General features: G+C 45.4%; 46 protein-coding genes, 3 tRNA genes and 3 rRNA genes (1 of these 52 running past the window's edge). 33 read left to right on the top strand and 19 right to left on the bottom strand.

The annotated features are described in order from the left end of the window. Nucleotides 1-118 precede the first annotated feature (118 nt). Nucleotides 119-544 carry an SNARE domain-containing protein gene (locus BUB43_RS04165; protein ID WP_073178657.1) on the top strand — a complete coding sequence of 142 codons (426 nt, stop codon included), beginning with the start codon at nucleotides 119-121 and terminating at the stop codon, nucleotides 542-544. 83 nt (nucleotides 545-627) lie between these two features. Here BUB43_RS04165 and BUB43_RS04170 read toward each other — a convergent pair. Together BUB43_RS04170 and rpsT are read right to left on the bottom strand one after the other, a co-directional pair. Continuing rightward, nucleotides 628-699, bottom strand: a tRNA-Glu gene (locus tag BUB43_RS04170). A 9-nt stretch (nucleotides 700-708) separates the two neighbouring features. After that, the gene (rpsT, locus tag BUB43_RS04175; protein WP_073178659.1) at nucleotides 709-963 is read right to left on the bottom strand and encodes a 30S ribosomal protein S20; all 255 of its coding nucleotides are present in this window, start codon (nucleotides 961-963) and stop codon (nucleotides 709-711) included. Between the two features lie 182 nt (nucleotides 964-1,145). On the opposite strand from rpsT, the gene BUB43_RS04185 reads away from it, so the two are divergent. From BUB43_RS04185 to rrf, 20 genes are all read left to right on the top strand, one after another. Beyond that, nucleotides 1,146-2,867 (top strand): thiamine pyrophosphate-dependent enzyme, encoded by a 1,722-nt coding sequence (locus BUB43_RS04185; RefSeq protein WP_073178662.1) that lies wholly within the window; start codon nucleotides 1,146-1,148, stop codon nucleotides 2,865-2,867. Between the two features lie 131 nt (nucleotides 2,868-2,998). Continuing rightward, on the top strand, nucleotides 2,999-5,560 hold the full coding sequence (topA, locus tag BUB43_RS04190) for a type I DNA topoisomerase (RefSeq protein WP_073178664.1): 2,562 nt from the start codon (nucleotides 2,999-3,001) through the stop codon (nucleotides 5,558-5,560). 6 nt (nucleotides 5,561-5,566) lie between these two features. Further along, nucleotides 5,567-6,640 carry an arginase family protein gene (locus BUB43_RS04195; RefSeq protein ID WP_073178666.1) on the top strand — a complete coding sequence of 358 codons (1,074 nt, stop codon included), beginning with the start codon at nucleotides 5,567-5,569 and terminating at the stop codon, nucleotides 6,638-6,640. A 6-nt stretch (nucleotides 6,641-6,646) separates the two neighbouring features. Then, nucleotides 6,647-7,636 carry a glycosyltransferase family 2 protein gene (locus tag BUB43_RS04200; protein WP_073178668.1) on the top strand — a complete coding sequence of 330 codons (990 nt, stop codon included), beginning with the start codon at nucleotides 6,647-6,649 and terminating at the stop codon, nucleotides 7,634-7,636. A 1-nt stretch (nucleotide 7,637) separates the two neighbouring features. Next, nucleotides 7,638-8,762, top strand: a complete 1,125-nt coding sequence (locus BUB43_RS04205) for an EpsG family protein (protein ID WP_073178669.1) — start codon at nucleotides 7,638-7,640, stop codon at nucleotides 8,760-8,762. Nucleotides 8,763-8,765: 3 nt separating this feature from the next. Then, nucleotides 8,766-9,884: a glycosyltransferase family 4 protein gene (locus BUB43_RS04210; protein ID WP_073178671.1), complete on the top strand. Its 1,119-nt coding sequence runs from the start codon at nucleotides 8,766-8,768 to the stop codon at nucleotides 9,882-9,884. Nucleotides 9,885-9,907: 23 nt separating this feature from the next. Further along, the gene (locus BUB43_RS04215; protein ID WP_073178673.1) at nucleotides 9,908-10,726 is read left to right on the top strand and encodes a polysaccharide biosynthesis/export family protein; all 819 of its coding nucleotides are present in this window, start codon (nucleotides 9,908-9,910) and stop codon (nucleotides 10,724-10,726) included. A gap of 3 nt (nucleotides 10,727-10,729) precedes the next feature. After that, nucleotides 10,730-13,255 carry an exopolysaccharide transport family protein gene (locus BUB43_RS04220; RefSeq protein WP_073178675.1) on the top strand — a complete coding sequence of 842 codons (2,526 nt, stop codon included), beginning with the start codon at nucleotides 10,730-10,732 and terminating at the stop codon, nucleotides 13,253-13,255. Between the two features lie 118 nt (nucleotides 13,256-13,373). Beyond that, entirely contained in the window at nucleotides 13,374-14,294 is a 921-nt protein-coding gene (locus BUB43_RS04225) for a DUF6089 family protein (RefSeq protein ID WP_073178677.1), read from the top strand. Nucleotides 14,295-14,307: 13 nt separating this feature from the next. Next, nucleotides 14,308-15,063, top strand: coding sequence for a polyprenyl diphosphate synthase (gene uppS / locus BUB43_RS04230; protein WP_073178679.1), 756 nt, complete (start codon nucleotides 14,308-14,310; stop codon nucleotides 15,061-15,063). 21 nt (nucleotides 15,064-15,084) lie between these two features. Continuing rightward, nucleotides 15,085-17,643 carry an outer membrane protein assembly factor BamA gene (gene bamA / locus BUB43_RS04235; protein ID WP_073178681.1) on the top strand — a complete coding sequence of 853 codons (2,559 nt, stop codon included), beginning with the start codon at nucleotides 15,085-15,087 and terminating at the stop codon, nucleotides 17,641-17,643. A gap of 12 nt (nucleotides 17,644-17,655) precedes the next feature. Next, nucleotides 17,656-18,216, top strand: coding sequence for an OmpH/Skp family outer membrane protein (locus BUB43_RS04240; protein ID WP_073178683.1), 561 nt, complete (start codon nucleotides 17,656-17,658; stop codon nucleotides 18,214-18,216). 34 nt (nucleotides 18,217-18,250) lie between these two features. Then, nucleotides 18,251-18,748, top strand: coding sequence for an OmpH/Skp family outer membrane protein (locus BUB43_RS04245; RefSeq protein ID WP_073178951.1), 498 nt, complete (start codon nucleotides 18,251-18,253; stop codon nucleotides 18,746-18,748). A 56-nt stretch (nucleotides 18,749-18,804) separates the two neighbouring features. Then, on the top strand, nucleotides 18,805-19,296 hold the full coding sequence (locus BUB43_RS04250; protein WP_073178684.1) for an acyl-CoA thioesterase: 492 nt from the start codon (nucleotides 18,805-18,807) through the stop codon (nucleotides 19,294-19,296). Next, entirely contained in the window at nucleotides 19,293-20,150 is an 858-nt protein-coding gene (rfbD, locus tag BUB43_RS04255) for a dTDP-4-dehydrorhamnose reductase (RefSeq protein WP_073178686.1), read from the top strand. Before BUB43_RS04250 ends, rfbD begins: the two co-directional genes overlap by 4 nt. A gap of 543 nt (nucleotides 20,151-20,693) precedes the next feature. Next, a 16S ribosomal RNA gene (locus tag BUB43_RS04265) occupies nucleotides 20,694-22,202 on the top strand. Between the two features lie 172 nt (nucleotides 22,203-22,374). After that, a tRNA-Ile gene (locus tag BUB43_RS04270) sits at nucleotides 22,375-22,448 on the top strand. Nucleotides 22,449-22,457: 9 nt separating this feature from the next. After that, nucleotides 22,458-22,531: transfer RNA gene (locus BUB43_RS04275), tRNA-Ala, on the top strand. Between the two features lie 160 nt (nucleotides 22,532-22,691). Then, nucleotides 22,692-25,430: ribosomal RNA gene (locus BUB43_RS04280) — 23S ribosomal RNA — on the top strand. A gap of 89 nt (nucleotides 25,431-25,519) precedes the next feature. Beyond that, a 5S ribosomal RNA gene (gene rrf / locus BUB43_RS04285) occupies nucleotides 25,520-25,627 on the top strand. The 16S, 23S and 5S rRNA genes sit together here with 2 tRNA genes alongside, the layout of an rRNA operon. A 139-nt stretch (nucleotides 25,628-25,766) precedes the next feature. On the opposite strand, the gene BUB43_RS04290 is transcribed toward rrf, so the two are convergent. The 5 genes from BUB43_RS04290 to BUB43_RS04310 all read right to left on the bottom strand — a co-directional run bounded on the left by BUB43_RS04290 (nucleotide 25,767) and on the right by BUB43_RS04310 (nucleotide 31,231). Continuing rightward, nucleotides 25,767-27,254: a BamA/TamA family outer membrane protein gene (locus BUB43_RS04290; RefSeq protein ID WP_143154032.1), complete on the bottom strand. Its 1,488-nt coding sequence runs from the start codon at nucleotides 27,252-27,254 to the stop codon at nucleotides 25,767-25,769. A gap of 143 nt (nucleotides 27,255-27,397) precedes the next feature. After that, nucleotides 27,398-28,186, bottom strand: coding sequence for an SDR family oxidoreductase (locus tag BUB43_RS04295; protein ID WP_073178691.1), 789 nt, complete (start codon nucleotides 28,184-28,186; stop codon nucleotides 27,398-27,400). A gap of 107 nt (nucleotides 28,187-28,293) precedes the next feature. Beyond that, nucleotides 28,294-29,517: a 3-phosphoshikimate 1-carboxyvinyltransferase gene (locus BUB43_RS04300; RefSeq protein ID WP_073178693.1), complete on the bottom strand. Its 1,224-nt coding sequence runs from the start codon at nucleotides 29,515-29,517 to the stop codon at nucleotides 28,294-28,296. Further along, nucleotides 29,514-29,840, bottom strand: coding sequence for a nucleotide pyrophosphohydrolase (locus tag BUB43_RS04305; protein WP_073178694.1), 327 nt, complete (start codon nucleotides 29,838-29,840; stop codon nucleotides 29,514-29,516). The genes BUB43_RS04300 and BUB43_RS04305 overlap by 4 nt, the downstream gene beginning before the upstream one ends. After that, entirely contained in the window at nucleotides 29,840-31,231 is a 1,392-nt protein-coding gene (locus BUB43_RS04310; RefSeq protein ID WP_073178696.1) for a hypothetical protein, read from the bottom strand. Before BUB43_RS04310 ends, BUB43_RS04305 begins: the two co-directional genes overlap by 1 nt. Before the next feature lie 169 nt (nucleotides 31,232-31,400). Here BUB43_RS04310 and BUB43_RS04315 point away from each other — a divergent pair, with 169 nt between their 5' ends. The 3 genes from BUB43_RS04315 to guaB all read left to right on the top strand — a co-directional run bounded on the left by BUB43_RS04315 (nucleotide 31,401) and on the right by guaB (nucleotide 34,436). Beyond that, a complete protein-coding gene (locus tag BUB43_RS04315; protein WP_073178697.1) occupies nucleotides 31,401-31,652 on the top strand; it encodes a type B 50S ribosomal protein L31 in 252 nt (83 codons plus the stop codon). Nucleotides 31,653-31,726: 74 nt separating this feature from the next. Continuing rightward, on the top strand, nucleotides 31,727-32,887 hold the full coding sequence (locus tag BUB43_RS04320; RefSeq protein ID WP_073178699.1) for a GlmU family protein: 1,161 nt from the start codon (nucleotides 31,727-31,729) through the stop codon (nucleotides 32,885-32,887). Nucleotides 32,888-32,975: 88 nt separating this feature from the next. Continuing rightward, on the top strand, nucleotides 32,976-34,436 hold the full coding sequence (gene guaB, locus BUB43_RS04325; protein WP_073178701.1) for an IMP dehydrogenase: 1,461 nt from the start codon (nucleotides 32,976-32,978) through the stop codon (nucleotides 34,434-34,436). A 153-nt stretch (nucleotides 34,437-34,589) separates the two neighbouring features. On the opposite strand, the gene BUB43_RS04330 is transcribed toward guaB, so the two are convergent. From BUB43_RS04330 to ruvC, 3 genes are all read right to left on the bottom strand, one after another. Further along, nucleotides 34,590-40,421, bottom strand: a complete 5,832-nt coding sequence (locus BUB43_RS04330; protein WP_073178703.1) for a DEAD/DEAH box helicase — start codon at nucleotides 40,419-40,421, stop codon at nucleotides 34,590-34,592. A gap of 2 nt (nucleotides 40,422-40,423) precedes the next feature. Then, on the bottom strand, nucleotides 40,424-43,522 hold the full coding sequence (locus BUB43_RS04335) for a hypothetical protein (RefSeq protein WP_159430226.1): 3,099 nt from the start codon (nucleotides 43,520-43,522) through the stop codon (nucleotides 40,424-40,426). 95 nt (nucleotides 43,523-43,617) lie between these two features. Further along, entirely contained in the window at nucleotides 43,618-44,178 is a 561-nt protein-coding gene (ruvC, locus tag BUB43_RS04340; protein WP_073178707.1) for a crossover junction endodeoxyribonuclease RuvC, read from the bottom strand. A 53-nt stretch (nucleotides 44,179-44,231) separates the two neighbouring features. Here ruvC and BUB43_RS04345 point away from each other — a divergent pair, with 53 nt between their 5' ends. Next, entirely contained in the window at nucleotides 44,232-44,615 is a 384-nt protein-coding gene (locus tag BUB43_RS04345) for a DUF3060 domain-containing protein (RefSeq protein WP_073178708.1), read from the top strand. A gap of 85 nt (nucleotides 44,616-44,700) precedes the next feature. Here the strand turns inward: BUB43_RS04345 and BUB43_RS04350 are convergent, their stop codons facing one another. Then, a complete protein-coding gene (locus tag BUB43_RS04350; RefSeq protein ID WP_083541143.1) occupies nucleotides 44,701-45,786 on the bottom strand; it encodes a serine hydrolase domain-containing protein in 1,086 nt (361 codons plus the stop codon). A 118-nt stretch (nucleotides 45,787-45,904) separates the two neighbouring features. Here BUB43_RS04350 and BUB43_RS04355 point away from each other — a divergent pair, with 118 nt between their 5' ends. From BUB43_RS04355 to BUB43_RS04380, 6 genes are all read left to right on the top strand, one after another. After that, the gene (locus tag BUB43_RS04355; RefSeq protein ID WP_073178712.1) at nucleotides 45,905-46,237 is read left to right on the top strand and encodes a hypothetical protein; all 333 of its coding nucleotides are present in this window, start codon (nucleotides 45,905-45,907) and stop codon (nucleotides 46,235-46,237) included. 142 nt (nucleotides 46,238-46,379) lie between these two features. Then, complete coding sequence (rplM, locus tag BUB43_RS04360; protein ID WP_073178953.1) at nucleotides 46,380-46,835, top strand: 50S ribosomal protein L13; 456 nt, start codon at nucleotides 46,380-46,382, stop codon at nucleotides 46,833-46,835. A 3-nt stretch (nucleotides 46,836-46,838) separates the two neighbouring features. Further along, entirely contained in the window at nucleotides 46,839-47,225 is a 387-nt protein-coding gene (gene rpsI / locus BUB43_RS04365; RefSeq protein WP_073178714.1) for a 30S ribosomal protein S9, read from the top strand. Nucleotides 47,226-47,419: 194 nt separating this feature from the next. After that, complete coding sequence (gene rpsB, locus BUB43_RS04370; RefSeq protein ID WP_073178955.1) at nucleotides 47,420-48,184, top strand: 30S ribosomal protein S2; 765 nt, start codon at nucleotides 47,420-47,422, stop codon at nucleotides 48,182-48,184. 217 nt (nucleotides 48,185-48,401) lie between these two features. Next, entirely contained in the window at nucleotides 48,402-48,677 is a 276-nt protein-coding gene (locus BUB43_RS04375; RefSeq protein ID WP_073178716.1) for a hypothetical protein, read from the top strand. Beyond that, nucleotides 48,641-49,177: a M12 family metallopeptidase gene (locus tag BUB43_RS04380; RefSeq protein WP_073178718.1), complete on the top strand. Its 537-nt coding sequence runs from the start codon at nucleotides 48,641-48,643 to the stop codon at nucleotides 49,175-49,177. Before BUB43_RS04375 ends, BUB43_RS04380 begins: the two co-directional genes overlap by 37 nt. 187 nt (nucleotides 49,178-49,364) lie before the next feature. Here BUB43_RS04380 and trmB read toward each other — a convergent pair whose 3' ends face one another. From trmB to tsf, 3 genes are all read right to left on the bottom strand, one after another. Continuing rightward, nucleotides 49,365-50,045, bottom strand: coding sequence for a tRNA (guanosine(46)-N7)-methyltransferase TrmB (trmB, locus tag BUB43_RS04385; RefSeq protein WP_073178720.1), 681 nt, complete (start codon nucleotides 50,043-50,045; stop codon nucleotides 49,365-49,367). A 5-nt stretch (nucleotides 50,046-50,050) separates the two neighbouring features. Next, entirely contained in the window at nucleotides 50,051-50,833 is a 783-nt protein-coding gene (locus BUB43_RS04390) for a hypothetical protein (protein WP_073178721.1), read from the bottom strand. A gap of 120 nt (nucleotides 50,834-50,953) precedes the next feature. Beyond that, on the bottom strand, nucleotides 50,954-51,919 hold the full coding sequence (gene tsf / locus BUB43_RS04395) for a translation elongation factor Ts (RefSeq protein ID WP_073178723.1): 966 nt from the start codon (nucleotides 51,917-51,919) through the stop codon (nucleotides 50,954-50,956). A 132-nt stretch (nucleotides 51,920-52,051) separates the two neighbouring features. On the opposite strand from tsf, the gene BUB43_RS04400 reads away from it, so the two are divergent. Continuing rightward, complete coding sequence (locus BUB43_RS04400; protein WP_073178957.1) at nucleotides 52,052-52,603, top strand: DUF6759 domain-containing protein; 552 nt, start codon at nucleotides 52,052-52,054, stop codon at nucleotides 52,601-52,603. Between the two features lie 64 nt (nucleotides 52,604-52,667). On the opposite strand, the gene BUB43_RS04405 is transcribed toward BUB43_RS04400, so the two are convergent. The 5 genes from BUB43_RS04405 to BUB43_RS04425 form a co-directional block, all read right to left on the bottom strand. Next, nucleotides 52,668-53,624, bottom strand: a complete 957-nt coding sequence (locus tag BUB43_RS04405) for an acetyl-CoA carboxylase carboxyltransferase subunit alpha (RefSeq protein ID WP_073178725.1) — start codon at nucleotides 53,622-53,624, stop codon at nucleotides 52,668-52,670. A 32-nt stretch (nucleotides 53,625-53,656) separates the two neighbouring features. Further along, on the bottom strand, nucleotides 53,657-55,168 hold the full coding sequence (gene gltX / locus BUB43_RS04410) for a glutamate--tRNA ligase (RefSeq protein WP_073178727.1): 1,512 nt from the start codon (nucleotides 55,166-55,168) through the stop codon (nucleotides 53,657-53,659). A 146-nt stretch (nucleotides 55,169-55,314) separates the two neighbouring features. After that, a complete protein-coding gene (locus tag BUB43_RS04415) occupies nucleotides 55,315-55,521 on the bottom strand; it encodes a hypothetical protein (RefSeq protein WP_073178728.1) in 207 nt (68 codons plus the stop codon). Nucleotide 55,522: 1 nt separating this feature from the next. Beyond that, complete coding sequence (locus tag BUB43_RS04420) at nucleotides 55,523-56,512, bottom strand: WaaS/CpsH family glycosyltransferase (protein ID WP_073178730.1); 990 nt, start codon at nucleotides 56,510-56,512, stop codon at nucleotides 55,523-55,525. Then, complete coding sequence (locus BUB43_RS04425) at nucleotides 56,509-57,300, bottom strand: glycosyltransferase family 2 protein (protein ID WP_073178958.1); 792 nt, start codon at nucleotides 57,298-57,300, stop codon at nucleotides 56,509-56,511. The genes BUB43_RS04420 and BUB43_RS04425 overlap by 4 nt, the downstream gene beginning before the upstream one ends. 50 nt (nucleotides 57,301-57,350) lie before the next feature. Between BUB43_RS04425 and BUB43_RS04430 the strand changes: the two genes are divergently transcribed. Beyond that, nucleotides 57,351-57,671 carry the start of a glycosyltransferase gene (locus BUB43_RS04430; RefSeq protein ID WP_073178732.1) on the top strand. 822 nt of this gene lie beyond the right edge of the window, so only the first 321 of its 1,143 coding nucleotides appear in the window; the start codon lies at nucleotides 57,351-57,353; its stop codon lies beyond the right edge, outside the window.

The following is a 57,671-nucleotide window of genomic DNA, read 5'->3' on the forward strand; positions in this document are numbered from 1 at the left end:
AATAACAAACCTGTGCAGGCATTTGCCTGCAGAGGCGCAGAAGTTCTTTTAGATTTTTAGCAGTTACACCTCCCACGAGTATTTTGCAGAAGTAGCCCAGAACGACTACAACCGTATTTTGGGCTATTCTAATGATGGAAGTGCAAATTCAGATTATTGGAAAAATCAACTTTCATTCTATCAGAAAAATATTGATGCTGCTAAACAAATGGTAGAGGAAAAAATTAGTGAGTTGGCAGGCAAGGGCGTCAATGTAGAGGAAATTGAAAAGCAGACCCAGTCCACCGATGAAAAGATTGAGGCCTTAGAAAAAGAATTAGAAAAACTCCCGGAAGTTAAGGCTAAATTGGTATCCAAATATACCGAAGAAAATCAGAAACAACTACTGGAAAATCAAAAATTGGATTATGTAAAAGAGCGGGCTGATGAGAATGCAAAATTGTTTGGTGCAGTTCCATCTTTTGAAGAAGAAAAGCTGGGAATCGCAGAAATTGAATTAGCGGAGGAAGTTGAGAATAAGGTAAGTTTTTCGAGGAGAAGGTAAATTGTAAAAAAATAAAAACAGGGACTTAATAGTCCCTATTTTAGTCCCTAACCTTGTAATCTATTGATTTATAGCGTTGTTTGTAGCCCGTAGGGGAATCGAACCCCTCTTGCAAGAATGAAAATCTTGAGTCCTAACCGATAGACGAACGGGCCATTTGCTAATTAAGCAAGTTTGTTTACATGCTTGCTCAGCTTGCTCTTTAGGTTGGCAGCCTTGTTTTTGTGGATGATGTTTTTCTTAGCCAGCTTGTCAAGAAGCGACATTACTTTCGGCAATTGTTCCTGCGCTACAGCTTTATCTTCCTCAAGGCGAAGCTTCTTCATCGCAGTTCTCGCCGTTTTGTGATAGTATCTGTTGCGAAGTCTTTTTGCTTCGTTCTGTCTGATTCTTTTAAGTGCTGATTTATGATTTGCCATTATCTTCTCTCAAATGTGCGTGCAAAGATACAGCTATTTTTTAAACCTGCAAATTTTCTTGATAAAAATCTCCAAAAAATTTTTTTTATGATTTTTTTGGCAAAACTTAGCAAGAAATTTGTTGCGTTAAAGGCGTGCAAATTTATGACTTTCCATGATATTATAATATAAAATCATTAAAAATGAATGTTTCTGACCAACTAGTCTTGATGCTGAAAGATGCCGGAGTAAAACGCATTTATGCTATTACCGGTGACAGTTTGAACCCTGTGAATGATGCCATCCGCAGAGATGGGGAAATAGAATGGATCCATGTACGGCACGAGGAAGCCGCGGCATACGCTGCCTCTATGGATGCGGAGCTGCACGGCATCGGCTGCTGTATGGGAAGCTCCGGCCCGGGGCATGTACACCTTGTAAATGGCTTGTACGATGCCAACCGCGCAGGTAATCCCGTTATTGCTATCGCCAGCACGGTGCCTACAGGGAAGGTGGGTACGGATTATTTCCAAGAAACCTTCCCGCAATTTCTTTTCGAAGGCTGCAGTAAATACAACCAGGCGGCCAATACTCCGCAGCAGTTCGTCACTATGTTTCAGCAGGCGATCCAGGTGGCGAAGAACGAGCGCGGCGTGGCGGTGGTATCCCTGCCGGGGGATGTGGCGGCTGCCTCGTACGATGAGGTGGTGACCTCCGAGCATACCTACCACCCCAAACCGCTGTACCGCCCTCAGGATAGTGAGCTCGCTGAGCTGGCAGCCATTTTAAACCAAAATGAAAAAATCGCCATATACGCCGGGTATGGCGCCAAAGATGCCGTGGGAGAGGTAGAGGCGCTTGTGGAAAAACTGCAGGCTCCATTGTCCTTCTCCTTCCGCGGGAAAATCTTCTTCGATAAAACCGAGAGCAAATACACCTGCGGTATGAACGGGCTTCTCGGCAACCCGGGAGGCTTTAAATCCCTGCACGATGCAGATGTGGTGCTTATGCTCGGTACCGATTTTCCTTATGCCGAGTTCGTCCCCCAGGATAATATTTTAATCCAGATTGATGCCAAGCCATCCCAAATTGGCCGCAGGGGCAAGGTAGACCACGGCTATGCTGGGGACATCAAAGATACAATCGCCGCTCTGCTGCCTTTGGTTCAACCAAAGGACGACTACAGCTTTGCAGAAAAATATCATAAAGAATATGTAAGAGAGCACGCCCACCACCGAGACAAAGTGAATAAGCAGACTAAAACAGACCACATCCACCCGGAAGCAGTAGCCGTGCTGCTAGACGATATGGCAGATGAGGATGCCATCTTCACTGTAGATGTAGGGATGACCTGCGTATGGGCGGCGAGGCTGCTCTCCCCGAAAAAGGGAAGATATATGACGAGCTCTATGAACCACGGCTCCATGGCGAGTGCGCTCCCGCAGGCTATCGGGGCTGCAGCATCTACAAAAAACAGGCAGGTCATCGCACTCTGCGGCGATGGAGGTCTCTCTATGTCTCTCAGCGAGCTGGCTACCGTGATGCAGTATCAGTATCCGATAAAAATCGTCGTGTTTAACAACCGCTCCCTCGGTATGGTAAAGCTGGAGATGGAGGTGCAAGGCTTTGTAGACTGGCAGACGGATATGGTAAACCCGCCGTTTGAAAAAGTGGCAGAACTTTTCAACATAAAAGGCTACGCCGTACGCGAGAGGGGCGAGCTGGACAGTACTATGAAGGAATTCCTGGCACACGAAGGGCCGGCACTGCTGCACATATACACCGATCCCGGTACCCTCGCTATGCCGCCGCAGGTGACATTTGATCAGGTAAAAGGCTTCGCGAAATCCGCCATCCGCAAGGTAGCCCTCGGCAGGTTCTCAGATGTCGGGGATATGGTAAAAGCAGGGCTCGACGCGCTATAAACATACATCGCAACATCAAAAAGCCGCCCCAATGCCGGGCGGTTTTTGTTTCTGTCTATAATATATTGACAAACTTCAATACAGTCTGTTTTGAAAAATCTTCTACTTTTGCAAAAATTTTCCAAGCCCTTATGCCTAAAAATTTAGTAATCGTAGAATCGCCGGCGAAAGCCAAAACCATCCAAAAATATCTCGGCAAAGATTTCGAAGTAAAATCAAGTTTCGGGCATATTCGCGATTTGCCGAAGAAAGGTATGGGTGTGAATTTGGCTACTTTCACGCCGGATTACGAAGTTTCTGCCGATAAGAAAAAGGTGGTTGCCGAGCTGAAGAACGCCGCCAAAAAAGCGGAAACCGTGTGGCTGGCTTCCGATGAAGACCGTGAAGGCGAGGCCATTGCCTGGCATCTTGCGCAGGAGCTGAATTTGGATGAGGATAGCACGAAACGCATTGTGTTTCACGAAATTACGAAAAATGCCATCCAGAAAGCGATCGAAAGCCCACGGACTATCAACAAAAATTTGGTGGATGCCCAGCAAGCAAGAAGGGTGCTGGATAGAATCGTAGGCTTCGAAATGTCGCCGGTTCTTTGGCGAAAAGTAAAAACCGGGCTTTCCGCAGGAAGGGTGCAGAGCGTGGCCGTTCGGCTGATTGTGGAAAGGGAGCAGGAAATCCGCAGCTTTAAACCGAAAGCGTCCTTCAAAGTGGAAGGCGTATTTCTGAACGAAGGCAGGCAGGAAATTTCTGCAAAACTTAAAAAAGATTTTTCGAAAGAAGATGATGCGGAAGATTTTCTGAAACAGGCTAAGCAGTTGGAATTCAGCGTTTTAAATGTTGAGAAAAAGCCAGGGAAGCGCTCTCCTTCCGCACCTTTCACCACCTCCACGCTGCAGCAGGAAGCCGGAAACCGGCTTGGCTACGGCGTAACGACCACGATGCGTGTAGCCCAGCGGCTTTACGAGGAAGGCTTCATCACCTATATGAGAACGGATTCAGTGAATCTTTCGCAGGAAGCGATTTCCGGTGCGAAGGCGCAAATTCTTGCGGAATACGGCGAGAAATATTCCAAGCCGAGAAATTTTACCACAAAATCTGCATCGGCACAGGAAGCGCACGAGGCAATTCGCCCAACGGATTTTTCCGTGAAAAACATTGGCGACGCCCAGCTCAACAAACTTTACCAGCTCATATACAAAAGGACGCTGGCTTCACAAATGGCGGAGGCTGAAATCGAGAAAACGGTGATCGAAATCGGTAATGAGAATTTACCGCAACACTTTGAGGCTCAGGGTGAAGTGATAGTTTTCGATGGCTTCCTGAAGGCCTACGGCATCTTCAAAAATGAGGATGATGAGGAAGCGGATGACAAGCTGCTGCCAAAAGTAAATAAGGGCGAAAAGCTGGACTACAAGAGAATTACAGCAACCGAGAAGTTCAGCAAGCCTGCGGCACGATACACTGAGCCAGGCCTTGTGAAGAAACTTGAGGAGCTAGGGATTGGCCGGCCTTCCACCTATGCGCCCACCATCCAAACCATTCAAAACAGAGGCTATGTAGAAAAGCCAGAAATCTTTCCACAGCAGCGCGAAATCCTGAAAATGTCCTTGGAAAAAAATTCGGAAATCAAAAAGGAAATTTTGACGGAAAATTTCGGAGGCGATAAAAATAAATTTGTGCCTACTGATATTGGTGAAGTGGTGAATGAATTTCTCACGAATAATTTTACCGAAATCCTGGATTACGGTTTTACCGCAAGGGTTGAGGAAAATTTTGACGAAATTGCCAATGGCTCGGAACAATGGCGCGAGGTTTTGGGCGGGTTTTACGAGAAATTCCACCCAAAAATTACGGAAGTTCAGGAAAATGCTGAAAGAGCAACCGGCGAAAGAATTCTGGGCAAAGACCCTAAAACCGGCAAAACCGTGCTGGCACGAATCGGCAGGTATGGCCCGATGATTCAGATTGGTGAGACGGATGCTGAGGAAAAGCCGGCGTTTGCATCGCTGCTTCCAAATCAGAATATTGCCACGATTTCCCTGGATGAAGCCTTGGATTTGTTCAAGATTCCGTTTGACTTGCAAGACTTTGAGGGCCAATCAGTTAGCGTAGGTGTTGGCAGGTATGGCCCTTATGTAAAATGGGGGGATTCGTACATTTCTTTGGGGCGAGGCACCAACCCTTTCAGCGTGGATCAGGAAAAGGCCGAGGAAGTCATCCGCCAAAAAATCGAGGCGGATAAACCGGTGGCGTTTTATGATGGTGAGCCGGTGACCAAAGGTGTGGGAAGGTTTGGCCCGTTTTTGAAATTTAAGGATTTGTTTGTAAATGTACCGAAAAAATATGATTTCGATAATTTGTCTCAAGAGGAAATTAACGAGTTAATTTCGGCGAAAATCGAGAAGGAGGCAAACCGCTACATTCAGAATTGGGAGGATGAAAAAATTGCGATTGAGAACGGAAGGTGGGGGCCTTTCATCCGTTTTGGAAAAAAAATGCTAAAAATTCCGAAGAACAGCAGCGGCGAAAAATACAGCGCGGAAGAACTGAAAAGCATTCCGCTGGATGAAGTGAAAAACTGGATTAAAGCACAGGACGACACGGCCTTCAAGGAAAAGAAGCCGGCCAAAAAAACTGCGGCAAAAAAGTCCCCTGCTAAAAAAGCTTCTCCCAAAAAACCTGCTGCAAAAAAATAACAGAATATGAATTTTTCTGATGTTTTAATACCGGCATCCGGAATCAGCGCGGAACAGTGGCAATTGGGATACAGAATCTCAAAGGAGCTGCATCCCGGCGGCGTGGCGCTTATCTTCGCTTCGGATTTCCGCGGCGCAGGGCTTGGCGGCGGGCTGTGCAACTTCTCCACCGTTCGGGAAAATCTCTACAGGCTCTCGTGCGCGGATTTCGAAATTCCCATCTCCGATCTGGGAGACCTCCGCACCGGGCAGTCTTCAGAAGATACGCATTACATCCTTCAGGAAGTGCTTCTCACCTGTATTCGCCAAAAAGCTCTGCCGGTGATCGTCGGCGGGTCGGAGGATTTGTCTTACCCGCTCTGCAAGGCGGTTTGCAGCATCAGGGAAGAAACTTCCTACACGCACATCAGCAGTAAGGTTTCACTTAAGGCAGAGGATGGGATGCTTTCCTCGGGTAATTTTTTTCACAGAATTCTGGGTGGTAAGGAGTTTTCGCTGAAGAATGTGCATTTGCTGGGGCTGCAGTCTTATCTGAACGATTGGGAGTCTGTGGCATTGCTTGCGGACATCGGGGTGGATGCCGTAAGGCTTTCGGAAATGGCGGGCAGCCCTGAACGCTGCGAGCCCTACTTCCGGCGTGCAGATCTGGTAACCATCAGCTGCGATGCCGTGGAGAGTTTTTGCGGAGAATTTTCCATCCATCCTCAGGTAAACGGGCTGGGCAGAAGGGAGGTCTGCGCCTATATGAAAGAGGCGGGGCTGAGCGAAAACCTGAAGGCTGCGGGCGTTTTCAATTTTAATTTCTTTTCGGAAAACACTCTGAATCATCAGCTCTTGGCGCAGATGATCTGGCATTTGATCGAAGGTATCAACATACGGCGCACGCATCCTCAGGAGAAAAATTTCGAGACCTATTATGTGCTGGCCGGGGATAATGAATACGCCTTTCACAAGGAGGTTTTCTCCGGGCTGTGGTATTTCGGGAATTCCAGGGACGAGGGGCAGTGGCTGCCCTGCTCCCGGATGGATTTTGAGGATGCGAAGCGGGGATTTATAAAGCCGAAATTTTTGGAAAAATAAACCTTTATGAAAAAAGTTTCCGTGATTGTCCCGGTTTACAATACCGAAAGGTATTTGAGAAAGTGCCTGGAATCCCTTGTCAATCAGACGATTGACAGTATCGAAATCATCGTGGTGAATGATGGCAGCAAGGATGATTCGCAGGAAATCATTGATGAGTTTGCGGGAAGGTTTCCTGAGAAAATTCTAGCTTTCAAAAAGGAAAACGGAGGGCTGAGCGATGCGCGGAATTTCGGCTTGGAAAAGGCTTCCGGCGAATTCATCGGTTTTGTGGATTCCGATGATTTGGTGGAGGAGGAAATGTTCGCGGAAATGTATGGGCTGGCGAAAAAGCACCAGGCGGAGATGGTGATTTGCAATCTGCAAAAAGTAAATGAAGCGGGAAAAGTGACGCAGAAGCTTACCCAAATCCCCAATATGCCGGAGAAAATAGAGCTGGGGAAAAACTTTTCCGTATTCTCGGACTTAAGCTATTTCGCGTGCAACAAACTTTTCCGCAGGGAGCTCTTCGAGGAAAGGAGGTTTAAAAAAGGCGTTCATTTTGAGGATATCCAGCTGGTGCCACAGTTGTTGCTGGAATGCAAAGTTTTAGCGCAGACTCAGAATTATCATTACCAATATTTTGAGCGTTTAGGTTCCATTACCAAAACTCATAATGCTCGTGGGCTGGATATCCTTCGTGCGGTGGAAGATGTGGAGGAGGCTTTTCGCAGATCGGGATTCCGCGGCAGGCAGGCGGAGCTGAAGAATTTCCAGATCCTGGAGGGTGTTTATACCTATCTTGCCTATCTCGCCTTTGTGAAAGATGAGGTGCTTTACAGAAAGATGTCCGCACGGCTGAAGCTTTTTATGAAGCAAAGAAATATTAAGGTTTCAGAGGTTTTGAGGTACAGAAGGTTCGGAAAAAATTATCTTCTATCTTTGCCGCTGAGAAAGCAAGCTTATTATCTGCTCTATTTTCTGGGGCAGGAAAATCTTCTCAGAAAGATAGTGTAGTATGCAGATCTTACACCCGGTTTTTACGGTTTCCGTGCTGTTTATGATGGCCTTCAGCGTTATGGAAGGCTATCAGAACCAGTATAAAAACTATAAGGAAGCATGGTTTGTAATCATGGCGCTGATACTATTTTCGGGATTCCGGATGAATGCGGGGGCGGATTATGGCAGCTATACCAATATGTATCAGTATTACGGCCTTACGGCTACCTATCCACAGATATTGGAGGGTGCCACATTTAGGACCACCGATATTGAGGTAGAGTGGCTCTTCGTTTTGATAGGGAAGGTGTTTTTTGATTTGGGAATGCCTTTTCATTATTTCTCATTTTTCATAGCGATTATTTCCATTATTCCTAAATTTTACAGTTTTCAAAAGAATTCCGTATACCCGGCTCTATCCTGGTTGCTGTATATGTTCCCACAGTATTTTACCTCCGATGCGGGGCAGATACGGCAGGGCGTAGCCATGGGGCTGGTATTTCTGTCCCTGGAGTTTATAAAGCAGCGCAGGCTGATTCCTTTTCTCATCGTCATCTACCTCTCTATGAGTTTCCATAAATCGTCTGTGATTTTCATCCCCGCCTATTGGTTTGTGCGGTATAATTTTAACAGCAGGTCTATTCTTACCGTCATCCTGATCTGTATGGCGCTTTCGCCTCTGAAAATTTTCAATTATATGGACTTCCTCAACAGTGTGGCACCGGAGGAAATTTATGCCGGCTATACGGATTATATTGCGCTTCAGCACAGTAGGGGCGGTGTGATGTTTACGGACCTGCTCTGCCTGCTGTATACCTACTTTCTTGTAATGTACGACAAGCAGGCGTGTGCCAAAATACCATACTACGAATACGGGCGAAACCTTACTGTTGCGGGTATTTGTATTTACTTCATTATGCGCGGCAGCCCTATCTTCTCTTCCAGGCTTACCTCGATATATCTGGTCTTCAGCGCGATAGCTTTGCCAAACGCGGTAGCCGCTGTAGGCAATCTTCAGATGCGCAGATATCTGTATACAACTTTGCTGGCTTTTGTGGTATTCTACTATTTTGTTTATGCAGAAATGCAGGCGGATAAGGCGAACTACACGCCGGGCAGCTATCGTAATTTCATTTGGAGTTAAAAAATGCAAAGCTTAGATATACTTCTGGAGAGTGGCGGTATGGAGGCTTTTATAATAAAGCTTTTAATATCCGTGCTTTCCTCGTTTTTGATCAGTTTTTACACTATCCCCACCATCATAAAGATTTCCCGGCGGAAAAACCTTATGGATGAACCGGGGCTGCGCAGCTCCCATGTGAGGAAGATCCCCAACCTGGGGGGCATCGCCATAGTGTATGCGATATGCATCAGCGGGAGTATATTTGCCTTCGAGCTTTTCCATAGCTTTAAGTTTCTTTTTGCTTCCATCATCATACTTCTTTTCATTGGGGTGATGGATGATATCGTGGTAATGCGCGCCTACAAGAAATTGATAGCTCAGCTTGTGGTTTCCGCGCTGATAGTATTGGGGTCAGATGTGCGGATCAGGAGTTTTTTCGGGCTTTTCGGGGTGAATGAGCTCCCGTACCTGCTAAGCGTATTTTTCTCAGTCGCCGTCTTTGTGGCGATAATTAATGCCTTTAACCTGATAGACGGGATAGATGGTCTTTCAGGCTCCTATGCCGTTCTGTGCTGCCTTTTCTTCGGCATAAGTTTTTTCCGTTTAGGGCAGCCGCTATTCCCGCTGGTTATTTTTTGTGCTGTAATTATTGGCGCGGTTTCCGCATTCCTATACTATAACCTCTCCAACCGGCGCTCCAAAAAGATATTTATGGGGGATACGGGCTCTATGGTTTTGGGCTTTTTACTTGCCTTTACCGCTGTAAATTTCATTGATATTTTCATAAAGAAAGACCTGCCCGGCGCGCCAAATTACCACCTTCAGACAGCGCCTGTAATAGCAGTAGCCATCCTTATTCTTCCAATTATCGATACCCTCACCGTGATGCTCAAGAGGCTGAGGGAGGGCAAGGGGCTGTTCGAGCCGGATAGAAACCACATCCACCACAAAATGCTCAGGCTGGGCTTTACGCACCGCCGCTCCACATTCTACATCATTTTATATTACCTTTCGATAGTTGGGCTTACCTATTTGCTGCGGCATATGAATGTGAATTTGCTTCTGATGATAATACTTGCTTTAGGTTTCATTGGAGCTTACCTGCCAGAGATAGCTTTAAAGCTGAGAAAAAAAAATTCTTAATTTTGCTAAATTTTTAAAACCAGATGAGAAAGTTTTTCCTCATTGCCATATTTTCCATACTTGCCACCTCGTGCATCACGCAGCGCGAGGTACGGTATTTTCAGCCAAGCGAAAGCCTGCAGATCAACGAGGAGGGGCTGATTCCATACAATTACCAGCCTTACAGGATCACGAAGAACGACATTTTAAATCTCCATATCGTTACTACGCCGAAAGGCGATGCGGCTCAGTTTTACTCCGATCTGAATACAAAGACGCCTACCGGTACCGGAAATGTCTCAGGAGAAAGCACCAACGCACGACAGTATTATAATGGCCTGAAGGTAGATTTCAACGGGGATATCCATGTATTCGGAATCGGATATATCAAGGCCGAGGGGCGCACCCTGCAGGAGGTGAGCCAGGAAATCCAGGAGAGAGTAGATGAGAATTTCTTGGAAGGCAAATCCGAAGTACGCCTCACCACAGACGGCATTACCTATTACATCCTTGGCGATGTGGAAACTACAGGGCTCACCGGCGCTAAAAAGTCTTACAAAAATACACTGAATCTTTCGGAAGCGCTGGCGACAGAGGGCGGACTAAACAGGAGCGTGGACCGTAAGAACATAGTGATCCACCGCAAATATCCGGAGGGCATAAAAATAGTCCATCTGGATCTTACCCGGGAGGACGCGATGAATTCCCCCTACTACTGGCTACAGAACGGGGATGAAATCTACCTCAGCACACGCGGTAAAAACCTGAACGGATTCGGTGCTACCCCTATGCAGACTCTTACGCAAGGTGTATCTATATTAACTACTTTAATGTCCATCTACCTCATTCTTGACAGGCTCTAATATATGATACCAGATAAAATCGGCAATACAAACGCCGCTACGGGCGATGCAGCGCAGGAGAATGAGAGAGTAGGGAGTTTCCCGCTTTTTGATGTACGGCATTTCTTCAGCAGAATTATAAAAAACTGGTACTGGTTCGTGCTGATGGGCGTGCTCGGATACCTTATCTCCCAATATTACAGCCGCTATTACGCGCAGAGGATTTATGCATCCAGCCTCTCGCTCAGTATCTCCAACACTACTGCCAGCTACTTCACGCCGAATCAGTCCATCAACTTTATTTGGGGGCAAAATTCCAACCGGGATGGAGTTTTTTTAAAGAAAATGCTCCTCTCGCGCAGCCATAATGAGTATCTGGTAAAGGAGCTGGATCTTTTCTACAACTATACCACAAAAGGGACACTGAAATCCACCTATCTCGACTGGTCGGATTCCCCCGTAAACATAGAAATAGATAAAAGCCACCTGCAGCAGACGGGCTACCCCATCACCCTAAAACCGGCGGGCGACGGGAAGTACCGTGTGGAACTGCCAAAAGAAGGACACTCTACCAGGCTCTACAGCTACCTTACAGAATCGTTTGTAAGCGTACCCGCCTACGGGCAGCCTCAGAGCAAAGTTCTGAGAATAGGGCAGTGGTACGAAAGCCCCAATTTGAAATTCAGGCTGGTAAATAATCCTCTGCCCGAAGCAAAAACAATGTCGCTCGATAATGTGATTGTCACCCTTTCCACGGTGAACGATGCCGTGAACGAAATAGTGCGGAATATCAGTGTAGATTTCGACAAGGAGCTGCCGAGCGTAATGATTATCACAAAAAAAGGATACAACCTCAACGGTACGGTAAACTTCCTAAATACCACGGTGGAAAAACTGATAGAAAAAAGAGCTATCGATAAAGGGGTTGTAGATGAAAACACCAATAAATACATCGAGGAAAATCTGGTAATCGCACGCAGGCGGCTGGACAGCGCCGCGAGTGTAATGAACAACTTACGCGTGAACGAGCGCCTTTTTGATATCAACAACAAAGACCAGAAAATGTTGGAGGAAATCAACTCTCTGGAGAAGCAGAAGGCAGAGCTCCTCAACCAAATCTCGGCGCTGAACAATATTACCAGAACCTTAAACCGGGCGGATTTTGATAACATCATCGCTCAGGAAGCCGCGGGGATAAGCGATGCGAAGATCTCATTCTCCGTAGATGAGCTAAAGGAACTTTATAAAAAACGCCGAGAAATGGCGACCATCTACACCCCGCAGTCTGAACCGATGCGCGAAATCAACCGGCTGATTGCAGAGGCGCGAGGGAAATCTACGGGGACGCTTCGGAATTATAACGATAGCTTCGTCAGGCAGCTGAACGACATTAACGCAAAAATCCGCAATGCGGAAAGTGTGCTGAACAACTTCCCGGAGAAAGAAAGAAAGTACCTGGACGCAGAGCGCGGCTACAAGATGATTGAAGCAAGCTACAACAGCCTGCTCAACAGGCAGAACGAAACACAGCTGAGGGTGGCGGGGGCAAAGAGCGATCTCGTGATAATAGACCCGGCGAAGAATCTCAGCCAGGGCCCCATCGCTCCGGATATTAAGAAGACGCAGAATATGATCATGGGAGGCCTACTCTTCCTCCCCCTACTCTTCATCGGTGCGGCGGAGCTTCTGGATAACAGGGTTCGACGCCCTAAAGAGGTGATGGCAGCCACGAAAATTCCGCTGCTGGGAATCATCGGCAGGAATAATCATGAAAACAATCTCTCGGTAATAGAGCAGCCCAAATCCAATGTAGCAGAAGCTTTCCGAGGCGTGCGCGCCAATATGAACTTCCTCTACACGGACGACGGTAAAAGTAAGGTGATACTTGTAACCTCCTCCACCAGCGGAGAGGGGAAGACTTACAACTCTATCAACATTGCTTCCGTGCTGGCGCTCAGCGGGAAAAAGACCATCCTGCTCGGTATGGATTTAAGAAAACCGAAAATCTTTGATGATTTCAAGGTTGATAAAAAGGTTGGGCTTTCCAACTACCTGTCTGGGGAGCTTTCCCTACACGATATCATTAAAACCACAAAAGTGCCCACGCTACATTTGGCAACGGCAGGGCCCGTCCCGCCAAATCCTTCCGAACTGCTGATGAGCGAAAGAAATAGAGAACTCATCGGCGAACTCAGAAATCTCTATGATTTCATTATAATCGACTCGCCGCCGGTGGGCCTCGTGGCAGACTCTTTTGAGCTGATGAAATATTCTGACGCCAATATCTACATCGTACGCCATGAATATACTGAAAAGTATATGCTAAAAATGATAGCAGAAAAATATCAGAAAAAAGAAGTGGAACACATAGGCTTGATTTACAATGATTTCATAAATCCGAAAGGCTACGGTTATGGCTACGGCTACGGTTATGGCTACGGCTACGGCTACGGCTATGGCTATGGTTATTTCGACGAAGATAAAAACTTCAAGGAGCCTTGGTACATCCGCGTGCGCAACAAGGTTCAAAGCCTTACCAGCCGGAAGTAGATTAAAAGCCGCCACACCCCAGAGGCGGTTTTTGTTTTTTTTAATATTTTCACCCGCCTTTTAACAGCTTATTATGATAAACGCTAAGGATATTTTGTTTTATATTTGCACATTGTAAATGAAAGCACCGGGCATTCTTTTCCGAATATTTTGCTGCATCACCCTGTTCATCGGCATCAGGCTGGGGGCGCAGCGCAATTATGTGGGCGTACGCGCAGGGATGGCGAATCTCGTGGGCGATGTCGGCCGTACCGCGTTTCTTTTCCAAAAACCAATGAATGTGTCCGAATTCGGGCTACCGGTGCAGTTTGAGCTGAGCTATGGAAAAAACTTCAACCCTTACCAAACCCTCCGGGCGGATTTCTCGATATCGCATGTTCAGTTCAGCGACCTTAGGTCAAAAGAAGATTACCGCCATATGCGCGGCGCCGGCGGCACCAACACCGTTTATGCACTGGATGTAATGTTTGAATACAACTTCCTCCCGGTAAACCTTGAGGACGACAGAGTGCTGAGCCCTTATATCTTCGGCGGGCTGGGCCCGATGGCTTATTCCAACAAGAGGGTGACGATAAAAGAAGCTAATAGCAGGCTTAAAGAGGGGAGAATCGTCTCAACAATTGTTGCGGAAGATGAGCTTTTTAAAGATTTCAAGCTTTCAATACCTTTCGGGGCAGGGCTTAGGTATAAGTTTAATATGAACTGGGCTATCACCGGGGAGCTGAAATTTCGGTATACCAATAGCGACAGTGTAGATTACAGCAGGTTGTCCGGCAAAAACATTCACCTGAAAAGCATACGCCGAGAGGAAGGAAACCCTACCGATGCCTCTGTTTTGAGACAGCCTCAGGGCAACAATTTGATCTATGACCCCGCCAAGCTGGGGAATAAATTTTCTCACGATGAAATTTATAACGCCCTGGAAGTCCAAAAAAACAAGTACATATCGGAGGAAAATTTTGGCAACCTCCACGATAAAGACTGGATAAACGCCATCACGCTCGGCATCACCTACTATTTCGGTTGGCCGCATTATTAATTTTTTAGTTTGAATGGCTCCGACATATAAAAATCTTATCAGTTCCGAAAAACTGCCGCGGCATGTCGCCATCATTATGGACGGCAACGGCCGCTGGGCAAGATCCAAGGGGGAGGAGCGCACCTTCGGCCACAGGAGCGCCATAGATGCCGTGCGCAACGCTATTAACGCCTGCAACGAGGTCGGGATACCTTACCTTACCCTTTATACCTTCTCCACGGAAAACTGGCAGCGCCCTGCGGATGAGGTGGATACGCTGATGAGCCTCCTCTCGGAAACCCTCCTTTACGAGGCGGATCATATGTTCAGCAAGGGCTTGAAGCTGCATACCATCGGCGATATCAGCAGGCTGCCCGCGCAGGTGCAGGAGCATATCGAAAGCATTAAGAATTATACCAAAAATGGCACCCGAGGGAACCTGATACTCGCCCTGAACTACGGTGCCCAGAGGGAAATCCTGAATGCAGTGCAGGAAATCTCCGCCAAGGTAAAATCCGGGGAGATCTCGCCTGGGAACATTGATGAAGAAGTCTTCGCGGCACATCTTTACACAAAAGATTTTCCGCCGGTGGATCTGCTCATCCGCACCAGCGGGGAAGTCCGCGTCAGCAATTTTTTGCTTTGGCAAATCGCCTATGCAGAAATGCAGTTCCTCGATGTTCTCTGGCCGGATTTTACGAAGGAAGATTTTTTTAAGTGCATAGTGGATTACCAGTCAAAAGAAAGACGGTTCGGGAAAACCAGCGAGCAGCTGAACGACACCGTTTAAAATAAAGAAGAAGATAAAAAGATGAGACTAAAGTTCTTGCCGGTATTGCTGTTTGCGGCATCTGCGCATTTCTATGCGCAGGAAGTGCCTATGCAGGGCGCCGCCACTGCTGCAGTGGAGCAGCGCGTTATGGAGCCGGGGACCTACATTTTGAAAGACATCGTGGTGGATGGCGCGAAACGCTATAGTGCTGCGCAGATCCTCCGCTTTACGGGGCTTAATAAAAACGAAGAAGTAGAAATCCCGGGCATAAAAATCAGCAACGCGATAAAAAAACTCTGGGCTACGGAAAACTTTTCCGAAGTGCAGGTATTCGTGCAGAGTGCTGAAGGGAATCAGGTGGTGCTGAGATTTAATCTCCAGGATCTGAAGGAACTGGGCGATGTGAAAGTAACGGGCAAAGGCATCAGCAAATCGAAAGGGGAAAAAATTGCCAAGGATAATAACCTGACCCCGGGGACTAAGATTACCAATAATTTAGTCACCTCTGTAAAGCACAAAATCCCGCAGGAATATGTGAAGAAAGGCTTCGCCGATGCGCGGGTACTCATCCACGACAAGCCGAATGCAGGCGACCCGAACCTGGTGGACTGGACAATAGAGGTGGAGAGAGGGAAGCGCGTGAAGATTGCCAGCATAGATTTCGAGGGAAATGAAAATTTCAGCGATAAAAAACTCCGCCAGAAGGGGTTTAAAGACACAAAGCAGAAAGGGCTGAGCTTCCGGAGAATATTCAAGCCGTCCAGATTCATTGAAGATAAATATGAAGCCGATAAAAAGAAACTCATCAGTTTCTACCAATCTGAAGGGTATCGGGATGCGCGCATCATTTCCGATTCTGTGAGTCGGAACGCCAACAATCAGTATGAAATCAATGTAAAACTGAACGAGGGGCAGAAGTATTACATCGGCGACATCACTTTCTCGGGGAATGTCACCTATTCTACGGAGGTCCTCCAGAAGATTCTGGGCTATAAACCCGGCGATGTGTACGATGCGGTAGGCTTTAACAAAAAAGTGGGAGAGGATGGCGGAAAAGAAGATGATTCGGACATAAAGTCCCTTTACCTGAACAATGGTTTCCTTTTCGCCAGCGTAATCCCGGTGGAAAAGTCCGTAGAAGGGGATAAGGTGAATCTTGAAATCAGAATTACCGAAGGCGAAAAGGCCACCTGGAACCGCGTAACCTGGTCGGGAAATACGGTGACGCATGACCATGTTATCAACCGCTCCATCTACACCCGCCCGGGCAATCTTTTCTCCAAGCAGGACATTAAACGGACCTACTACACGCTTGCGGGGATGCAGTACTTCGATCCTCAGCAAATCGGGCAGGACATCAAGCCAAATCCGCAGGACAATACCGTGGATATCCACTGGTCTCTCGTGGAAAAAGGATCCTCGCAGGTGCAGCTCCAGGCGGGCTACGGCGGGGGCTCGTTTATCGGTACGCTGGGGCTGACTTTCAATAACTTCTCCCTGAGCAATTTCCTTAAATTTAAAAATTTTAAGCCGGTGCCGCAGGGTGACGGACAGACTTTCTCCATACAGGCGCAGGCTGGGCAGTATTTCCAGAACTATGGTATTTCTTTTACAGAACCTTGGCTTTACGGGAAAAGGCCTACCGCGCTCTCTATAAGTACCAACTACTCTCGGGTGAGGTACCCTGCATCTTGGGATAGTACGAACCATATGCCTATGAAGCTGCAGATATTCAATGTCTCTGCCGGGCTGAACAATCAGCTTTCCTGGCCGGATAATTGGTTCTCCGTGTACACAGGTCTGCAGTACCAAAACTATAATTTCCAGAATTACGGTTTTATGTTCGGGGATACCAGGGAGTACAACGGGAATACCAACAACTTCTCTATCAACCTTGGCATCAGCCGGAATTCTGCCGGCTTCGACCCTATCTTCCCTACCCAGGGTTCCAACTTTGATCTTTCATTGAAGTTTACCCCGCCGTATTCTCTGTTTGAAAATAAAGATTACTCAGCAATGCCGCCGGTGGAGAAGTACAGATGGATGGAGTTTTACAAAGTGAAATTCCGCGCGGAAACTTTCAATACCATCGTGGGTAAGCTCGTCCTCCGTAGCTATGCGGATATGGGCTTTATGTCGGGCTATAATGAAAAGCTTGGCGCCCCGCCTTTCGAGAGATTCTATATGGGTGGTACCGCGCTCTACAACGGCCGCTACGACGGGCGCGAGCTCATCCCCCTCCGCGGCTACGAAAACGCCTCCGAGAACGGCTACAGCAGCGCGGCAACCTATGACATCACGCCATATGGCGGCGGTACCATTTACAACCGGTTTGTTGGCGAGCTCCGCTACCCGATTTCTCTGAACAATACCGCCAAAATCTTCGGGCTTGGTTTTGTGGAAGGCGGGAATGTCTGGAATAAATGGAGCAACTACAATCCATTCCAGCTGAAGCGCTCCGCAGGCTTTGGCGTGCGGGTGTATATGGGGGCCTTCGGCCTCATCGGTTTCGATTTTGCATACGGATTCGATAAGGCGCTAGGCACTCAGGAAGCTTCCGGATGGAAAACTCACTTCCTGATGAATCAGTCACTTTAATTCTGAACAAAAATGAACAGACTTAAAATAGCATTTTTCGCAACCATTGTTGCCGCCGCGGCAAACGCGCAGAAGATAGGCGTGGTAGATACCAACTACATCCTGGCGAGAATGCCGCAGTATAAAGAGGCGGAGGCACGCCTGAATTCCCAGGTAAAGCAGTGGGAAGAAGAGGTGCAGCGCCTGCAGACGGAATATGAGACCAAGCGCAATACCTTTGAAAATGAGAAGATTCTGCTGGTTGGCGATCAGCTGAAGCAGCGAGAGCAGGAAATAAAAGACCTGGATGCCAAGCTGAAAAATACCGTCTCCCAGCGCTTCGGCACCGATGGGGAGATGAACCGCTCCCGCTCTGCCCTCGTGAAGCCTTTTCAGGATCAGATTTGGAATGCCATTAAAACAATGTCTGAAAAAAACAATCTCGGCATTGTTTTGGATAAAAGCAACAACATCAGCGTTATTTTCTTGGACAAAAAATATGATTATACCGATAAAGTGTTAGATTTGTTGCTTCAAAAAAATAACGCAGCCGGTGCAGAACCAAAGAAAACCGGAAACAATAAGAGAAATTAAATTTAAAACAACTCAATTTATATTAAAAAAGATTATGAAAAAACTAAGTGTATTTTTTGCAGCGGTAATGGTGTTCGTTGCAGTAGGGTTTACAAATGCTCAAAAAGTGGCTGCGCTGGATTATCAGGAGATTCTCGCACTAATGCCGGAGACAAAAAAAGTAACTTCAGAGCTGGATACTTTCAGCAAAACTAAAGAAGCCGAGCTGAAAAAGCAGGCAGATGCTTTCCAGGCGGAGGTGCAGAAATATCAGTCAGAAGGTGCAAAGATGACCGAGGCCCAAAGACAGACGAAGGAAACAGAACTTGCGAAAAAGCAGCAGGATCTTCAGCAGCTTAGTTTCACGGCGCAGCAGGACCTTAATAAAAAGAGAGATAGCCTTTTGCAGCCGGTGATAGACAGGCTTAATAACACCATCGAGAAAGTGTCCAAGGCACAGGGTTGGGACTATGTGATCGATTCATCTGCGCTGATCTACAGCAACGGAAAAATCGACGGCACTGCTGCAGTGAAAAAAGAACTTGGCATTTAATATTGACACTAAAACCTTCAAACCGCTTCCCTGAGGCGGTTTTTTATTTTTGTACGATGAGCCGCGAAATCAGTTCACTCACCAAAGTCCGCTTCTGGCACTGCGACCCCCTGGGGCATCTTAACAATGTTCGCTATCTGGAATATATGCTCAATGCCAGGGAAGATCACTTCGAGCAGGCGTACGGCTTTACATATGAAGAACACATCGGCGACACTGGCTGCACCTGGGTGACAGTTAAATCTCAGATCGCTTACCTTCGCGAAGTCCGAAGCAATGAAATGGTAGCGATTACCAGTAAAACAATCTCGACAGACGAGCGAACTTCCACGGTGGAGATTTTAATGACCTCTGCCGATGGCTCAGTCACGCATTGCCTACTTTGGATCACCACGATTTATTTCAATCTGCAGACCAGGAAGGCAGTGGAGATGCCTGAAAGCCTCCTTCAGACTGTGCGGGAAACGATAGCGCAGGTTGAACAAACGGATTTCGACGAGAGAGCAAAATACTTGAGACACCAAAACAAAAAAAGAATACCAAAATGAAAAAAATTCTCGTTACCGGGGGCAGCGGCCAGCTGGGAAGCTGCCTGAGAAAACTCAGCGAAAACTATACGGAAGCTTTTCAGTTTGATTTCCAAAACTCACGCACTCTTGATATTACCGACGGCGCAGCAGTTTCCGACTATTTTGAGAACCAAAGACCGGATTTCTGCATAAATGCTGCCGCCTACACCGCCGTAGACAAGGCAGAAAGCGATGAGGAAAAAGCCTATGCCGTAAATGCCCTGGGGGTGGAAAACCTTGCAAAGGCTTGTGCGGAAAACGGAACGGTTTTTATCCATATTTCCACCGATTATGTATTCGATGGCTATACCCAGCTGCCTTACGAGGAAGGAGATTCTCCCAACCCGCAGGGTGTATATGGCGCATCCAAGCTAAAGGGGGAAGAGCTTGCGCTGGCTGCCAACCCAGAAACCATCATCCTCCGTACCTCGTGGCTATACTCCGAATTCAGTAAAAATTTTGTAAAAACAATGCTCACACTTTTTAGCCAGAAAGATGAACTGAATGTAGTGGCGGATCAGTACGGGCAGCCGACCAACGCCAACGACCTTGCTGAAGCGATTATGAAAATAATTGAGTCAGAAAATAAAACCTACGGAATTTTTCATTTTTCAAACTATCCCGAGACCACTTGGTACGATTTTGCGTCGAAGATTGCAGAATCCTCAAAAAATAATATTAAAATCCACCCCATCCCCACATCAGAATATCCAACCCCCGCAAAGCGCCCGGCGCGCAGCACCATGTCCCTGGAAAAAATCGAGCGTACCTACGGCATCGAGCCAAAACATTGGGAAGCCAGCCTGGAAAAGTGCCTAGAAATTCTTATATAATCATCCCCCGAAACAATTACCCCCTCTCTCCACTCGGAGCAGTTTACGATAACCACTTACTGCCGGGTTGGTCTTTCTTTAAAATTTTTCTACCTGATAACCAGCGACTTGGGCCCGGCGGGCAGATTTTTTTTAAATTACCTCTTGCCTGTTCGGGAAATCCCCTTATCTTTGCACTCCCGATTTGGTATTGGGGGAGCGTTGCGAGGGGATAATAAGCCCTATTTGAAATTTTTTAAAAAAAACTTGGCGGAGCGTTTGGAAGTTTGAGTGACAAATTCCTACCTTTGCCCACCCGTTTTTCGGGTCAAGCGCGGGGGGATTTTTGCTGGGGCTCCGGGACGAAAAAAAATAATTTTTTTCAAAAAGTTTTGGTAGTTTCAAAAAAGTTCTTACCTTTGCAACCGCAAATCACGAGAGGCCTTTGGCCTGGTGGTTTGGAAGAGAGAGGATCATTGAAATCAACGATACATACAACCAGGTAAGGGGCGGCGCCCGGGTATGCTTTATGGCGTATTCGATGGGGCGCCGCGGAACGGAAATACAATGGAGAGTTTGATCCTGGCTCAGGATGAACGCTAGCGGGAGGCCTAACACATGCAAGCCGGGCGGGATCCCTTCGGGGTGAGAGCGGCGTACGGGTGAGGAGCACGTGTGCAACCTGCCCCTGTCTGGGGGATAGCCCTCCGAAAGGAGGATTAACACCCCATAGGATGTTCGCCGGCATCGGCGGTCATTGAAAGGTTACGGACGGGGATGGGCACGCGCAGGATTAGGTAGTTGGCAGGGTAACGGCCTACCAAGCCTTTGATCCTTAGGGGGCCTGAGAGGGTGATCCCCCACACTGGTACTGAGACACGGACCAGACTCCTACGGGAGGCAGCAGTGAGGAATATTGGACAATGGGTGGAAGCCTGATCCAGCCATCCCGCGTGAAGGACTAAGGGCCTATGGCCTGTAAACTTCTTTTGTACGGGGATAAACCTATCTACGCGTAGATAGCTGAAGGTACCGTACGAATAAGCACCGGCTAACTCCGTGCCAGCAGCCGCGGTAATACGGAGGGTGCGAGCGTTATCCGGATTTATTGGGTTTAAAGGGTCCGTAGGCGGGCCTGTAAGTCGGAGGTGAAATCCCGCGGCTCAACCGCGGAACCGCCTTCGATACTGCGGGTCTTGAGTAGGCTTGAGGCGGCCGGAATGAGTGGTGTAGCGGTGAAATGCATAGATATCACTCAGAACACCGATAGCGAAGGCAGGTCGCCAAGGCCTTACTGACGCTGATGGACGAAAGCGTGGGGAGCGAACAGGATTAGATACCCTGGTAGTCCACGCCGTAAACGATGCTCACTCGTTCTCGGGCGTTATCGTTCGGGGGCTAAGCGAAAGTGATAAGTGAGCCACCTGGGGAGTACGGGCGCAAGCCTGAAACTCAAAGGAATTGACGGGGGCCCGCACAAGCGGTGGATTATGTGGTTTAATTCGATGATACGCGAGGAACCTTACCAGGGCTTAAATGGGGGCCGACCGGCGCAGAGATGCGCCTTTCTTCGGACGGTCTTCAAGGTGCTGCATGGTTGTCGTCAGCTCGTGCCGTGAGGTGTTAGGTTAAGTCCTGCAACGAGCGCAACCCCTGCCGCCAGTTGCCATCATTAAGTTGGGGACTCTGGCGGGACTGCCTACGCAAGTAGCGAGGAAGGCGGGGACGACGTCAAATCATCACGGCCCTTACGCCCTGGGCCACACACGTAATACAATGGCCGGTACAGAGGGCAGCCACGCGGCGACGCGGAGCGAATCTCGAAAGCCGGTCTCAGTTCGGATTGGAGTCTGCAACTCGACTCTATGAAGCTGGAATCGCTAGTAATCGCGCATCAGCCATGGCGCGGTGAATACGTTCCCGGGCCTTGTACACACCGCCCGTCAAGCCATGGAAGTCCGGGGTACCTGAAGTCGGTGACCGTAAAAGGAGCTGCCTAGGGTAAAACGGGTAACTAGGGCTAAGTCGTAACAAGGTAGCCGTACCGGAAGGTGCGGCTGGAACATCTCATTTTAGAGGCTTTATCAAGTCAATAAGCACACGGTCCTTCATGGGCCCCGCGCGCCGGGGGGCGCCGCCCCGCCCTGTTGTTGTATAGTATCGGATCATATAAAGGAAAAGGAGGATTCACGCCCGGGCGCGAGCCCAGCGCATTGTCGCGGGCCACGGGTCAGGCGGGTAGAGGAGTCTCGTAGCTCAGCCGGTTAGAGCGCTACACTGATAATGTAGAGGTCGGCAGTTCGAGCCTGCCCGAGACTACGGATGCCTGGGGAATTAGCTCAGCTGGCTAGAGCACCTGCCTTGCACGCAGGGGGTCAAGGGTTCGAATCCCTTATTCTCCACAGCCGCGGAATGCGGCCTGCCGGAAGCCCTTGGGGGGCGCTGCGAAGGATGCAGCGTGGGTCCCTGGGGTGGGAGGCGAGATCGAGGATCATTGACATATACGGTAAGACATCACAAAGAGACGACCGGGCGCCGGGAGGCGCACCGAGAACCTTAGGGAAAGAAATCGTTAAGGGCGCACGGCGGATGCCTAGGCTTCAAGAGGCGACGAAGGACGTGGCAAGCTGCGAAAAGCCGCGGGGATCGGCACACACGAATTGATCCGCGGATATCCGAATGGGGCAACCCGGCACGCTGAAGGCGTGTCACCAGCAATGGGGCGAACCCGGGGAACTGAAACATCTAAGTACCCGGAGGAAAAGAAATCGAAGAGATTCCGTGAGTAGTGGCGAGCGAAAGCGGACTAGCCCAAAAGCCTTGATATGCTTAGCGGAACGCTCTGGAAAGGGCGATCGGAGAAGGTGACAATCCTGTACGCGAAAGGCATGTCGGGGTGAAACAAGAGTAGGGCGGGACACGTGAAATCCTGTCTGAATACGGGGGGACCATCCTCCAAGGCTAAATACTCCTTGAAGACCGATAGTGGACCAGTACCGTGAGGGAAAGGTGAAAAGCACTCCGAACAGGAGGGTGAAAGAGAGCCTGAAACCGTGCGCCTACAAGCGGTCGGAGTCCCGCGATGGGATGACGGCGTGCCTTTTGCATAATGAGCCTACGAGTTAATGTCGCCGGCGAGGTTAAGCGCTTAAGGCGCGGAGCCGGAGCGAAAGCGAGTCTGAACAGGGCGCGTAGTCGGCGGTATTAGACGCGAAACCTTGTGATCTACCCATGGGCAGGCTGAAGCTCTGGTAACACAGAGTGGAGGGCCGAACCGGTTGGCGTTGAAAAGCCTTCGGATGACCTGTGGGTAGGGGTGAAAGGCTAATCAAACTGGGAGATAGCTCGTACTCCCCGAAATGCATTTAGGTGCAGCGTCGCGCGAGTCCTCCGGAGGTAGAGCTACTGATTGGATGCGGGGGTTTCACCGCCTACCAATTCCTGACAAACTCCGAATGCCGGTGGATGCTGCGCGGCAGTGAGGGCGCGGGTGCTAAGGTCCGCGTCCGAGAGGGAAAGAACCCGGACCAACGGCTAAGGTCCCCAAATGCGCGCTAAGTTGGAGAAACGCGGTCGGACTGCACAGACAGCTAGGATGTTGGCTTGGAAGCAGCCATTCATTTAAAGAGTGCGTAACAGCTCACTAGTCGAGCGGTCCGGCATGGATAATAATCGGGCATAAGCGCGCTACCGAAGCCATGGGATATATTATATCGGTAGGGGAGCATTCCGGCGGCCTGGAAGCCGCGCCGCGAGGCGCGGTGGAGCTTCCGGAAAAGAAAATGTAGGCATAAGTAACGATAATGCGGGCGAGAAACCCGCACACCGAAAGACCAAGGCTTCCCCGGCCATGCTAATCAGCCGGGGGTTAGTCGGGGCCTAACGCGAACCCGAAGGGGGTAGCGGATGGACACAGGGTTAATATTCCCTGACCCGCCCACACTGGAAGTGACGGTTCTCCGTAGCTGCTGGAGACTGACGGAATAGTCAAGGCCTAGCCTTCGGGCGAAGCTGCTGCAGCGAAGGGGGATCCAAGAAAAGCGAGTGAGGCGGCCCGTACCAAAACCGACACAGGTGGTCGAGGAGAGGATCCTAAGGTGCTCGAGTGAGTCGTGGCTAAGGAACTAGGCAAAATTGTCTCGTAACTTCGGAAAAAGAGACGCCCCCGGCGACGGGGGCCGCAGTGAAGAGGCCCAGGCGACTGTTTATCAAAAACACAGGACTCTGCCAAATCGAAAGATGACGTATAGGGTCTGACACCTGCCCGGTGCCGGAAGGTTAAGGGAGGCGCTTAGAGCAATCGAAGGCGCTGACTGAAGCCCCGGTAAACGGCGGCCGTAACTATAACGGTCCTAAGGTAGCGAAATTCCTTGTCGGGTAAGTTCCGACCTGCACGAATGGTGTAACGATCTGGGCACTGTCTCGGCCACGAGCTCGGTGAAATTGTAGTATCGGTGAAGATGCCGATTACCCGCAGTGGGACGAAAAGACCCTGTGAACCTTTACTATAGCTTCGTGTTGACTCTGAGCAATCAATGTGTAGGATAGGTGGGAGGCTATGAAGCGGGCACGCCAGTGTCTGTGGAGCCGCCGTTGAAATACCACCCTTTGCTTGCTTGGAGCCTAACTCCGGAAGGAGGACACCGCGTGGCGGGTAGTTTGACTGGGGTGGTCGCCTCCAAAAGGGTAACGGAGGCTTTCAAAGGTACCCTCAGCACGCTTGGTAACCGTGCGCAGAGTGTAATGGCATAAGGGTGCTTGACTGCGAGGCCAACAAGCCGACCAGGTGCGAAAGCAGGACATAGTGATCCGGTGGTTCCGTATGGAAGGGCCATCGCTCATAGGATAAAAGGTACTCCGGGGATAACAGGCTAGTCTCCCCCAAGAGCTCACATCGACGGGGAGGTTCGGCACCTCGATGTCGGCTCGTCGCATCCTGGGGCTGGAGAAGGTCCCAAGGGTTGGGCTGTTCGCCCATTAAAGCGGCACGCGAGCTGGGTTCAGAACGTCGTGAGACAGTTCGGTCTCTATCTACTGCGGGCGTTAGACGCTTGAGGGGGCTTGGGTCTAGTACGAGAGGACCGGCCTGAACAGACCTCTGGTGTACCAGTTGTGCCGCCAGGCGCACCGCTGGGTAGCTATGTCTGGTTCGGATAAGCGCTGAAGGCATATAAGCGCGAAACCTGCCCCGAGATTAGGCGTCTTTTAAGGGTCGTGGAAGATGACCACGTCGATAGGCCGCAGGTGCACACCTGGCAACAGGTCAGCCGAGCGGTACTAATTGCCCGTAGATTTATGGCCCCGAGGCCGGAGCGCCAGGGCGCCCGATGGGTCGCCTCCTTGTGATGACGTTACCGTAAGAAATAAGCCCTTTATGAGGGCTGTCCAACTTGGGCGGCCACTGCGGAGGGGCTCACCCGTTCCCATCCCGAACACGGAAGTTAAGCCCTCCAGCGCCGATGGTACTGCGAAAGCGGGAGAGTAGGTCGCCGCCAGTCTTTTTAAACCGGAACCCCCGCCACCCAGAGTGGCGGGGGTTCTTCTTTTTTGCCACCCGGGGCGCGCAAGAACGGGACCCGACGGCTCACACCTGGACGACGCCAAGAAAGTTAGGTTTTTATTAAATAGAATCTTTTGTTAAAACTTTGTTAAAAGGCCCCAATGGATTTTTGTATCATCAAATTTCAATGGTGTGCCACTAAGTCCGCCGTTGCTAAGCTGGAAAGTCATAATTCCTAACTTAAACTGCATTGTAAAGCCTGCTCCAAAACTGTAAAGATTTGGATTCTTTTTCAGATTTTTATTTTCCAGAAATCCATATTGTCCAAAAAGATCGAAGTATATTCCGTCATTGACAAGATATCTGTATTTCAGACCGCCAAATGCATAGAAGTTCGCCAGAATCGACTGTTCACCAAAGCTACGCATAGATTTCCACCCTCCAAACCTCAGCATAGTATTATCTGCCGTTTTATTAGAACTACCTGGTGTAATCCCTGCTGCTTCAGCGCTTATATTTATCCAGTTCTGTTTAAATATTTTTATGTTTTGCCCATAGCCTGCTTCGAATTTAGTTTGCGTTGTCCGATGCCCAGAATCATTGTATTTCAATTTGGCAATATTTACCCCCGTTCTTAGCTCAGTATCGTATAGAAAAATTGGTATTTCAGAGTTTTTTGTAAATGAGTACCAAATACCTACTCCGTTTGAATTATAATTTTCAAAATTAGCATAACTGCCCCCTTCCAGTACTGCAGATGTTTCAAACAATGCGTTTAAACCTATTTTATTTCTTTGGTTAATTTGTCGGTAAAGCGACGGGAGAAAACGAACTTTAGCAAAGGCTGAATCCTGCACGAAAATATTCATATCAATGTTCGCTCCGGTTCGTGATTTGAACAGGAAAGGCACATCGACCTGCAAGCTGAGATTTTGTCCACCGTCCTGGCTGCGCTGCCAGTGAAGCGATATATCCTCAAAAGAATTCAGGAGATTTATGAACTGTAAATCCAGGAGCCCGTTGAATTTAAATTTTCCTCTTTCGTCTGTCCCAAAACCGATTATGCCATCAAAGGAGCTAGCCTTTTTTTTCTGAAGAAAAAGATAGATTTTGGTGGAATCTTTTGTGAATTGTGTCTGCGCTTGCCTTTCAAGTGCAATAAATTGATTTTGACTGATTTCTGTGTTTAAGTTTTGAATAAGCTTTTGACTGTATGGTTTCCCTGCATATCTCCGATTAATGTTTTTCACAAAAGCTCGAGGCACTTTATCATACCCTCTAATTTCAACGGAGTTTATTTGTCGCAATTCGCCAAGGTCTGCAGATAACCGCACCGTGGCTTGCCCTTGCTTAAAACCGATCCATTGAGTGAGCACCCGATTGAAAGGATATCCACTATTGTACAAATCTCTGCTGATGGATTTCTGAAGTGAATCCAGGTTTTTAGTGGAAGTGATCCTCTTATAATTGCTCAGTTCTGGACTGAACTCCAGGCGTGCCTGATTGAAATTTTTACCCTTTTCAAAAATAATTCTCACATCGGATCCATACTTCTCTGCCACGACAATTTTCGTAAGAAAATAGTTTGCAGAAACGAGCGAATCCAGAAATTTAACAGCGCTCATCGAATCTTTCCGCACGAATTCTTTCCCGGTTTCAATGTCTTTCAGGATGAAATTCTGAGCAAAGCTCAGCGAGCAAACTAAAGGAAAAATCAGCAAGAAAAGTCGTGCAGCAAAGGCTTTCATAGGCTTAAAACCCAGAAAATCTACATTTTATTATACCGCCTCATCAGTTTTTCGTAGAAATTCTGCGGCAAAATGTGTTTCAGCGGAATGCCGATTTTCTGCCCGAAAGGTCCGAAGAAATAATGCGCTTTCCAGCGATTTTTCTGAAGCAATTTTTCAACATAAACCGCCACAAGTTCCGGTGAAGTTCCGGCATCCACATGAGCATTCATCAGGCTGTAAACCGAATCGAACATTTTCTGGTACGGCTCGGAAACTTCGGAACGCACACGGTTATCCGCAATTTTCGTTTTGATGTCGCCCAAATGCAGCGCACAAATTTGAATATTCCACGGCAAAACCTCGTAGCGCACAGCTTCCGTCACCTTATCCACAGCAGCTTTCGACGCGGAATAAAATCCGCGGAAAGGCAATCCCATCTCAGAACCAATACTCGAAATATTGATGATTTGCCCGAATTTCTGTTCCCGCATTTTCGGCAAAACTGCACTTAACATTTGCACGGTTCCAATCAGATTCAAATCGAAAAGCTGCTGAATTTCAGGCTTTTGCGCATCTTCCACAGCACCCACCATTCCCATACCTGCGTTGTTGATGAGCACATCGATGCGATGTTGTTTCTGCAAAATTTCCGAAACGGCTTTCTCAATTTGCTCAGCATCCGTAATATCTGTTGGAATTGTCGTAAAATATTTTGAATCAGTAGGTTTTCTGCTGAGCCCGTACACTTTGTGTCCTTGCCTTCCAAGATGTTCGGCGAGCGCAAAACCGATTCCGGCCGAAGTTCCAGTGATGATAATGGTTTTCAATCGAGATTTTTAAAAAGTTCTTCCGCCGAAAATTGGAAGTCCGGGAAAATGTAGGACTTTACAACTCCGTCGTCCACAATTGGCGGCTTTCGGAACAAATTTAGCAATTAATTTTCGGGCGAAAGAATCTGCGCGAAATCCTGCCAAAATTTTGGATAAGATTTCTCTATAACCTGCTGATTTTCAATGGTTAATGGCTGTGCTAAACAATACGGTGCAAAACTCATCGCCATCCTGTGATCATCGTAAGTTTCGATCAAAATCTCATTTTGCGGTTCAACGAATTTTTTAGTTTTAATGAAATCATCGCCAATTTCTGTAATGCAACCGATTTTTTCCAGCTCATTTTTCAGAGCAGAAAGCCTGTCGGTTTCCTTTATTTTCAAAGTTTTCAGTCCGGAAATTTCGAACGGAATTTTCATTGCAGATGCCGTTGCACAAAGCGTTTGCACAATATCCGGACAGGAATTCATATCCAATGAAATTTTTTCCGGCTTGCTGAATTTTTCTGTTGGAATCAAGGAAATTGTTTCGTCAGAAAATTCGGTTTTTATTCCGAAAAAATTCTTGTAAAGTTCTGCAACGAATGCGTCGCCCTGCAAAGAATTTTGCTTGAAATTTCTCAGGCTGATTTTTTCACGGCCAATTGCACAAGCCGAATAGAAATAGCTTGCCGAAGACCAGTCGCTTTCTATCACTAATTTTTTAGTTGCTAAATTTTTCGCCGGAAAAATCCGAATGATGCTGTTTTCAAAATGGCTTTCAATTCCAATTTCCGTGAGCAGATTGAGCGTCATTTCCAGGTACGGTTTGGAAGTGATTTCACCCAGAAGCTCGATTTCTAGGCCGTTTTCCAGCTTTCCGCCAATCATCATCAGCGATGAAATAAACTGTGACGAAATTCCGGCATCGATTTTTATGCGGTGATTTTTCAGTTTTTTCCCAACGATTTTCAGCGGCGGAAAACCTGGATTTTCCAAATAATAAATTTCCGCACCAAGCGCAAGAAGTGCTTCTACCAACGGTTTTACAGGCCTTTGCTTCATTCTTTCGCTTCCTGTGAGAATCGTGGTTCTGCTTTCCTGAATGGCGAAAAACGATGTCAAGAATCGCATCGCCGTTCCGGCGTGATGAATGTCGATAATTTCTTCCGAAGAACCCAGCGCACTCTGCAACAATTGGGTGTCTTGCGAATCCGACAGATTTTCGATTTGGATGTTGCCGTATAATTTCTGCAGAATTAAAAGCCGGTTAGATTCGCTTTTTGAGCCACTGATTGTCAGCGTTTTATCCCGAATTAATTTGGATTTCGGCAGGAAAATATTGCTCATTTCAGCTTCTCGTTGTTTTGATGCCGCTCAAAATCCCGTTCGGTTTTCAGCTTCATTTTTCGATCAAAAGCCGTCTGCAAATCGGTGTTCGTCTGATTGGCAAGGCATAAGGTGACGAACAGGACATCCGCCAATTCTTCACCTAAATCTTTAGTTTTATCGCTTTCCTTCTCGCTTTGCTCTCCGTACTTTCTTGCGATAATCCGCGCAACTTCGCCCACTTCTTCGGACAAAATCGCCATATTGGTCAGCTCGCTGAAATAGCGCACGCCAACGCTTTTAATCCACTCATCCACCTGCTTTTGCAGCGCCGAAATTTCCATTACTGATAAGCACCGATGGTTGCAGGATTTGTGCGCGAAGTTCCGGCGATATCTTTCTCTAAACCGCTGATTACCGGTGTTTTAGCTTTTGCTGGCGAATCATCCTTCACCCGTAAATTTAGCTTGTGCGTGAAGATGTTTGCAAATTTCGGGTCTTCGTTTTTGATGGAATTTTTGATGGCAGGATTTGCGTCAAAAGAAAAGCCCGAATCTTTGCCGATTTTCAGCAGAGAGTGCGAAAATTGATAAGAAAAATTCTGTCCGTTAATCGGTTTAAACGAAACGGCATTCTCCCTTTCTCCAAAAATAATCGAGTTTTTCACGGTTAAATTTACAGCGCCGTTTTCCGTGGAATTTCCATTGTTAAATTCGTTGGTCACGAAAAGTGCGTATGCAGGCATTGCGGAATTCAGCTTCCAAAAATTCGCCAAAGTGCTGTGCAGAAGCGTTGTACTGCCACCTTTGTAAATTCCAAGATTGGCTTCGCCGCAATTTGAAAGCACGGAGTTTTCCAAGTTTAATTTTGATGCAACTGACTGAATACCAAACTTTTGAAAGGTGTGGATGATGGAGTTTTTAATTTCCGCTTCGGAAGAATTGAGCAAAATTCCAGTTTCGCCGCCGAAAATTTTAGCATAATTAATATGGAGTTTTGCGCCCTGATCTGCGGAAATTCCTTTCCAGTTCAGCGCAATCGTATCATATCTCGTATCGCTTCTGTCGCCGCGAAACAGCACCTCATTGCCCAGTTCACCATTCACTTTCAGCGTGGAATTTTTACCCAGGCTAAGGCTTCCGTTTTTCGTAAAATAAACCTTTGTTCCTTTCTGAATCGTTAAGGTTTTTCCTTCTGCTAAAGATAATTTGCCAAAAATCACCTTTGCTTTTGAATTGTCCCAAACGATGTTTTCCGTGATAATGTTTGGGTTGGTTTTGCTTTCGATAAAAAATTCCGCATCTTGAACCACGGAAAACAGCGTGATTTCTTTCGTGTTTGCCGCACCCTCGAACTGAATTTTGTCTTCGGCAATGGCTTCCGGAGCATTAGCTTTCGGCGCCATTTCCACGAAGATGAAAAGGCTGTCTTTTCGGCGCAGCGGCACATTCGTAAACTGTGTGCCAGGCCTTCCGTCCACATTGATTCGGTATTGAGAATTTGCGCCGTCCCGCAAAGCAATCCGCGGAATCATCACATCCTTATCCTCCTGGTTGTAAACTTTCACGGCGTAGGCTTCGGAACGGATCTGGTGGTAAACCGTGTCGATAAACACCGTGTCCTTCGAAAATTTCAGCGCAGAAGTAGGCGCATCAAACACGATTTCATCGGTCTTGCAGGAAATGGCGGCGAATAGTATGCAGAGCATTGTGCCGAAAAAATATCTGAAATTCATCGTTTAAAAAATGAAAAGTTTTCAAAAATAGGAAAAGATTGGAATATGCAGAAAAATTAATGCTGAAAATTTTCCTAAAAACTTTTTGCCGGAATGAAAAAGTTTTGTATTTTTGCGGTCTAAAATTTTGGCGGAAGAAAATGCCGCAGAGTTTAAAAGTAAGCACATTATGAAAAACGGAATCCACCCAGACAATTATAGGCTCGTAGTTTTCAAGGATATGAGCAACGATGAAATGTTCCTTTGCAAATCCACAGCGGAAACGAGGGACACAATTGAGTACGAAGGCGAAACTTACCCTTTGGTGAAGATGGAAATTTCTTCCACTTCACACCCTTTCTACACCGGTAAGGTGAAGCTTGTGGATACGGCTGGCCGTGTGGATAAATTTATGAACAAATACAAGAAATTCGCGAAGTAATTTCCGCGGAAATTCAGCTAAGCCTTCTCTGTTGGGAAGGCTTTTTTTATGTATTTTTGACAAAAATCGAAGCTATGCAACTGGTATTTTCGGACGCACAATTTTGGGAAGAATTTTTACCGCTCACATTCACACGGCCCATCGCAGAAATGCGATGCGGAATTTTAACCTTTTCAGAAAGATGGTGTAAGTTGCTGGAAATCAGCGATGTGAGGTTTTTAACTGAGGATTATTTGCAGAAAAAATTTCCTTCTCCGAAGAATGAAGAGGGTTTGGTAATTGTCCCGAACTTTTTGCCAACGGAAAAAGTTTTAAGTCAAATCAACAATCTACAGCTTGGCGAGGCGCTGTTTTACGATAATGAATTGCTTGCTGCAAAGGTGAATATGCAGGATTTTTCGCTGTCGCAAATTGAAAAAATGACCGAAGTGGAAGAACCCTTGGTGTTTTTCAAAAAGCGCACGGATTTGTTCAGCTTTAACGACAAGGCGATTGATTTCGATTTTCAGCTTTTAACGAAGGACAGGGCATCTCAGCCGCTATCTTCCACGAACGGTCTGCTAGGAAATCCGGAAGATTTGTTCATCGAAGAAGGTGCCACGGTGGAATTTTCCACGCTGAATACGCTGACTGGAAAAATCTACATCGGGAAAAATGCCGAAGTGATGGAAGGTTGCAATCTTCGCGGTCCCATTGCGCTTTGCGAAGGCTCGAAGTTTAATCTCGGCTCGAAAATTTACGGTGCCACCACGATTGGTCCGCACTCGAAAATTGGCGGCGAAGTGAATAACATAGTAGTTTTCGGCTACAGCAACAAAGGCCACGAAGGTTTTGTTGGCAACTCGGTGATTGGTGAATGGTGTAATCTTGGCGCCGATACGAATTCTTCCAACCTGAAAAATAATTACGCCAATGTGAAGCTTTACAGTTTTAAATCCGAAAAACTGGAAGATACTGGGCTGCAATTTTGCGGGTTGATAATGGCAGACCACGCGAAAACCGCGATAAATACACAGCTAAACACAGGAACTGTGGTTGGCGTGGCAGCCAATATTTTTCGGGCTGGCTTTCCGCCGAACTATGTGGAGAATTTCAGCTGGGGCGGTTTTTCCGGTGATGAAAAATTTAAGCTGGATAAGGCCTTTGAAGTTGCGGAAAAAGTAATGCATCGCCGAAAAGTAGCGCTTACAAAGCAGGACAAGGATATTCTGGCGTATGTTTTTGAGAACTTTTAATCCCCAGCATTCGAAAAAATTAGTATTAATTCGAATTAATACGCTTTCGCGGAAACTATTTTTGCCGTAATTTTGCAAAGAAAGTGCGATGCCTATTCAAGACAAAATCTTAGAGCAAGCCATCACTTTCGATGATGTGCTGCTAATCCCTGCATATTCCGAAGTCCTGCCCAACCAGGTTTCCCTCAAATCAAGGCTTTCCGAGAAAATTATGCTAAATGTGCCCATCGTTTCCGCAGCGATGGATACCGTAACCGAAGCCGAAATGGCCATAGCCCTGGCAAGAGTTGGTGGCCTAGGCTTCATCCATAAAAATATGCCAATTGCCGATCAGGCTGGACAGGTGAACAATGTGAAGCGCTCAGAAAACGGTATGATTTCTGACCCAGTAACTTTAACGAAAGACCACACGCTTGGCGAAGCAAAGCAGCTGATGGCTCGCTACAAAATCTCCGGACTTCCCGTGGTAGATTTTGAAAATAAACTTCTCGGCATCATAACCAACCGTGATGTGAAATATCACGAGGACGATTCCCAAAAGGTGGAAACGCTGATGACGAAGGACAACCTCATTACTTCTCACCTTGATACAACGCTGGAAGATGCGAAGAAAATCCTGCTAGCCAACCGTGTGGAGAAACTTCCAATCGTGGATGAGCAATACCGTTTGGTAGGATTAATCACGATAAAAGACATTGATAATCAGCTGGAATATCCTAATGCGCTGAAGGACTCGAGCGGCAGGCTGATTGTAGGGGCTGGCGTTGGCGTTGGCGATGATACGATGGAGCGGATTTCAGCTTTGGTAAATGCAGGTGTGGACATCATTGCCGTCGATTCTGCACACGGCCATTCCAAAGGCGTTCTGGAAAAGGTGAAGGAAATCCGCAACGCATTTCCGGAGCTGGACATTGTTGGCGGAAATATTGTGACGGCTGAAGCGGCGAGAGACCTGATAGATGCTGGTGCCAATGTGCTGAAGGTGGGCGTAGGCCCGGGCTCAATCTGCACTACGAGAGTTGTGGCAGGAGTTGGCGTGCCGCAGCTTTCCGCAATTTACAATGTGTACGAATTTGCCCGAGAAAAAGGCGTTTCCGTAATTGCGGACGGCGGCATTAAACTATCGGGTGACATCGTGAAGGCCATTGCCAGCGGTGCTGCTGCTGTAATGCTCGGTTCACTTTTGGCGGGAACCGATGAAGCACCGGGGGAAGAAATTATTTTCCAGGGCAGGAAGTTCAAATCTTACCAGGGAATGGGCAGTTTGGCGGCGATGAAACGCGGTGGCAAGGAGCGCTATTTCCAAAGCGAAGCGAAGAAATTTGTACCGGAAGGCATTGAAGGCAGGGTGCCGCACAAAGGCAAACTGCAGGATGTGATTTTCCAGCTGACCGGCGGAATTCGTGCGGGGATGGGCTATTGCGGTGCGAACGACATTGTCGCGCTGCAAACGGAATCCAAAATGGTGAAGATTACGGGCAGCGGTTTGAAGGAATCTCATCCTCACGATGTAATCATCACGCAGGAAGCACCGAATTATTCGTTGTAGGAAATTTTTGTCTAATATTTAAGCCACAGAGATTGCGGCTTTTTTTGCTTCTTACTTTCAATCTTTTGTACTTTATAATCCTTCTCACAAACCACAAAAGATGGACTGAATTATAAAGATTTATTTTTTAGAATTCATTATAGCACTTTGCATTTACTCAACCGATATTGTATAAAGAATTGGATTGTTGTCTTTCTTCCTTATTGGGAATTTATCAATAGCATAGATTTCGTCATAGCCGATATTTTCCACAGCGATCCAGCCGTGTTCGATGCCGGCATCAGGCCGTATGATTATTTTTTGGCTTCCGTTAATAAATTCGAAATAACGGTAGTGAGGTATGTTTCCTTCAATTAATCCAAAATTTGGAAGATCAAATTCATTTTCTGCGATTGATTCTAAAAATTTATCCCTTTCCTCTGAGTTTTCAAATTCGTGAAAAAATTTGGAAGGTTTTTTCTGATTTGCGAAATCCTTGATGTTTACTTTTACGCTCTCCAAATTGAATCCTGTTTTATCTTTTAGTTTTTCAAGGAACTGTAGCATTAGCAGCACAGCGAAGGGAGATTTTACATACCTGTCGTAATAGGCTGCCTGGTAAGTGTTTCCCGCCATTAAATCTTGTAAGTTGATTCCTTTTTTTGCTAATTCTTCTAAAACTATTTCTGCAATCTCATCTGAGTTGATTTCCTGGTGGGTTTTTATATAAATTTCTGCTACAGAACTTCCGGTATTGAAAGTAGGCTCTGGCACTTCGGAAAATTCCGGCAGTGATGCTTTGTGCAAAATGTATGAAGCTCCTGAAATAATTGCTCCCCAATTCTCATCCGGTTTATTGGAAAATTCCTCAGCGTAATAACCAATTAACTCGCCATTCTTTAGCTTCATTATAGCTACGCGATGCAAAGGCAGGTTTTCTCCGGAAACCTTCAGTATGTTGCCATATCTTTCTGAAGTGAAAAATGTAATTTTATCGTGCTGATTTCTATAAATAGGTTCATCGGTTATAACGAAATTTATTTTGGTATTTTCACTCAGGTGCTTTATGATTTTGGAGGATTCCAAATCCCAGTGCTCGAAATTGCTGTCTGTATAGAGCCATATTTCTTCAATATCATTACGGTAGATGTATTTGTTAATATCATCCCGCACATTTCCAATAAGTTTTTTAATGCCAAGCATTTTTTCGGCAAGTTCTTTAGGCACACTTTGGTCTAGCGCTCGCTTAAGCCAATCGATAGCAAGGTGCCTGTCCAGCCAATTAAGGTGATGATTTGAATTTCTATCGATTAGGCATTTGGTACAGGCAGTCTGGCAATCGCAGTTTTCAAGTTTGTTTAGTGATTTTTCCAGAATTTTTTCAAGATATAGTGAGAATTGTGGCGCATATCCTGCACCGCCGGTTGCTGTATCAAAAATGAACAGAGATGAATAGGAGCCATACTGTTTGAGGTTGAAACTGAGCTCCTGCTCGTCTATAGCCAAGTATTCAGCAAGCATTTTTGTGAACATAACGCCTAAGGAATACAGCAGCTTTTCATCGTTGGAAAAATTATTCCCTTCATTTTTCACTCTGATTTCCACAAAATCTGTTTGGAATCTTCCGCCAAGAATTACATTATGTTTTATACTGTTGCCATCTCCGCTGCATATCGTGCCATCCTGATCTTTACCACCTCTCAGCCTTCGGTGGCTTTCCAGTTTTTGCGGGTCAAGTGATGCTCTCCCACAAACCAGGCATACTGAAAAACCATCGCCCTTACCTTTATTGTAGTATAGTATTTCTGCATTCCTATCGCTTTCTCTGATATCGATTAGTGAAGATTCATCGTTTGCCCAAGGCTTAATGTTTAGCAGTAGCGGCTCTACCGTGCTTAGACTGGTAGTTTCTTTTATTTTTCGTGATTTTTCGCTGTATAAATCTACGGCAAAACCGGCGGGCTCTATCAGTTCTGTAAAAGTTCCGGCTCCTCTAGTTGCCATAGATATGCCTACAAAGTCTGTGTGTTGGCAATTGGCGCAAGGTTGTTGTATGTTGTTTTCCTGGTCGCCCTCTACAACTCTTTGGTAGCCGCATTTTCTGCATTGTTGTACCACGGCGTGCCTATCCTGTCCGCCATAGATGTTTTGGGAAATAATTCCTCCCGAAATATATTTCCAGTTGTTTATTACAATTTCATTGCCTGGTGCATAGGCGGCCAAGGCTCTTGTAATGTGGTAGGACGGATTTTCTTTGTTCTGATTTTTCTTTAAATCATTTATCGTGGTGGTTTCAATTTCTACTAAGCCCGTAGGAATTCCTGCGCTTGGCGCGAAACCTTCTTCTACCAGGTTAGTAAGGGCATTCCTACTTAAGTACCGCCCCAACTGAAAATTTACCGCTTTGTAAGCTGGAGAATTTTCTCCATACTCTCTCCTAAGATTTTGCAGTGTATTTTCGAAATTCGTTTTTCTGGTTTCAGCCTTGTTTTTTAGTTTCTCAAAATTTTGTTTTACATTATGAATGTATGTTGAATTTTTCAGGCCTGCCATAGGTGTGCCTTTTGTAAGCTTTTCTATTTCATTAGAAAACTCGGTATCTTTCAAATTGATTAACCAATCAGAGAATCTGTTTGCCAGCGGCTCTGCACCTTCAATGCCAAAGAAGAAAGTGTCAATGCTGTCTTTCACATTTACGCCACCAATCTCTTTTGATTGGATGAATTTTCCAAACAGCAGTGCGTTGATGTGCCGCGAAACAACTTCCGGGCTTCTGAACTGTAGCATAGGTGGTGCAATCTCGTGTTCCAACGCCCACTTAGGATTGTTGAAAACATTATACCCAATAGGATTAGGAGTGCAAATGGTAACGGCAAGAGACTTCTGCTCCTGGCGCCTTCCCGCTCTACCGCTTCGCTGAAGATAGTTTGCAGGGCCTGGCGGCACATTGTTCATTAGCACCGTGGAAATCCCACCAATATCTACACCCATTTCCATCGTGGTGGAGCAGTTCAGGATGTTCAGCTTACCTTCGTTAAACTGCTCTTCAAGTTTCTTTAATGTTTTGTCGCTTTGTTGAGCAGAATGCTCTCCTGCCAAGAACAATGGCTTTATATCCAAAACTCTTTCCTGAAGGTCGCTCCAAACGCCTTGCTCTCTGAGTGTTTTTGAATTTTCAGAAATCCATATCCTCGTTTGATGGTGATTTTGTTCATTTTCACCATTCAAATTGAACGGATAGGGCAGTTTAGGAATATCAACTTCTTTAGTTATCCTGAAATTTTCTACATTCTCTGGCGTGAGCCCTCCAGTAATCCACGGTGAGTAACTGCGGAAATGCCTGTCTATCAGCCGCCGTTTTACCGGGCATAAATATGCTTTTGAATTTATGCTGAATTCGCTCTTTTCCTCCAGATTTAATTGAAACTTATTTTTACCGGTATTTGTTAATAAATTCGCTTGTAATGTTTTGCGAATTTCAATAATAAGTACATTGATTTGGTCAACTTTTTCTGGAGACAGATCTTCGTAATCGTGCCAACCGAGCCCAGCACAAATAAGCATTACAAGTCTGTTTTGCCGCTTGCTGTTCTCCTGCGCTTTTGGCCAGTCTTCCTCTTTTACTGTTTGATATTTCCGATAGAACCCGCTCGTTAATTGTGAAGCTGTCTCAGGGATGCTATAATAAAATTTAGCTCTGATGAAGTAGTCTACGGTAATTTTCAATAAATCTTTCCATTCATCTATAGTTATTCCCAGTTCATTCGCGATTGCAGGGCGATTGGCAATGGCGTCAATTTTAGGGTAAGATAATGATACAAGTCCCAGATTCTCCAGAGAGTTTTCTCGTGGAAGCCTTCTGCCGAATTGGTCGTAAAGCAATGCGGTAAGGAAATCTTTCCAATTATCTCCGTATGTAAATCTGCTATCACTCAGGTTGTTTAAGAAAATGGTTTTCAGTTCGCTGCTTCTATCCAAATTAATTCTATATATTAAATCCTTCCAATTAATTTTGGGCAGTGCATTGTTAACTTTAGCTTTTTCTTTATCTATTTCCTTTTTCAGGTGATCTCTGATTATTTGCTTCTCTGCGTTATCAAACTGTTTCTGAAGGTAATGCAGAATAGAGTTTGGATCAGCATTTGGGTTTTCCCCGTTCTTAAGCAGAAAGTGGTAAACCATCGATTTAATCCAGTTTTTTTCCGTGTCTTGATTTTGGAGCGCAGAAATTTTCGCGGTCCCCTGCCTGCTGTCAGTAAAGGAAATATATTTTCTACCTTCCCAAAGTGCTTTGTCATCATTTGTCGTTCCTTCCGTTTCCCCCAGGATAATATCGGAAAGAAGCCGATTAGTGAAGGCGGTAGACATCCTGAAGTGATAAGCATTAGCGGCGCTTTCTCCGCAGAATGGGCATCTGTCAGGGACTTGGTGAGAGATTAAAAAACTTTTGCCATCATAATCTAAACGACCATCGGTTTCAATTGCACAGGGACTATACGATTCATGGGCATACTTTTTATTTGGCAAATTAGGTAAAATGATGATTTTATTTCCTTTTTGCTCAGATATATTGTCTATTTCTTCATCGTCTTCTTCCTCGTGAATGTTGAATGCCGTTCCATCTTCAATGGTAATCTGCCTGATTTTGTCTCGTTTGTCTTGTTCAAAAATCTCTCCTTCCATCATATAATTTCCGCAGGATTTGCAGGAGATCAGTTCCAGCAAAGGCCAGCCGCATTCACAATTTTTGGCGGCAATGGTGTGCAGTGTTCCGGGTATATGCTTCGGCTTAAACTCTTTATGCTTTTCGCATTTTGGATTTGTGCAGCAGAATAGCCCACCCAAGCTTCTCAGAAAGAAATGTGCACGAAGCGGCACCGCATCGGTTTCCGATATAATGTCGGCAGATTTTAGAAGGTTATCCCTTAAATTAGCTGGTGAATAAGTCTCCAGATTTTGAAGAGGCATAAAGTTATTCTTAACTATATCGCTTCGCAGTTGCTCTATTTTTTTAATATCAAATCGGCTGTCGGCCAGTTTGTTTTCGTCGAAAGTTTTATTTAAAACCCTTTTGCCTTCTATCACGGCGATATTTTCTTCAGGAATGCCGCACAGGTTTGCCATAAATTTTTTCAGCGCATCATCGTTTCCGCTGCCTACGGTTGCCGAAGTAAGTGCAAAGCGAATATCTTTTATATCTGTTTTAAATGCATCCACAAGCCTACGGATAAGTAGTGCCATCTCTGCGGCTGAAGAACCCGTGAGGGTGTGCGCTTCATCCAGCAATATCCACCGCAATTTTCCCGCAGATTTCTCCAATATAGGGGTATCCTGCCTGCGAAGAAGAATGTACTCCAGCATTGATGGATTTGTGAAAAGGATGTTTGGCGGCGTGTCCCTAATTTTCTTCCGGGAAATCAGCTGCGGGTAGGCTTGCGAATCTTGATTATTCTTGCTGTTCTCCTCAGTTTTACTGTTGTACATGGCGTATGTTATGCCGCCAAGTTTTTGGCACCAGGCATCCATTCTCTTTTGCTGGCTGGCGATCAAGGCGTTTAGCGGATAGAGGAATATCGCATTAATGCTGTTGGAATTTTTACAGTTGGCATATAAATCTTGGAGAACAGGCAACATAAAACATTCTGTTTTCCCAGAGCCTGTTCCTGTAGTTACTACTATGGATTTTTTTTCATTAAGCAGTTTTTGCCAGCTTTGAACCTGGTGCTTGTAAGGCTTTCTGTCTTTTGGAAAGCGGTACTCACCCTTTACCTTATCAATGGCGGAAATAAAATTTTTCTCAAAAATCTCAGGTGCATATTCTTCCATAAGCTTTTCAGCACTTTCCCAGGGAAAAGTGTTTTGCAGCACTGGCTCTGCAAGCAGAGGCTGATCTTTGAAAAGATATTCCAGGTAGCGCTGCATTTCTGCATCACCCATTGCCCAAAGTGCGTTGATGGAATCTTTCAGCCTGCCATCAACTTTATTGTAGAAATTATCGAAATTCATTTTTATTGCAGTTTGTTGATGGAATACAAAAGTATTTGATTGTACCAGTTTTTATCCATTTCTCTTGCATAGAGGTAGTTTCGGCGGATTTTAAAACCATCTATAGAATTCTCCCAAATTTTTCGGTTTTTATCCTTGATGGAAAGGGCTGCAGCTATAGGAGCTTCTAGTAAAAGTCGGATTTTTTCGTGATCATCAGCTTTATGAATTAAAGTATCAACTTCCTCAAGATACCAATATGTTTTTGGGATTTCATTCAAAACTTGGTTGCCAAGTCTTTGCCTTAGCCCTTGAAGGTTTGCCGGAGTTGGCATTAAATGCTGCATATTTGACTGCGTAAAAATATCATAGCACATATTATTGATTTCTACCTTGGTGCTTTCTTTCAGGAAGGGTAATACTGCGGAGATTTCCACGGAAGCCCATCCTGCCGCTGAAATCCATTCTTTTTCCGGAACCCAGTGGAACAGGAACCCGGTATCTTCTTCCAGTTTCCTCAGCTGATTATGAAATTCCTCAGCGTTTTGGTACGCTCTCAGTTTCTCATTCAAAAAGAAGAACGCTCTTGCGGCTACTTTTGGATTTATGGCCACAGTCCGTAAAATATCGAAGGCGGCAAACGGTAATTTATAATAATCGCAGGTTGTAAAATAAATGTTGAACTTATACCAGGCCTCGGAATCTATTTCGCTTTTCGAAAGCTCGTCAGCATAGCTACTAATTCTTTCAAGCCTATCATGCTCATCTGTTGGCACATTGTCCGGGTCGGTTGTTACAAAAATTGGCAGCAGAGTGCTTTGAGCATTTTCATTGCTCTCCACTACTAAAAATTTATCAGAAGGCAAGTTATCAGGGAACCGGAAAATACCATCAGTTTTTTCAAGGGAGATAGTGTCTATCTGTGATGCGCTGCAATCTAAAGGAATGGCGATAAGATCCGCCTCGGATTCCCTTTCAAAACGCAGAAGAGTTTCGTCGTTCTCGCAGCTTTGTTCCAATCTGTTATTGTATCGGCCAATGTTAAAACTGGCTGTTCTTCTTAAGTTATTGCGGTGATTTTCGCGAATTTCAAATAGGATTTTGCAATCATCATCCATCAAATCAGAAATTGAAAACAACCTGCGAAAATCATTGAGATAATCTATAATCGGAATATTGCCTTTGGCACATTCTCTAATTATTTTAATTTCACCATTGCAGGTATTGCTCATTCTTACAGAAACTTTCCCATTCTTCCTGTTTACCAGCCTGCAGCCGTGAAGGTCAGAGATATTTAGTTCTGAACGTTGGTTTACAATATTGTTCTCATTATCAATCACTTGGATGCCTTCAAAAGGCGGTGCAATTTCTATAAAAAGCGCCCTGTTGTCTTCCCTTGATTTTAACGCGAAGCGTAGGGTTCTCGGGCTTTTTAGCCTGTTCGTCAAACTGATCTTAAATTCGCCATTGTTGATTTCTTCTATATCCCAGAGTTCATTTGGCTTTGGCTCAATAGAAAAATCAGCGCTGGCATGAAAGCTTATAGTGGCAGAATCCGTAGTGGCATCCTGATTTTGAATTTCAAGATTTCCAATGTTAAATACCACAGCTTCCTCCATCATATTGCCGAAATGAATTCTTAAATATAGTAAGCCGTAGGGTAGGAATTCTTTTCGTTTGCGAGTTATCCAGTTAATTTTGTCCTTCGAATATTCGATCTTGCTTGCCTCAAAAGTTTTCTCATCATCGTCATCATCCACTTCATTTTCATCCCCACCTTTTTTAAACACATAAATATGGGATATCGTATTCTTTACAACATGAAGGTTGGATTTTATGATTTCCTGAGGTAGAATATCGGTAATAATTTGGAAATCAAAGGTTTGTGCGTTTGTTTTGAATTCCTTGGTTTCTCCCGTTTCGTTGTATATCAGTGTTTCTGAGTCTTCTACTTCAATGGCTTGCAATTTCTGCCCATTGATGATTATTTCAGTTTGCTCCTTTTCGGAAGAAAAACCTTCTGGAAAAGTGAGCAGGGCTTCTTCCCAAGCTGTTTTGGTAGATTTTTCTAGAATGTATTCATCCTCAGATCTTTTACCCCAGTAGTTGGGCTGCGATGTCGATGGTAAGTGCGTTATTAAATTATCAACTCTGTACGAATTTCCTTTGCTGTCCATAAGGAAAACTTCCGGTAAAATGTCTTCATTATTCCATCTTACCATCGTAGAATTACTCCAGGTTAGGCTGTATTTGCCACCGATATTTTTATAAAAACTACAGAGGAGGTAATCTCCCACAAAAAGATTATAATGATTTGCAAGGTGGTCATCCATGTTTTTAAGCTCCCGAGAGAGATTTTTAAAGGATTTAGCATCCATAGATCCTGGTTCATTCGTAGCCAGCAAAACGATATAAGTATCTTCTTGTTTTTTGAGAATCCAGTCCGCCTTCAGTGATGTTTTTCTGGTGCGTTTCTCATTTTGGTTTTGAATATTGTTTCGTAAAAGTGTCCTTAGATTTTCTTCCAGATTATCGTAGCGTTCATCTGAATTTATACTTTTAATCAAATCCAGACTGCTGCGGTATACATACTCGTTACGCATACTTTTGGGCAAAAGCTTTACAAGGAAATAATCGGATTCAATGTCAGCCTCCGAGTCGGGATTCTTTCTCTGCAATTTTAAAAGAAAACGGGTATACGAATCGTAATTATTACCACTTTTGATGTGATTTAGTGGTAGGCCTCCCTGAGAAAGCAGCGTGCGGAAGTAAAGTTTGTTCTGCCTTCTGATCCAAGCAATACCGATTTTTTCAGCACCTTTCCGCGCATGTTTATAGAAATCTTCTGCGCCATAATCGGTGTTCAGTTCGAGCGATTCGTAGATTTTTTCTTTCGATGGAGTGCCGCCGCTGTATAAATAGCGCCACCAAAAAGCATAATATAAACTGGCATCTCTCGGATCAAGCCTTGCAAGGTAAGGCGTTTTTTTAATGTGAATAGAAAGAGTTGTGAATTCCTTTTCCGAAATGATAATCTGCTGGATAGACTTAACACTGTTAGCACTAATTCCTCGCTTGTCGAGTAAATCATTAAAGAAAGACATGGTCTTATAATTTGACATGGTCTTATAATTTATTGTGAATTTACGAATATTTTATTTTTTTTCAAAAATAATTTGTAAAGACTTGTAAACTGAATTTTGCAACATTGCAAAACCTACCTCACCCTCCCAGGATTCTCCTTTAAAAAGCTTTCCCAGCCGGTATATTTTTTATCGGAAACGGAATTTCCTGAATTGAAATGATGGCAAACCGCCACAGCCAATCCGTCCGAAGCATCCAGGTATTTCGTGGGGAATTCCTTCAGGTTCAGCAGGTTCTGCAGCATCCCAGCTACCTGTTCCTTGCTGGCGTTGCCATTCCCAGTTATGGCCATTTTCACTTTTTTCGGTGAATATTCTGTAATCGGGATGTCCCGGTGTAGCGATGCTGCCATTGCCACGCCCTGTGCCCTGCCCAGCTTCAGCATACTCTGCACATTTTTCCCGAAAAACGGCGCCTCCAGGGCCACTTCGTCCGGATGAAATTCATCTATCAGGCTCAGCGTTTTCTCGAAAATATATTTCAGCTTGGTTTCGTGGTTCGGATATTTTTTCAGCAAAAGTTCGTGGATGGACACCAGCTGCATCTGCCCCTTCTGCACGGAAATAATGCCAAAGCCCATCACGGTAGTTCCCGGGTCGATGCCGAGAATAATCTTTTCTGGTTCGGTATGCATTTTGCAAAAATAATATCGCTAAATTTACAACCGAAAAACTAAAAATTCAAATTATGAAAAAAGTGCTTTTAAGCCTGTCTTTCATGGCGGCTATTGCGGTGGCGAACGCTCATCCTGTAATTGCGGCTGATAAAGTAACTCCTGCAAAAATCCAGCAGAAACATGTGGTAATCGATGGAATGGGTGTGAAGAAATCTATCACTATGAACGGCGGAACGCTGGAAGTGAACGGTGCAAATTGCGACATTACCGTGAAGGGTTTTGCCAATGAAATCATCGTGAACGGCTCGAATGTAAATGTGCGGATTGACAAGGTAAACCGTGTGGAAATGAACGGCGTGAATGCGAAAGTATACTACAAAACCACCGACAATAAATCTGGAAAAGTGGCAAGCGAAGTGAACGGCCTGAATGCGAAGGTTATTAAAGTGAAGTAATCTTCTTTAAAAAATATCTCAAGATCCTTGCTTTCTGGCAGGGATTTTTTTTCAACCTAGCAAACTTTGCACCTTATCGCGAAATTTATTGCGCCACCTTCTTTATCATCTCGCTACGCACTTTTTCGGCGGCAAGTTCCACGGCATCTGCAGCGGTTTTCATCTCTTTGTGCGGCTGGAAAAATCCGTTCTTGCTTTTCCGCTCGTCCGCAATGTTAGAGAGGATGATTACCGAAGTTTTTGTCTTCGGGTAAAAAATATTTAGCGATGGCGAACCCTTCACATAGCCTGTGTGGAAAAAGGCTTCCGGCGCAGTAAGGTTCAGCATAATGCCGTAGCCGTAGCCTACATTTCCTAGAATTTCGTGTTCGCGCGACGCATACTTCTTGGTGAGAAGTTTCAGGCTTTCGGGCTTCAAGATTTTTCCGCCGAAAAGTGCCAAGTTCCATCGGTTCAAATCATTCACCGTTGAAAGAATTCCGCCGGCAGAAGTTGAGATAGAATTTTCCGCAAGCCGTGCAGGCATATTTTCCACGATGCTGTATTGCGCGGCGTTTCCGGTATAGGCGCTGCCAAAATTTTGATTGTCAAAAGTTTTCGGCGTGAAGGTGTGGTGCATCCCTGCCTTCGCGAAAAGCTCCGCCGCATTTTCATCAAAACTTCTCCCGGAAACCTCCTCGATTAATTCGCCCAAAAACCGGTAGCCTTTATTGCTGTAGCTGAATTTTTCGCCGGGCTTCGAAAGCAGCCCGTTTCCAAAATCGCTAATTCCTGAAGTGTGCGTAAGCAACTGATGAACCGTAATATCCTGATAGGTAATATTTTGAAAATCAGCTAGATAGGTAGAAACTTTATCGTTCACGCTTAGTTTTCCCTCTTCCTGCTGAAGCAAAATTAAAACCGCCGTAAACTGCTTGGAAAGCGAAGCAATCGCAAAAACCGTGCTGCTGTCTATGGTTGTTTTCTGCTTAAAATCTTCAAAACCCTGCTGTTTTTCGTAGAGTAAATTTCCATCCTGAAAAACCGAAATGCTGCCGTTGAAATCATATTTCGAAAAAACGGAATCCATCTTCGCTGCATACATCGCTTGCTGAAAATTCACCAAAGTGCTGTTAATCAAAGCGTTGCGCAATTGCTGGGCGTCAGGTTTTTTTCGGCAGGATGTGATCATAAGTAAAAGCAGTGTTGCTATTATGCTGAAAGTTTTATGTCGCATTATCTAGTTACTTTATTTTTAAAGTTTATTGAATCCTGCCGCGGCAGATGCTTAACTTTGCAAAAATAAGAAGATGCCAAAATTTTTCCCATGGCTGGTGGCCGCCGGCACCGTTCTGGTAGGTTTTGTAGAATATTTCTGTGGGGATAATTCCAGTGTTTCAGAAGTTATCTTCTCTGCTATTGTTTTCGGCACAGCGTGGCTGGCGGCGTACCTGGCAGACCGCCCGGGCTGGCCATTCTGGAAAAAACAGCTGCTGACACTATTACCGCTGCTGCTGATCGCCGGAGCAGGGCAGGTATTTTTCTCCGAAGAAATCTGGGTGTTGCAGGTAATAAAATACGCTGCCATCGTGATGCTTTATTTTCTGCTCGCCAGCCTCAGCAGCCGTAAGACGCTGAGGTGAATGATCATTGTGTAAACAGCTAAAGTATTTCTCGAAAACTTTATTCCTTAAATTTCAAACTTTTAGCGGTTAATCCAAAAAAAAGCTGTACCTTTGCGCACTCTATTTGGGAGAGGAATGTTTAATCTATAATCTTGTAAGTGTGAATACATTAAGTTACAAAACGATTTCAGCGAACAAGGCTACCGCTAATAAAGAATGGGTTGTGGTAGACGCTGAAGGACAGCCGCTGGGGCGCCTTGCCTCCACGGTTGCCAGGATTTTGAGAGGTAAGCACAAGGCAAACTTTACACCGCATGTAGACTGCGGCGATAATGTAATTGTGCTGAATGCCGGCAAAGTGACGCTTTCCGGTAACAAGTGGGAAGATAAAACCTACATCTGGCACACGGGTCACCCGGGAGGGCAGAGGTTCCGTACCGCGCAGGAGCAGCTGAAAAAAGATCCGCTGAAAATCCTCGAAAGATCTGTAAAAGGTATGCTTCCGAAGAACAGGCTGGGTGCTGCCATCCTGAAAAATCTGTATCTGTACGAAGGCGCGGAGCACAAGCACGAAGCTCAACAGCCGAAAACCATTAACATCAACGAATTTAAATAATATATGGCAACAGTTCACAAAATCGGTAGAAGGAAGACTTCTGTGGCAAGGGTGTATGTAAAGCCCGGCAGCGGAAACATCACCGTGAACAGGAAGGATGCGAAGGAATACTTCAATACGGATGTACTGGTGTACAAGCTGAATCAGCCGTTCCTCCTTACGGAAACTGCAGGGCAGTATGATGTTACTGTAAATGTTTTCGGCGGCGGTATCACAGGGCAGGCAGAGGCTATCCGCCTGGGTATCTCCCGCGCTTTGACGGAGATTAATGCTGAGTACCGCCTGATCCTTAAGCCTGAAGGCCTCCTTACCAGAGATTCCAGAATGGTGGAAAGAAAGAAACCGGGACAGAAAAAAGCGAGAAAGAAATTCCAGTTCTCGAAGCGTTAAGATTTTGCAGAAAGCAATATGCTTTATGCAGTATGCATTTAAAAGAATTCTTTAACCGCTTGAAGCCTAAAACCTTCTGCATTTGGCCTAAAGCAAAACAATCTGCCGTTTAGTTTAGCATCCAAACCTTACTCCCACTCATCGTAAGGTTGATTGCCGAAGTAGCGGAAAGTAAACTAAAAAACAAAAAACCAATGGCAAGAGCAAATGTAAAAGACCTCCTCGAGGCAGGGGTGCACTTCGGACACATGACCCGCAAGTGGAACCCGAATATGGCTCCATATATCTTTATGGAGAAAAACGGTATTCACATTATAGACTTACATAAAACTGCTGTGAAACTCGATGAGGCTTGCGAGGCACTCGAGAAGATCGTAGGTTCCGGCAGGAAAGTTCTCTTCGTAGCGACAAAAAAACAGGCGAAGGAAATCGTAGCAAAGCATGCCCAGGAGCTGAATATGCCCTATATCACCGAGCGCTGGCCAGGCGGTATGCTTACCAACTTCGTGACCATCCGCAAGGCTGTGAAGAAGATGAACGCTATCGACAAGATGAAGAAAGACGGTACTTTCGAAACTTTGTCCAAAAAGGAGAGGCTACAGGTAGACCGCCAGCGTGCAAACCTTGAGAAAAACCTAGGCTCCATCGCAGATATGGTGCGCCTGCCGGCTGCCCTTTTTGTGGTAGATATTATGGCAGAGCATATCGCGGTAACAGAAGCTAAGAAACTTGGCATCCCTGTTTTCGCTATCGTGGATACCAATTCCGATCCGCGCAAAGTGGACTTCGTGATCCCTGGAAATGATGATGCATCCAAATCAGTGGATATGATTCTGTCCGTAGTTTCGGACGCGGTAAAAGAAGGACAGACGCAGAGAAAGGCTGAAAAAGAAAAATCTAAAGAAGAAGGGCAGGCTGTAACTGCCGATGCAGACGAAGATTTCGATACAGAAGCTTAATCTTTTAAGATTTCAATACAATAAAACCGGTTCTCTACATAGAGAGCCGGTTTTTTTATTTGTTTTTTTCCATTATTAGCCAATACTGAGCCGTTGAAGCACTCCCGATTTTTTGCCGCGCTACAGTGCACAAAAACAGGCATTAATGTTAACAAAAATTAATATTGTGATTTAAATAAATTTTTTATACATTTGAAACACACCAAAACTTTTTCATATGAAAACAAAAAACTTTTTCCAATTAGTGCTGCTTGCCCTTACGATCATAGGCTGTACAAGCAGAGAAGATGAAAGTATTTATCATCCAACCGATCCTTTGCGACCAGCGAACAGTGCAGAGCTTATTACCTTCCCAAATGGAACCACTATTGAAAAAAGAGATGGCAACTACATTTGGTTAGGGGATATACTGCTATCTGAGGGTGACATAGAAGAACTGAAGTCCGATGGGATTTTGTGGGACGAGTGGGAGGTAGACAAATCATTAATTTAGCCAGCAACCAACATCCAAGTGTTGCTATTCATGAGATTGGGCATGCTATAGGGCTCTTTCACGAACAAAGTGCTAACAATAGGGATAATTTCATTACAGTAAATTATTCAAATATACGTCCCGAAAAAAGAACTAATTTTGATAAAGTAAGAACTAATTATTACTCTATTGGCAGCGTAGATTTTAATTCAATAATGTTATATTCGTCCTATGTTTTTGATCCATCATTTGTTTATGACACATCCATTCCGGTTATGACCAAAAAAGATGGTTCCACATGGTGGGACAATACTGTTCTTTCAGATTCAGATAGAAAATGGGCTAATACTTTTTACCTGCCATATATCGCTCGGTCTGATGTTTATAGAGAATTGGCTGATGTAGTATATAAGCCAGACAATACCATTATGACACCGGAAGAAAGGTTGGAGTTACAAGCACAGCTTAATAATGGCAATCCTACTCCGCCTCCAGGTGGTAGAATACCAAATAATCCATAAAATTATAATATCTCTAAAAGTCGCCAATTGGTGACTTTTTCCATTATTAGTCTTTGACGTATCTGTAGATGTACTCCCGCTTTTTTCGCTGCGCTACCCAGAAAGGGCTACGCTCAAGGGCCGCATGTGGTTCGCTACATATTGAAAAGACCTGGCAATTCTATTTTTTGTCAAGACAAAACATGCATCAGTGAATCCGGAACTTAATATAGGTAATTGTTTTGCCTTTTTCTTCGAAAAGCGTTTCGTAGTAGGTTTTCACTTCGCGAAGCAGCGGCGTTCCCGGTTCGTATTCCGCTGCGCCGTAAATATCGTGGTGCGCCGAAAGAATCTCGTGCCCTAATCCCTGCAGAAGCCCTATGGTGTAGCCGTGCAGGAATTCTGAATCCGTTTTCAGGTGGATGATGCCGCCTCTTTTCAGGATGTTTTTATATTTCGCCAAAAATTCCGGATTTGTAAGGCGGTGCTTCGTGCGGCGGAATTTTATCTGGGGATCCGGAAAGGTAATCCAGATTTCATCCACTTCATTTTCTGCAAAAAAATATTCGATAAGCTCAATCTGAGTGCGCAGAAACGCCACATTTCCCAGCTCTTCCGCCAAAGCCTGTTTTGCGCCGTACCAAAACCTCGCACCTTTAATATCGATGCCGATGAAGTTTTTCTCCGGGAAAGCCTTGGCAAGGCCCACGGAATATTCGCCTTTTCCGCAACCCAGCTCCAAAACCAGCGGGTTTTCATTCCCGAAAAATTCCTGCCGCCATCTGCCTTTCAGGTGAAATCCCTGCAAAGCCTCGTCTCTTGTAGGCTGCAGCACATTTGGCAGTGTGCGGTTCTCGGCAAAGCGGGCAAGTTTGTTCTTTTTTCCCATTAGTTTTAAAATTGATTCCGCCACTTGGAGTCAGCGAGCCTTCGCTGATAAATAGGCAGGTACTTTTCAATGTGAGGTTTTATTCCTTCAAAATTTTTTCTTTCCAGATAAGGCTGCAAATTATCCGACTGATATACGAACTGAAGAAAGTTATCAGTTAAACTTTCTGGAATTTTCAGTTTGGTGAAATATTCCACACCGAAATACTTTTTAATATTCTCAATATTCGCAGTCATTTCCTGGTGATTTTTCAGCCGTTGCTTCCGCACTCTGTCGCCGCTTAGCCAATCGTAAATGGCATCAATGCTGAACGAAATTCCACCGTCTTTCAACGAAGCCAGGCTTTCCGGCGAGCTGCCGTTTTTCGGCGAAGGTAAGCCGATGATTTCCGCAACCTGCAAATCTTTTTGCTTGGTTTGCAGCGCCAGAACATCCGTTTTCAAAACGCCGGTAGGTTTAAAGGTAATTACAACTTCCTCAATCTCACGGAATTGCGACTGAAGCTCAATTAAATTATTTGCCGACTGAAGCAGCGCATTAGTGAGTTTCACATCTTTCCGTTCAGAAATCATCGAGGTGAAGCGGATGACATCGCCTTCTTCCGCGGCAATACGGAAAACGCCGCGGTTATCTGAAAGCACAGTTTTCATCGTGCGAAGATTCGTCACGACAATATGGTTCAGGTAAACCACGGAATTTTCCCGCATCATTACCTGCCCTTCGAAATTTTGGGCGAAAAAATTCTGCGCAATAAATATCAGGAAAAAACCAACAAAAATCTTCCGCATAAGTAGGCAAAAATACTGCAAACGCTAAGCATTTGGTGAAAACCGCCTGTTAAAGTTTTGCCAAAAAATAAAAAAACTCTGCCCTAAAAAAGGCAGAGCATTGCTGTGAAAAATTTTAAATTAAAGGCTCACCCTGATGAAGCCAAGCACTTCTACACCGTCTCCAAAAGACGCCACATAGTCAGAAACTTTTTTGCTTTCGTCTTTGATGAAATTTTGGTCAAGCAGCGCTCTTTCCTGATCAAGGCTCGTATTATCGCTGATGAATCTCTGCATTTTCCCTGGCAAAATTCTATCCCAGATTTGCTCTGGCTTGCCTTCCGCACGAAGCTCCGCCTTAGCATCTTCCTCAGCCTGCTTCAAGATTTCCTCCGTAAGCTGTGAGTAGGAAATGTAGCGTGGAACATTCTTCGTAGGCTTGCCAAGGCGCACCAGTTCCTCGTTATCTTTTTCGATGGCTGCAATTCTTGCCTCGGTTTCGCTCGCTACAAATTCCGGCGTGAAATTTTTGTAAGACAATGTATCCGGCGCCATAGAAGCTACCTGCATTGCAAGGTCTTTGGAAAGCTCCGCCGCTTTGTCGAAATCTTTGGAAAGGGAAACAATGGCGCCGATTTTCTTGCCGTGGATGTAGTGCCCAAGGTATGGCCCTTCGATTTTTTCGAACGCGCCAATCTCGATTTTTTCGCCTATTACACCAGTTTGCTCGATAAGTTTTTCGGAAACCGTGATGCCGTCGAAATCTGAAGCCAGGAATTCCTCTTTGCTTGTAAATTCTAAAGCCTTCTCGGCAAGCTCGTTGGCAAGTTTCGTGAAATCTTCGTTCTTCGCCACGAAATCCGTTTCGCAGTTCAGGGAAATAATTACGCCGCGCGTTTTATCGTCGCTCACTTTTGCAATAACCGCACCCTCTGTAGATTCTCTGTCGGCGCGGTTTGCCGCCACTTTCTGGCCTTTTTTTCTAAGGATTTCGATGGCTTTTTCGAAATCGCCTTCCGCCTCCGTTAGGGCTTTTTTGCAGTCCATCATTCCTGCACCCGTTGTGTTTCTTAGTTTCGCGACATCTGCCGCTGCCGGTGTGTACATATATTTGTCTTTACTTTATTAAAAATCCTCCCTGAGATTTGGGCTACGCAAAGATACTAAAATCAGCAAAATATTTTCATATTTTTGCGTTTAAAAATTATGATAACAGTAAAACGCAGGAAATTTTCCGGAATGAAGAAAGCTGTCACGCTCTTCTTTATACTCAGCAGCGCATCATTTTTTGCCCAAACTAAATATACCGCAGAGCAGGTTGAAAAATCCAGCGATCCCCAGGTGATTGCGAATTTTATAAAAAACAATCCCGATCATCCGAAGACACCTTTTTTCCGCCAAAAACTTGCGAGCATCGTTTTAAACGGGAACGATGCGGCGAAGCCGAAAATAGAGCCGACGAGCAAAGAGAAAATGGCGAGCAATGTAAAGAAGGAAATACGCAGCGGCAATACCGATGCCCACACGAAAAAGACGGTGGATATGCTGAACCACCTTTTCAGTAATGACCCGAACAAGCGCGAAGCCTATGTGGTGATTGAGAATAAATCGAAGTGTAACCTGATTATCAAATTTGCCGGGAAGAAGTACTACAACCTGGATGTGAAAGCGCACGACCAGAACTACATCCTCATCGACAAAGGCACTTACACGCTCACCACCAATGTTTGCGATGCGAAATATTCCTCCACCAAAAACATCAGGCAGGATATTGTGATAACGCTGAAGTAGGTTTAGGATTTAAGAAGCGAGAACCAAGAATCAAGACTTTCATCGTAGCTTATTATTCTTGACCTCAGCCTTTGAACTCACCAATTTCAATAAACTTTTCCTGCCGCTGTTCCACCAGTTCTTGCGGTGTGAATTTGGAAAAAGTTTTGATATTGCTCAGGATGGAAGCCTTCACCGTTTGGAAAGTTTGCTGCGGATCATAGTGCGCTCCGCCAAGCGGCTCCTTCACAATACCGTCGATAATCTTATTTTTCAGCATATCCTTCGGCGTCAGCTTCAGCGCATTGGCCGCCTCTTCCTTATGGTTCCAGTTTCTCCACAAAATCGATGAGCAGCTTTCTGGTGAAATTACTGAATACCAGGTGTATTGCAACATATAAACCTTGTTGCCCATACCTACGCCAAGCGCACCGCCGCTGGCACCTTCACCGATTATATAGGTGATGATGGGCGTTCTCAGCTTTGCCATTTCGAAAAGGTTTTGTGCGATGGCTTCTCCCTGTCCACGCTCTTCCGCTTCCAGACCTGGATAAGCACCCGGCGTATCTACGAAGGTAATTACTGGGATTTTGAATTTCTCGGCAAGCTTCATCAGGCGTAGGGCCTTCCTGTAGCCATCTGGATTTGGCATCCCGAATCTTCTGTGCTGGCGTTCCTTCGTCGTTCTGCCTTTTTGCGTCCCGATGAACATCACGGAATTTCCGTCAACCTTCGCCAAACCGCCTACCATTGCAGGGTCATCGGCATAGCTTCTGTCGCCGTGCAGCTCGATGAAAGTGCCCGCATCAGCAATACCGTTGATGTAATCCAAAGTGTAGGGCCTGTTCGGATGCCTTGAAAGCTGCACCGTTTGCCACGGCGTAAGGTTGCCGTAGATTTGCCGCTTGGTTTCCTCGATTTTATCCTCAATATTTTGGCACGCCGCCTTCATATCCACGCCGCTTTCGCTGCTCAGCACGGTGCAGCGCTCGTACTGCTCCAGCAGTTCCTTCACCGGCATTTCAAACTCCAAAAACTCCATTCAAAATTTTTCTTCAATCAAAAGTAAACAAATTATCCGAGACTTGGCACGGCGGCCTCAATCCTCGCCAGGCTTTCCTCTTTTCCTAAAATCGCCATAATGTCTGGAACATCTGGGCCTTTCAGTTCGCCCACCAATGCAAGTCTCAGCGGCATCATCACTTTGCCTATTCCTACGGCTTTTTCTTCCGCTACTTCGTGGATTTTCTGTTTTAAATTTTCTGGCGAAAATTCCGCGTCCGAAAGTTTTTGGGAAAATGTTTTCAGGATTTCCGCAGAGCCTTCGTTCCACGCTTTTTTTGCGGCTTTTTCGTCAAAACTTTCGGGTTTTTGGAAGAAGAATTTTCCTTCATTATAAATGTCCTGAGGAAAATTCGCGCGCTCTTTCATCAGCGCAATTACCTTTAAAATCTGCCCGTCAGAGAGTGCGGAATTTTCCACGCCGTCCAATTTTTTCAGCATTTGCAGAATTTCCTCGTCCGAAGTTTTCTGCAGGTACTGATGATTGAACCACTCGGCTTTTTCCTTGCTAAATCTAGCGCCAGCCTTATGCACTTTTTCCAGGTCAAATTCGGAAATCATCTCATCCATAGATAGAATTTCCCTGTCGCCAGAAGGTGTCCAGCCAAGCAGCGCCAGGAAATTGATGAAGGCCTCCGGCAGATAGCCTGCATCCCGATAGCCTTTATAAGTTTCGCCGCTATCTTTGTCAAAAAAATTCAGCGGGAAAACCGGGAATCCGAATTTTGCGCCATCCCTTTTTGAAAGTTTTCCCTTGCCTTCCGGCTTCAGAATAAGCGATAGATGCGCAAATTTTGGCGGTTCCCAGCCGAGGGCTTCGTAGAGCAGTGTGTGCAAGCCGAGCGACGGCAGCCATTCTTCACCACGAATAACATGTGAAATCTGCATTTCGTGGTCGTCTATCACATTGGCAAAATGATAAGTCGGCATTCCGTCGTTCTTCACTAAAACCTTGTCGTCCAGAGAGTTAGTGTTTACTGAGAAATTTCCACGGATGATGTCGTCCAGATTTAGGATTCTGTCAAAAGGCATTTTAAACCGCACCACATAAGGCGTTTTTTCCGCCAGCAACCGCTCCACATCCTCTTTTGGTAGCGCAAGGCTATTGCGTAGGTTGTTGCGTGTTTGATAGTTATACGAAAAAACTTCGCCGCGGCTTTCCGCGGCTTTCCGCGCTTTTTCCAGTTCTTCCGGCGTATCGAAAGCTAGGTAGGCATAGTCCGTCTGCAGGATTTGCCCGGTATATTTGTCGTAAATTTCTCGCCTTTCCGATTGGCGGTACGGCGCAAAAGGACCTCCTTTGCTCGGGCTTTCGTCGGGGATTATTCCGCACCATTGCAGCGCTTCCTCAATGTATTCCTCAGCGCCTTCCACAAATCTCGCAGAATCGGTATCCTCGATTCTCAGCACAAAATCGCCGCCCCGATTTTTGGCGAAAAGATAATCGTACAGTGCCGTTCTCACGCCGCCCAAATGCAGCGCACCGGTAGGACTTGGCGCAAAACGCACCCGAACATTGCTCATCAGAAAAAATTTGTGGCAAAAATACGAAACTTCAAAGGAGTTTGAGGTTAAGGCTTAGATTAAGGTTGAGGTTTAGAAAACTAATGAAGAATATTTTACAAATCGGTTACTCAGTTTCAAACTCAAACTTAACCTAAGCCTCAGTCTTAATCTTTATTCTCCATTTTTGTCATCAGGTTGAAGCCTTCGGTGGTTATCGCCACGGAAATTGAGCCATCGTCCGCAGAGGTCATCATCCGGATTAATCCTGCTTCTTCCAGCTTTTTCAGTTCGGAAACCAGCTCAGGATTTTCCGCCTCGCTTGTTCGGAAGTTCTTGTCTTTCAATTGTTTAAGTAATTCTTCAGGTTGCATTTTATAAATTTTTAATTGTGTTCCACCAGTTTTCGAAGGAATATTTTTCAACGATTTTCTGCTCTACCGTTTCATATTCGCTCGAAAGAAATTCTTGTATTTTCTCTCTTGTCAATTCTTCAATATTGCTGAAAATCAAAATGTTATTCGGTCGGTAAAAATCTACCAACTCTGCCGTAGGATTGTTGGTGATAATTTTTTGCCTAAAATACAGCGCTTCATAAAACCGGAAAGATAAGCCGCTGTGTCCATCAAATTTAAAATCCAACAAGCATTTTGCACGGCAGGAAATTTTCACCATTTTCTTGTAGCTAAGTATTTGATTATCAATGATTAACCCGTTTTTATTCGCTTCAATTTTTTTCTTCTGATTGTTGATGAAAAGTTTAAAGTAGGTTTTGAAATTCAGCTCATTGGCTATGTTCGCAAAGCGCTTCAGCAGCGGTTTCCGCTCGTCATCCAAGGTTCCGAAATACACCAAATCCAAATCCTTCTCGCAACTTTTTGATATATCAAAATAAAAATTGTGGGTGAGCTTTAGATTTCTGAATCTTGATTTATATTTATCGTAATCATCCTTGTCAAAAATTGCGAAAACATCAAAACGGTTTACCAGGCCATCTGGCAAGTTAAAGCGTGAAAATCCGTCCCATTGATAAGCAATAGTTTTTCTGCAAATATGTTGAAGCTGCGCCGCAATTTTTTCCGTAAACTGATCCGGACGAATTACCAAGCAGTAATCAAAATAGTTTTCAGGATAATTTAATTCCGCTAAGATATTTTCTTCTAACGCATTGGTTTTCAGTTGGTTTTTAAAATTTTTATTTTTAAAAAAAGTCTTCCTGAAAAAGTTTTCAATGCGCTGCTGAAAGTTGGCATACCGAAACGCCGGCACATCAAGGTAGGTCACTTCGTAGCCCATTTTTTCCAAACTTTCCCGAATCATTTCGTGGAAGCCAAAATGAGAAGTCATCATCAGAAGCAGCCTCATTTCACGATTCCGTTTTCCGTCCAGAAACCTTTACGCTTCAGCGCTTCTTCCAAAATTTGATGGTTTTTTTCCAAATTTTCCTTGCTGCTTTCCTTGTGGTAAAGGTGGTATTGCACCGCTGCAAACTTCACTTTCCTGCGGTAACAGCCCTTTTTTATCAGCCGAATTACCAGGTCAGAATCTTCTCTGCCCCAGCCAACAAAACTTTCATCATAACCATTGATATCCTGCAAATCCTGCCGCCAAAAACTCATATTGCAGCCACGAATTCTAGTCGTCATTTTTTCCAGCGGACTGTTTTCTGGCTTTGCGAATTTATTAAAAATCGGGAAATATATTGCGTTTTGTGCATTTTTAATTCCCTTGGAAAACGGCGATATTTCTGCCTGATTTTTTGCTAGAATCTCTTTCGTGAATTCTGCCGACAGCAAAACTCGTGAGCCTGTGATGAAGCAATTTTTCTTCGCTAAATTTTTATGGTCTTTCACAAAATTCCGGTGCAGAATAACATCGCCATCAATTTGTATAATGTAATCGTGCTGCGCTTTTGCAATGGCCTTGTTGCGAATTTCCGCCAAACGAAATCCTTTGTCCTCGTGCCAAATGTGATGAACCGGCACCCGATTTTCCGACTGAAATTTTCGGATTAAATCTGCTGTTTGTTGCGAAGAACCATCATCTGCAATCAGGATTTCATCAGGCAGAACACTTTGCGAAACCGCGCTTTTCATCACGGTTTCCAAGGCTTCCGGCCAATTGTATGTGGCGATAATCAGCGAAGTTGTCAATCGGAATATTTTACCAAAATTATAAATTTGCGGCAGATTTCCCAAAGCTAATGACCGCCGAAAAAAAATTTTCCACGCCAATCGCGTTTTTCATCATCGATTATACTGCTTCAGGCGGTGTGGAAAAAGTAACCGCAGATTTAATGCAGGGCTTTGCTGATAAGGGTTTTGTCAATCTTCATCTGCTTTCGCTTCAGCCGTCGAAGGAAATTCCTACGATGAATTTCCCGGTAAAATTTCGTGCTGAAAATAATTTAGGTAATAAAAATAATTTCGCAAAAAATCTATTTGATTATTTAAAAAATCACAATATTGAATTTTTGATATTTCAGGGTGATAATGTTAGTATTTCGCTGAAAATTCTACAGGTT

The organism is Cruoricaptor ignavus (assembly GCF_900141665.1).
In the GTDB taxonomy this organism is placed as follows: domain Bacteria; phylum Bacteroidota; class Bacteroidia; order Flavobacteriales; family Weeksellaceae; genus Cruoricaptor; species Cruoricaptor ignavus.

Coding starts and splice junctions, on each gene's coding strand:
- rfbD (WP_073178686.1), top strand. CDS start 19,293: ATGAAAAAAATTCTCGTTACCGGGGGCAGCGGCCAGCTGGGAAGCTGC.
- BUB43_RS04305 (WP_073178694.1), bottom strand. CDS start 29,840: ATGGAAATTTCGGCGCTGCAAAAGCAGGTGGATGAGTGGATTAAAAGC.
- ruvC (WP_073178707.1), bottom strand. CDS start 44,178: ATGCATACCGAACCAGAAAAGATTATTCTCGGCATCGACCCGGGAACT.
- BUB43_RS04415 (WP_073178728.1), bottom strand. CDS start 55,521: ATGCAACCTGAAGAATTACTTAAACAATTGAAAGACAAGAACTTCCGA.
- tsf (WP_073178723.1), bottom strand. CDS start 51,919: ATGTACACACCGGCAGCGGCAGATGTCGCGAAACTAAGAAACACAACG.
- BUB43_RS04405 (WP_073178725.1), bottom strand. CDS start 53,624: ATGGAGTTTTTGGAGTTTGAAATGCCGGTGAAGGAACTGCTGGAGCAG.
- BUB43_RS04335 (WP_159430226.1), bottom strand. CDS start 43,522: ATGTCAAATTATAAGACCATGTCTTTCTTTAATGATTTACTCGACAAG.
- BUB43_RS04195 (WP_073178666.1), top strand. CDS start 5,567: ATGAATTTTTCTGATGTTTTAATACCGGCATCCGGAATCAGCGCGGAA.
- uppS (WP_073178679.1), top strand. CDS start 14,308: ATGGCTCCGACATATAAAAATCTTATCAGTTCCGAAAAACTGCCGCGG.
- BUB43_RS04240 (WP_073178683.1), top strand. CDS start 17,656: ATGAACAGACTTAAAATAGCATTTTTCGCAACCATTGTTGCCGCCGCG.
- topA (WP_073178664.1), top strand. CDS start 2,999: ATGCCTAAAAATTTAGTAATCGTAGAATCGCCGGCGAAAGCCAAAACC.
- BUB43_RS04210 (WP_073178671.1), top strand. CDS start 8,766: ATGCAAAGCTTAGATATACTTCTGGAGAGTGGCGGTATGGAGGCTTTT.
- rpsT (WP_073178659.1), bottom strand. CDS start 963: ATGGCAAATCATAAATCAGCACTTAAAAGAATCAGACAGAACGAAGCA.
- BUB43_RS04290 (WP_143154032.1), bottom strand. CDS start 27,254: ATGAGCGCTGTTAAATTTCTGGATTCGCTCGTTTCTGCAAACTATTTT.
- trmB (WP_073178720.1), bottom strand. CDS start 50,045: ATGGGAAAAAAGAACAAACTTGCCCGCTTTGCCGAGAACCGCACACTG.
- bamA (WP_073178681.1), top strand. CDS start 15,085: ATGAGACTAAAGTTCTTGCCGGTATTGCTGTTTGCGGCATCTGCGCAT.
- rpsB (WP_073178955.1), top strand. CDS start 47,420: ATGGCAAGAGCAAATGTAAAAGACCTCCTCGAGGCAGGGGTGCACTTC.
- BUB43_RS04390 (WP_073178721.1), bottom strand. CDS start 50,833: ATGCGGAAGATTTTTGTTGGTTTTTTCCTGATATTTATTGCGCAGAAT.
- BUB43_RS04350 (WP_083541143.1), bottom strand. CDS start 45,786: ATGATCACATCCTGCCGAAAAAAACCTGACGCCCAGCAATTGCGCAAC.
- BUB43_RS04200 (WP_073178668.1), top strand. CDS start 6,647: ATGAAAAAAGTTTCCGTGATTGTCCCGGTTTACAATACCGAAAGGTAT.
- rpsI (WP_073178714.1), top strand. CDS start 46,839: ATGGCAACAGTTCACAAAATCGGTAGAAGGAAGACTTCTGTGGCAAGG.
- BUB43_RS04250 (WP_073178684.1), top strand. CDS start 18,805: ATGAGCCGCGAAATCAGTTCACTCACCAAAGTCCGCTTCTGGCACTGC.
- BUB43_RS04320 (WP_073178699.1), top strand. CDS start 31,727: ATGCAACTGGTATTTTCGGACGCACAATTTTGGGAAGAATTTTTACCG.
- BUB43_RS04375 (WP_073178716.1), top strand. CDS start 48,402: ATGAAAACAAAAAACTTTTTCCAATTAGTGCTGCTTGCCCTTACGATC.
- BUB43_RS04245 (WP_073178951.1), top strand. CDS start 18,251: ATGAAAAAACTAAGTGTATTTTTTGCAGCGGTAATGGTGTTCGTTGCA.
- BUB43_RS04330 (WP_073178703.1), bottom strand. CDS start 40,421: ATGAATTTCGATAATTTCTACAATAAAGTTGATGGCAGGCTGAAAGAT.
- BUB43_RS04315 (WP_073178697.1), top strand. CDS start 31,401: ATGAAAAACGGAATCCACCCAGACAATTATAGGCTCGTAGTTTTCAAG.
- BUB43_RS04300 (WP_073178693.1), bottom strand. CDS start 29,517: ATGAGCAATATTTTCCTGCCGAAATCCAAATTAATTCGGGATAAAACG.
- BUB43_RS04400 (WP_073178957.1), top strand. CDS start 52,052: ATGAAGAAAGCTGTCACGCTCTTCTTTATACTCAGCAGCGCATCATTT.
- BUB43_RS04420 (WP_073178730.1), bottom strand. CDS start 56,512: ATGAGGCTGCTTCTGATGATGACTTCTCATTTTGGCTTCCACGAAATG.
- BUB43_RS04225 (WP_073178677.1), top strand. CDS start 13,374: ATGAAAGCACCGGGCATTCTTTTCCGAATATTTTGCTGCATCACCCTG.
- BUB43_RS04185 (WP_073178662.1), top strand. CDS start 1,146: ATGAATGTTTCTGACCAACTAGTCTTGATGCTGAAAGATGCCGGAGTA.
- BUB43_RS04215 (WP_073178673.1), top strand. CDS start 9,908: ATGAGAAAGTTTTTCCTCATTGCCATATTTTCCATACTTGCCACCTCG.
- gltX (WP_073178727.1), bottom strand. CDS start 55,168: ATGAGCAATGTTCGGGTGCGTTTTGCGCCAAGTCCTACCGGTGCGCTG.
- BUB43_RS04345 (WP_073178708.1), top strand. CDS start 44,232: ATGAAAAAAGTGCTTTTAAGCCTGTCTTTCATGGCGGCTATTGCGGTG.
- BUB43_RS04355 (WP_073178712.1), top strand. CDS start 45,905: ATGCCAAAATTTTTCCCATGGCTGGTGGCCGCCGGCACCGTTCTGGTA.
- BUB43_RS04220 (WP_073178675.1), top strand. CDS start 10,730: ATGATACCAGATAAAATCGGCAATACAAACGCCGCTACGGGCGATGCA.
- BUB43_RS04205 (WP_073178669.1), top strand. CDS start 7,638: ATGCAGATCTTACACCCGGTTTTTACGGTTTCCGTGCTGTTTATGATG.
- BUB43_RS04310 (WP_073178696.1), bottom strand. CDS start 31,231: ATGAATTTCAGATATTTTTTCGGCACAATGCTCTGCATACTATTCGCC.
- guaB (WP_073178701.1), top strand. CDS start 32,976: ATGCCTATTCAAGACAAAATCTTAGAGCAAGCCATCACTTTCGATGAT.